The following is a 57671-nucleotide window of genomic DNA, read 5'->3' as shown; positions in this document are numbered from 1 at the left end:
GCTGAATACGATCGCCGCAAGTTGGGTTGTTTAAGTTAACTGTAACACTATCTTCTAATACGCCATGGTTACGTGGATTCTTATAATGATCCATAATAACTTGACGATATAACGTATCTAAATTATTAAAAGACATTTGTGAAATACTCCTTTGTTTTCGTTAGCGCTTCAACAAATGTATCAATTTCTTCTTTTGTATTATATAAATAGAAGCTTGCACGTGCTGTAGAAGAAGCTTTTAGCCACTTCATAAGCGGTTGTGCACAGTGATGTCCTGCGCGAACCGCAATGCCTTCTACATCTAGTACTGTCGCAACATCGTGTGGATGTACTTCATCAATATTAAATGTAACAAGACCAGCTCGATGCTTTGGCCCATAAATTGTAACGCCATCTACTTCTGATAGTCTTTCTAAAGCGTACTGCGCTAATTCATGTTCATGCTTTTCAATATTATCAAGACCGATTTCTTCTAGGAAATCAATTGCCGCGCCAAGTCCGATTGCATTTCCGATAATCGGTGTACCCGCTTCAAATTTCCAAGGAAGTTCTTTCCACGTAGAATCTTGTAAATCTACGAAATCAATCATTTCACCGCCAAATTCAATTGGCTCCATATTTTCTAGCAATTCCTTCTTACCGTATAATACACCGATACCTGTAGGCCCGCACATTTTATGAGCGGATAACGCATAGAAATCGCAATTTAAATCTTGTACATCTACTTTCATATGAGGTGTACTTTGTGCACCGTCAACGACCATAATGGCACCGTTTTGATGAGCGATTTCCGCAATTTCTTTTACAGGGTTAATCGTTCCAAGTACGTTTGATACATACATGATAGAAACAATTTTCGTATTTGGTGTAATGGTTTGACGGGCATCTTCAATAGAGATTGTTCCATCTGGCTGAAGCGGAAGATATTTTAACGTTGCCCCTGTTTTCTTTGCAACTTGTTGCCACGGAATAATGTTACTATGGTGCTCCATGTAAGAGATGACAATTTCATCGCCTTCTTTTACATTTTCACGGCCATAGCTTGCTGCTACTGTATTTAATGCAGTTGTTGTTCCGCGTGTGAAAATAATTTCTTCCATTGATTTCGCATTAATAAACTTGCGAACTTTCTCACGTGCACCTTCATACGCATCGGTAGCTTTTGTACCGAGCGTATGAACACCGCGATGCACGTTAGAATTATATTCTTTATAGTAACGTTCTAACGTTTCAATCACTTGAATTGGTTTTTGAGAAGTTGCTGCACTATCGAAATAAACAAGTTGTTTGCCGTTCACTTTTTGATCAAGAATTGGAAACTGTTTGCGTATTTCATGAATATTCATTAGCGAACTTTCCTTTCGATTACCTCAACAAGCTGTGCTTTTACTCCTTCAATTGGAAGCTCATTTACTACAGGTGCTAAGAATCCATGGATGACTAAGCGCTCCGCTTCTTTCTTCGGAATACCACGACTCATTAAGTAGTATAGTTGTACTGGATCTACGCGGCCAACAGAAGCTGCGTGACCTGCCATTACATCATCTTCATCAATTAGAAGAATTGGGTTTGCATCACCGCGTGCTTTTTCATTTAACATAAGAACGCGAGAAGATTGTTGCGCATTTGATTTAGATGCACCGTGTTCAATCTTACCAATTCCGTTAAAGATAGAAGTTGCGCTATCCTTTTGTACACCATGTTTTAAAATATAACCTTCAGAGTGTTTACCAAAATGAACAACTTTTGTTGTAAAGTTTTGTGTTTGATTGCCGCGACCAATTGTTACTGTTTTTGTATCAGCAAATGATCCGTCACCCATTAAATTCGTTACGTTCTCTGAAATTGTATCACCGTCGTTCATAAGACCTAATGCCCATTCAATACGAGCATCGCGTCCTACAACACCGCGACGATTTACATACGTTGTTACATCTTTCGCTAATAGGTCCACCGCACCAAATTTCACCTGTGCACCTTGTTCTACGATTACTTCTGCTACGATATTTGCAATACCAGTAACATTTTCATTTGCTACATAGTTTTCCACGTAAGTTGCAGAACTGTTTTCATCAGCTACGAATAATACATGGTTATATAAGTTTGCTTCTTCGCCATCTACTAAAAATACTGCTTGAAGTGGTGTTTCAAGTACAACATTTTTCGGAACATATACAAATGCCCCGCCATTGATTAATGCTGCGTGAAGTGCTGTTAAACGATGCTCATCCACTTTCACGCCATCTTTCATTAAGTACTTTTGTACTAATTCAGCATGCTCAGTTGCAGCCGTTACGATATCTGTAAAAATAACACCTTTTTCTTTTGCTTCATCCGCTAAAGAAACAAATGCTTTTGTGCCAGTGCGTCCCACTAGTACGTTATTATTTTCATCAATTAAGTTTTTCACTGCTTCTGGAAGTTCCGCTAAAGAACTTACAGGCTCTTGCTTAAGAGTAGTGCCTTTTCCGATAAAGTCCCATTTATCGATTTTTGTTTTATCAGGCGTTGGCATTGGAAGTTCAGTTGCTTGTGCAAGAGCTTGTAAGCGGAACTCAGTCAACCAAGCAGCTTCGTTTCCTTCGCTTGCGCGCTGACGGATTGTTTCTTGATCGAAAGGTAATGTACCGATTGTCATATTTATGCTCCTCTCTTACGCTTCTTGCTCTGCTGTTTCGTCTTCAATACCTAATTCTTTTTTGATCCAGTCATAACCTTCAGCTTCTAGACGTTGAGCAAGCTCAGGGCCACCAGATTTTACAATACGACCGTTCATCATAACGTGAACGAAGTCTGGAGTAATGTAGTTTAATAAACGTTGGTAATGCGTAATCATTAAGCAACCAAACTCTTCGCCGCGCATTTCGTTAATACCTTTAGATACAACTTTTAATGCATCGATATCAAGACCAGAGTCGATTTCATCTAAGATTGCAATTTTTGGCTCAATCATCATTAATTGAAGAATTTCGTTACGTTTTTTCTCACCGCCAGAGAAACCTTCGTTTAAGTAACGTTGTGCCATTTCTGGATCCATTTCTAGAAATTCCATGTTTTTATCTAATTTACGGATAAATTTCATAAGAGAAATTTCATCGCCTTCCTCGCGGCGTGCGTTAATTGCCGAACGTAAGAAGTCAGCGTTTGTTACTCCGCTAATTTCACTTGGATATTGCATTGCTAGGAATAGACCTGCTTGTGCACGCTCATCTACTTCCATTTCTAATACATCTTCACCATCGATGATGATGCTTCCTTCTGTTACTTCATATTTTGGGTGACCCATAATTGCAGAAGATAAAGTTGATTTACCTGTTCCGTTAGGTCCCATAATTGCGTGGATTTCTCCACCTTTCACTTCCAGGTTTACACCTTTTAAAATCTCTTTGCCATCGATTGATACATGTAAGTCTTTAACCGTTAATGTAGAACCAGCCATCTCAATACCTCCATTAATCCTCTATATACATTTTAAAAATTCCTAAAACATTCACATTCTCATTTTATTCTCATTCTAATTTTATATCAAATAAAATGATATCGCAAACGCTTAAAAAAAGTAATAATTTTTTCACAAATGTGTATAGATTTTTCCCTCACATTTTATTATGATACACCTTTCTTCTTATATATATAAAGAAAAAAGACCGAGAATTTCTCAGCCTTTTTTCTTGCCATTATTCTTTTACAGGAACAACTGCTCCCTTATATTCTTTCTTGATGAAATCTTCAATTTCTTTCGAGTGCAATACTTCTACAAGCGCTTTAATCTCTTTTTTATCTTTATCCCCTTTACGAACTACCACTACGTTTGTATATGGAGAATCGTTGCCTTCAAGCGCAATCGCATCTTTTCCTGGGTCTAATTTTGCATCAATTGCATAGTTTGAGTTAATTAAAATCGCATCGCCTTCCTTATTGTTATACACTTGTGACAATAGACCTGGTTCGATATCTGTTTTAAACTTCAAGCTCTTCGGATTCTCTGCAATATCTTTTGTTGTTGCTTTCACAGGATCTACGCCATCTTTAATTTTTAAAACGCCCTCTTTTTGTAAGATTGCTAAACCGCGTCCATGGTCAGCAACAGAGTTACTCATAATAACTGTTGCTCCATCTGGAAGTTCTTTTAAACTTTTATATTTTTGAGAATATACTCCAATCGGTTCTAAATGAATTTTACCCGCGATTTCAAACTTATACCCTTTATCCTTTATTTCTTTCTCCAAATAAGGAATATGCTGGAAGTAGTTTGCATCCAATTCTTTATCTGCTAATGATTTATTCGGTAATACATAATCTTGAAATTTTTCAATTTTGAGCTCAATGCCTTTTTTCTCAAGCAATGGTTTTGCCTTCTCTAAAATCTCAGCATGCGGTACATTAGAAGCACCGATCACAAGCTTATCTTCACTTTTCCCGCCGCAAGCTGTTAATCCAAAAATTGATGTCGTAATAAGTGCTGAAAGTAATAATTTTTTCATGCTGTTAACATCCTTCCCATTTTTTAATTGATTTATCGTTTATCAATTCGAGTTGTCGCAAAATCTCCAATAAATTGAATGAAGAACACAACAAGCAATACACAAATTGTCGCAACAATTGTCACATCATTGTTTCCCCGCTGAAATCCTTCTAAATATGCTAGTGTACCAAGTCCGCCAGCGCCAACAACACCTGCCATTGCTGTATAACCAACAAGTGCAATTGTCGTTACGGTAATACCAGATACAAGGGCTGGCAAAGATTCTGGAATTAATACTTTCCAAATAATTGTGCTTGTTTTCGCTCCCATTGCCTTTGAAGCTTCAATCACACCTTTATCAATTTCACGAAGCGCGATTTCAACCATTCTCGCATAGAATGGTGCTGCGCCAATGATTAAAGCAGGCAATGCTGCACTTGCCCCAAGAATGGTTCCAAGCAGAATCTTTGTAAACGGAATAAGTAGAATAATTAAAATGATGAACGGGATCGATCTAAAAATATTTACGAATGCCCCGATTACTGTATGAATCACTTTGTTTTCCCACAAGTTATCCTTCGCTGTCATAAAGAGCAATAATCCTAATATAAGTCCTAAAATAAATGTGGCAATTGCTGCGATTGCCGTCATGTATAATGTTTCTCCTGTTGCTTCTAGCATTTGATTCCAATCGACATTTGTGAGCAATTTATCCATGTGCAATCACCTCCAGCTCCACTTTCTCTTGATGAATTCCTGCTATTGCCTGCTGAATGGCTGCTTCTTCACCATTTAAATGGACAATTAAACTTCCGTACGCTCCATTATTTGTCTGCGCGATATTCCCTTGAAGCACGCTCACTTCTACATCATCTCGCCTCATTAACCCTTGTAACACTGGACGCTCTACAGAATCTCCAATAAATTGCAAACGAATGACTTTACCATCTGGGTATTTCTCTAATAAGTTTTCAATTGTTTCATTCGTATCTTCAGAATCTGTTAATTGCTGAACAAATCGCTTTGTAATCTCTTGCTGTGGATTACGAAATACCTCCAGTACAGGACCTGTCTCCACAATTTTCCCTTTTTCCATCACTGCGACACGATTACAAATCTTTTGGATCACATGCATTTCATGAGTAATAAGCACAATGGTTAAGTTAAGGCGCTTATTAATATCTAGTAGTAAGTCTAAAATTTGATCTGTTGTTTCCGGATCAAGCGCTGATGTTGCTTCATCACATAAAAGTACTTTCGGATTGTTAGCCAACGCTCTTGCAATCCCAACGCGTTGCTTTTGGCCACCGCTCAGTTGAGATGGATAGGCATCGCCTCTTCCGTCTAATCCGACAAGACGAATAAGCTCATCTACACGTTTCTTTCGCTCCTCTTTATCCACACCGGCAATCTCAAGAGGAAAAGCAATATTCTCACGAACAGTTCTTGACCAAAGTAAATTGAAATGTTGAAAGATCATCCCAATTTCTTGTCTTGCCTTTCGAAGCTCATTACCGGTAATTGCTGAAATCAAACGATTGGCAACTGTAATTTGACCAGAAGTTGGTTTCTCCAACTGATTAAACAAGCGAATTAACGAACTCTTACCTGCACCGCTATATCCGATAATCCCAAAGATTTCGCCTTCCTCTATTTTTAAATTGGCATGATCTACAGCAATCACATCACCGTTTTTTGACTGATATATCTTTTTCACATTTTCTAATAGAATCATGATGTTCACCCCTTTAATTAAAAAGCGTAAGCAGCTCGTTCAGAATGTAAGATGGATGTAGCTTCTGACGTAGAGGCGCTTTTTGCCTCGGAGAAAGAAGCGAAGCCACCGAACATTCTAGCTGCTGAAGCTAGATTTCGTAAAAAGCATAAGCGGCTCGTTCAGCTCTGATGGGCTAAGGTTCTCTCGCACAAAAGGTGCTTTTTACCTTTTCGTGCGGGAGGTTCTTAGACGCGAAGAGCTAGCCGCTGAAGCTGGATTTCATAAAAAGCGTAAGCAGCTCGTTCAAAATGACTCTCATATTTTTTTATTTTTGGTGTGAGAATATTGAACTATCGCTATCCGCTCAACTTTTTATCGATTTTTCCTGTTGTTTGAATGTCCTCCTCATTCAAACAACAAAAAACCTTTCTGCTTTACAATGAGCAGAAAGGTTTTTATGCGTATATCAACATAATCCTTTCTCTCATCTCTCAAAGCATTTGCTTTGCAGGAATTGGCACCATTTCAACAAAATCGTTGACGGTTGCCGGGCTTCATAGGGCACAGTCCCTCCACCTCTCTTGATAAGAGAAATCAGATTCAATTTTCTTCTGATTTGAAATTTATGAAATTGTCTATATTTTATGACTTGAATTTTATCAACATACATTCACTCTGTCAATAGAAAATTTCTTAAAAAGAAAAATTTCAGAATATTAAGCGCCCATTGGCATTGGTTTACAAATATGAAACATAGACTCCAATAATAGCATCGTGCGATATGTCCCAGCATAGTGTACACGGCCTTCATGAATCAGCTTTTGCAAACGAACATTCCCCGTAACTAATTGTTGTAAATCTTCTTCTTTAAAGCAATGGATTTGTTCGGTTCCTCTATCTCCTTTTAAAAGCTGTATATAATCCCTTGAAATTTGGAGGGAATGGCACTCATCTCCAAAATGAATACTAATGACTTTTCCTTCTTGACGCAGAAGAGGTTCTAAATGATATTGTTTATTAGCATGTGTTACAAATGATTGAAGCATTGAATATACATTCATTCTCATCACATCCTTCATATCACTTTCTACTAATACCTTTCCATTCCCTAAACATCAATCCTCTTACTTTCGCTCGACAAATACTGTATTGCCTCTGCCATTTCAACATATTTCCCAAGAAATGTGTCGAGGCGGCAAATTTTTTGCCGCCTACTGTAGTTCCTTATATAAATATTCAACTGAATGAAATGCATATATTTTCTTCTTCAAAGTTCCATTTTCAAATATGAGTAAACAAGGAACACTTTCTATCTCATATTCACGTGCTAAATGCGGAGCATAATTTAAATCTAACATGCCAACTTCTAAGTCAACAATCGCTGCTTCTACAACAGTTAACATTTTTTTCGCCAATTGGCATGTACCACACATTGGAGTATATACATATAACACTGTTTTTTCTTGATTCACTATTAGATTTGCGGCTTCAGCACCTGTCCAGTCAATCACTTCTATCATCATTCCTTACCGTAAATATTCTGTATAAACGTCAATGTCAGCTCCCCATAATACATTTGCTAAATGTGAAGACGGTGCAGTTGCTACTTCACGATATGAACGATCAATATAAATATGTTCAGCTTGCGGAAATTCCTTACGAAATTGCTTGCGAAGCTTTTCTCCTGCATCATCAGCATCCACTAGCACATATACTTCTTTATCAAAAAACTGATCAATGAGCTCATCCATTTTCGACAAACCAATTGTACCATTTGTACAAACAATTTCCACCGGCTCTCGAATAATAGATTCAATCTTTCTTCTATCTGATTTCCCTTCTACAATAATGACCTTTTCTACATAAACCATGTGTCATCACCCGATCACCATATACTATAAAACAACCTTACTTTAGTATATAGTATATTCGATATTTCCATCTTGTTTCCTGTTTATTTTTACAAAGAAAAGCGCAAGCGGCTCGCTCAGAATGTGAGGGGGATGGAGCTTCTGACGTAGAGGCGTATTTTTGCCTCGCAGGAAGGAGTGAAACAACCGACTGTTCTTGCCGCTGGAGCTGGACAATACGAAAAGCAAAAGCGGCTCGTTCAGAATGTGAGGTAAATATGGTTCCTCATTCCTTTGATGACAATGTGCTATACAAATTAAAAAAGACAGCACATAGGCTGCCTCTTTTATCTAGAATAAAATTAGTCTTGGTTTGTCATTTCTGCGTATTTTTCTGCAGTTAATAGTTTTTCAACTTCACTTACATCAGAAAGTTCAACTTTCACCATCCATGCACCTTCGTATGGAGAATCGTTAACAAGTTCTGGTTGATCGCTTAATTCTTCGTTTACTGCTACAACTTTACCACTTACAGGTGCGTATAATTCAGAAACTGTTTTAACAGACTCTACGCTTCCGAATGGCTCATTAGCTTCAAGTGTTGCACCTACTTCAGGAAGTTCAACGAATACGATATCGCCTAGCTCACTTTGTGCGAAATGAGTAATACCGATAACAACTTGATTACCTTCAGTTTTTACCCATTCGTGTTCTTCAGAGTAACGTAAATGATTTGGAATGCTCATGACTGTACCTCCAGTGAATGTATTAATTATGTAAAAATACCTTATTGGTACTTTTTCCACATACTTTCAAACTGCTCTTCATTAAAGCCAAGTGTTACATTTGTTCCATCTGTTACAATCGGACGTTTAATTAACATACCATCAGACGCTAAAAGTTCAAACATTTCGTCTTCACTTGCATCTTTTAACTTATCTTTTAAACCAAGCTCACGATAACGCATACCGCTTGTGTTAAAAAACTTCTTTAACGGCAATTCACTTTTCGTATGCAAATTGCGTAATTCTTCTTGTGACGGTGGATTTTCAACAATATGAATCATCTCATATGCTACATCGTTTGCCTCAAACCATTTCTTTGCTTTTTGACATGTGCCACATTTTGGGTATGAATAAAATGTTACTGTCATAAATTCACCTACTTTTTTACTAACCTTTACCTTTATCATATAGAAAACGTTTTATTATTTCAAACCATTATTTCTTCAAACTTTAACTTATTTCGTGATAATTTTTAATAATCCTGCAAATCTCTTTATTTTTTTCACTATTTAAAGACAATAATATAACAAAAAACAAATATTTTTATCTTATTTAGGGCGAACATATATATTAAACAAACGTTTATTTAATTTTCAAATGTATATAGAGCGAACATACATCTTAAACAAACGTTTGTTTAGACAAAATTAAGAAGCCTTATTTAAAGGCTCCTCTCATTATCTATTTAAATAATCTGCAATCGCCTGAAACACAATAATATACATATTATGAACACTTTCCTCTGCAGCGCCACCGTTTGTTAAACCGATCCCCCACTGCTGTCCTTCACCGCTTCCGATATTTACAAATCCTTGTGTATACATTGCATTTTCATCCTTCGGTGCATGGTTATAATCTAGCTTCTTCTTTATAAAAAGCGAATAAGATTTATCTTGTAAGCCAATAAAAAACACTGGTTTCTTTATTGATAAAAACAATTCTTTATACCGTTCGTTTGATGCTTCTTGAAACTTCTCCTTCATCACAAGAAAGCCATCTACTTCCTCTGATTTTCGTTTCATTTCGTTTAATGTTATATTTTCAAACTTTACATTTCTGAATGTATCTTTTGGCTTTTCACCAATAACACCAATGACAAGCGCTCTGCCGTTATACTCTAATGCTCCTCCCTCTCCCCCCTTTGTACATCCAGTTCCTACTAATAAAAGTATAAAAAAGAACAAGAAATACAAATGCTTCATCCCGCACCCCTCCATTTTTAGATCAAATGACAAAAATGTAAGTAAAATCAATGGCTCATTTGAAGTTTCTATATTATAATCAACAAGGTTTACTTACATTACAAAATAATAGGAGATCATCATGAGAAAATATAAACTTTCATCGTTTCTTCCATTAACTTATATATTTCTACTTGTACTCGTAAGTCCCCTTTACGATGTACTGAATAAATCTAGTGTCCATGCTGTCGATGCTACAACTATCGTTGATGATTGGATTCCATTTGTAAAAGTATTTATTATCCCATATTTAATTTGGTTTCCATATTTATATGGTGCACTCATCTACTATTGCTTTGCCGACAGAAAACAATATTATGTAACATTAAGTAGCATTATTCTTGGAAAATTAACTTGTTTTTCCATTTATTATCTTTGGCAAACAACTGTACCACGTCCGGCAGTCGCTGGCACTGATATATTTTCTAACTTAGTTCGCTACATTTATAGCATTGATCAGCCTGTCAATTGTTTCCCTAGCATTCATGTTCTCACAACATTTGTGATTATGTTAGCTGCCTTGAAGCGAAGAGAGCAACATAAATGGGAATATTACTTGCTTACTTTCTTTGGCATGCTCATCATTTTATCCACACTATTTACAAAGCAACATGCCTTTATCGACGCTGTATCTGGCATAACACTAGCAAGCATACTCTATTTCAGTATCCAGCTATTATTAGTAAACAGATATAGCAGGATAACTATTTCAGTCAAGCAATCTTATAAAATAAATCAATAGAGATTTTCTACTATCTCACCGATTCCCCTACTCCCACCTATTTTGCATCTTGAGGTAAGAGTTTTACTGCCCATAACATATAAATGAAAAGCAGACTGTGGCTTCCTCAGTCTGCTTTTATCTATATATAAAGGAGATTTTTAGCCTTCGTTTAAGATTGCGGCACAGTCATATCTCCAGAATGAATACGACCTGCTTTTCGTAACGCGATATAAATGACATATGAAACTGCTACTGGAATTACGATATAAGTGATTACCATCGCTGGTACAACATCAAATCCTTGGCTAGAAATTAAATTAATAGGTGCGATGAAAGAGCTTAATCCAAGACCAGCAATTTCTTTTCCTGCTTCCAGTTGGAAAATGAGTGCAGAAACAGGACCAACAATTGCACTTGCAACAACTGTTGGGAGAAGAATGATTGGATTTTTAGTGATATTAGGAAGTTGTACTTTTGGAGTACAAAGTGCTTGTGCTAAAATGCCACCTAAATTATTTTCTTTTGCTGAAATCACAGAAAATCCAATAAATTGTGCAACACACCCTGCCAGCGCTGCACCGCCTGCTACTCCATCTAAACTAAGCGCAATTGCTAAAGCTGCCGATGAAGCTGGAGAAATAAGTAATAATCCCCAAGCAACTGCTAGTACGATAGAAGCAAGAAATGGGCTACCAGCTGAACTTTCTTTAATAAAAGCACCAACTGCATTTAAGACCGGGCTAATATTTTGAGATAACCAAATCCCAACAATACCAGAACCTAATATTGCAGCAGAAGGAACAAGCATCATATCTAAAGCAGTTTTTCCACTTAATCGTTTTCCGATATAAACGGCCAAAGTTGCTGTTAATAGTGCACCAATCGGTTCACCAGTGTTAATCATTAGGCCAGCTGCAGTGATTGAAATCGATCCAGCTCCAATGGCTCCAGCAATCATCGCTGAGAAAATAACAAGCCCATTTGCTCCTAACATAAAGGCAATTCCGGCTCCAATCGCTGGGGCCATAAGTGATTTTGCAACCACTCCAATTGTAATTAACATCGGTATATCAACTATTCGTCCAATATTTTCAATCAGCAAACCAATTCCGAGGGATACAAAAATACCTTGTGCAATTCCGGCAGAACCTTTAAAAACACGAGACATAATATATTCCTTCATCTGTTTCACCTTCTCCTAGTTTAGTAACCAATTGTTTTCATATAATCACGTAAAATATCGTTTGACTTTGCAAATCGGTTTTCTTCCGTTTCTGTTAAGTTTAGTTCAACAACCTCTTTCACACCATCTCTTGTAATAATTGCTGGTACACCTGTACAAATATCATACTCACCATATTCACCATCTAAAATAGCCGAAACGGCGATTACACGATGGTCATCATTAAAGATAGATTTAGCAATATAAGCTAATGAGTTTCCAATACCATAATAAGTAGTTCCTTTTCGTTTATAAATTTCCCAACCAGCTTTTGCAGTTTTTTCCACAATTTCATCTAAGTCAATTTCACCAAAACGCTCTTTTCCTTCTTTTAAAATTTGTAAAATCGGTTTCCCTCCTACTGTTACGTGAGACCAAGCAACCATTTGAGAATCACCGTGTTCCCCTAATGAATAACCGTGAATACTACGAGGATCCACTTCTAACATTTCAGATAAAATCGTTCTTAATCGAGAGGAATCTAACGATGTTCCAGTGCCAATCACACGATTTCTTGGTAAACCAGATAATTTCCAAACTTGATACGTAATAATATCAACTGGGTTTGAAGCAATTAAGAAAATACCATCAAATCCACTTTTCATTACACAAGCTACAACACTTTCCATAATTTTTGCACTTGCCCCTAAAGTATCTAATCGACTTTGTCCAGGCTTTGGCGCTGGACCTGCTGTAATAATAACAATGTCCATGTCTTTACAGTTTTCATACGTACCTGCATATACTTTTGTTCTTGTATTTGTAAAATTAATACAGTGTGATAAATCCATCGCTTCACCAACTGCACGTTCATGATTTATATCAATTAATGCTAATTCTTCACAGATGCCCTGATTCACAATTGAATACGCACAGCTTGATCCAACTAATCCAGTTCCAATAATTGCGATCTTTCTTGTGTTTCTATTCGTAGTGATCTCTCCTAATTGAATATGTCATCTATTTTTACTGCTTACACTTATTATTATAAAGACTTCCAATATAGAAAACATGGATACTCTGTGAAATGTTGAGCATTTTTTATGAATATTTCGTGAAATATCCACCTTTATTTTCGTCATATTTGTTACATATAAAAAAATATTTTCTACATATTTATTGACATATCCAAATACAAAAAACCGGGTAAATGTTACCCGGTTTTTTGCTCTACTGTGCACTTAATTCATTTTTCAATTGCTGAACAATCATTGGATTTGCAGGGGCCGCTGGTTTGTAGTAATTTTTTTGCTTTGCATATTCAAATACCTTACGTTGTCTTAATTCATCTTGATTTCGAATATGAATTAACGTTTGGCGTAACTGTTCATTATTGGACTCCGCTATGTAATGAGCATAACTCGCTAAACTTGCATTTAATCCTGCTAAATAATCATTTACCATATCTTTTTCATTCATATGTCATTTCCTCCTATCCTAAAAAAGACATTAATTGTTGTTTTGTATTTCTTGCCGCTTGCGCATCTTGTTGTAAGATTTGTTTTAACTGTGGATCCGTACACTGCTGTGCGTACTGATCTAATTTGTTTGCAATTGTGGTGTGTCCCCCAATAATATGGCGTAAATTTTCTAATTCAAGCTCCGTTAAATTTGGCATAACTAAGACCTTCCTTTCCTTGCTCATTCTTCATTTAGTATTTATTTGTTTTTAGATTGTATACATATAAAGTTATGACATTCGATAATCATTCACAAAAAAAGATGAATCGTTACATTCATCTTTTTACAAAATTAACATATTGATTTTTAAACGCATTTTCTATAAGGATACACTGGGTATGATCGATTTTGCTTTTCTATATCACATAACAAATATCATTGCTGTAATCATAGCTACATTTACAATCTTATTTTTTCTTTCAAGATGCAAATCCAAATATATCCGTAATAAAAGACAGAATGAGTAAAGTTACGACTATACCACCAGTAAGTTGGGCTATAAGTTTTTTATGCTTTGTAGCACTTGAAACAACAAATCGAAAATATAAAAAGCCGCCTAATATAATAAGTAAACATTCTAGCACCATACTAATCGCTGGAATTTTCCACAGCTCTAATCCCAGCAAAGGAAAGTTTCCAAAGTTTCCTGGAAGTAGTGGCAAATCTATGCGATGTACAAGCAAGTCCAAAATCCAATGACTAAAAACAACCGCTCCAATAACGTAACCACTCCGCCTTTCCCAACATCTCCCTGCTACAATACTTGTCAACCATGCAATACTGAATGCTCCTACAAAAGAATGTGAATAATCCGCATGTATTACAACTTCACCATATCCATGATTCCCAACAGGTATCATTGTCTCTATTCCCAATACGTAAAGAGGGACAAAAATAACATCCAACAGTTGTGTACTTAACATAAGAGCCCAAAGCGGTATCTTCGGTGACTTTGCTTTCACTGCTGCAGCTAAGCCAAAATGTCCTGCAAACATTTTATTTCACACCCTTTTGTAACTTCGCTTCTAGCAAACCACAACCAACTGTAAACAGAATCATAAACAACACAAAATTCATTTTCCCTCTTCCCCTTTGCATTCAAATATTTATTACTTCATCACACGAACCCCTTCAATAAACGAACGCAATAGTAAATGAAAACTCGTATCTACATCTATTGGCAAACCAAATCCATCGTGCTGCTCAAGGGACGCGAATCCATGACAAATGCTGCGCAATCCACGCGTCGCATGCAAAGCTTGTTCTCCTTTTAAATCGTATTCCTGTAGCACACGTAAACAAAGTGAGACAATGCTATCTCCCGCCTTTTGCACATCTTCATCCCTTAAGAAAGTAGCCTCATATAACCCAGGGTGATTTCGAACAAACGACACGTAAGCGAATCCTAATGCCTGAATTGCATCATCTTTCTGTTTGTCCTCCACCGCTTGTTCGAGCAAATGATACAGTCGCTCCATCGCATATATACCTAGTTTTTTCCGAACGCCTGGCAGCCCCTTCACATGATTGTATAAAGACGGAGACTTAACTCCGAGATGTTGCGCCAGCGCAGCTAATGTTACTTCCTCTATTCCTTTCGTATCAGCAATTTGTGCTGCAGCTTCTGTAATATCCTGTATTGTAAGTCCTATTCTTGGCGACATTTTATCCTCCCTTTCTTGTTAGATGATAATTTGCTTGTTCGATCGCTTGTTGTATATGTGAGATTGGATTTTCAATCATCTTCCCGTGCCCTGCCGCTAATACAGACGGATTATATTGCAACAATTTTTGCGCACTCTTTAATGCTGTTTCTGCGTGCCAAGTTCCAAACGCAGGAAATGGAAATAGCCATTTCAGTTGCCCTGCTACCGCGACTCCTCCACGAGTTTGGAAAGCATCACCGGCGATAAGTGCATCGTTTCTTGTATCTAAAAATGACATGGACCCTGGCGTATGCCCTGGTGTTTCAATCGTCTGAAGTGAGCCAATTTGTTGCCCATCTTCTAATAAGATATCTGCTCTCGTCTTTATTTTAGTTGATACGCTACCTTTAATCGGTGTATTTGGTTCTTCTTGCTCTAACGTCATATCTCCAGCCATTAAACGAGCATCTCTTTTTGAGATAAAAACAGGTACATCCGTAAGCACTCGTTTTAAAGCATCAAGTGCCCCTACATGATCATCGTGCGCATGAGTTAATACAATATTCGTAATCGGTTTTCCGATTCTCTCAGCTGCTTGTAAAATGCCTTTCGCACAGTATGGTAAAGCTGCATCAATTAATGTTAACCCATCACTTTCTTCCACCAAATAACAGTTAACAGGAAATAGATTCGGTAAAAATGCCAATTGATATATATTATTTATTTGTGTCAGTTTCATAATCATCCCTCCATTAAAACTAATGGTATTAGTTTTAATATAACTAATACCATTAGTTTTCGCAATGATTTTATTTAAATTTTCTGATTAAAACAAAAAACAGTCACATAAGTGACTGTTTTTTGTTACATATTAAACTGTATAACGCTCATCCGCTAAAATCTTCGCCGCAATTTCACGCTTCTTCGGAATAACATTCATTGGCGTGTGGCGAGTTAGTTTGCGAAGCGCTGATAGCATCATGCGCAACATATCACCGTTTTCCACTGCGATAATTGTTTCTTTTGCATCTGCTTCAATTTGGTTGAACGCTTCTTGACAGAATACTTCCGTGTATAATACTTTTTGTTTATTCTTTTCAAGACCTGTTGCTTTGATTGCTTTTTCCGTACGGAGCAAGGCAGATTCCATTGCGTATAAATTGCTTACAATATCAGCAATATTCACAAGAATTTCTTGTTCTTTATCGAGTGCTTTACCGTATTTTTGAGCTGCTAATCCAGCTACCATTAAGCCGATTTTCTTTGCATTCTTGACTAAATATTTTTGAAGCGCTAATGGCTCATCGCCTACTTCTTCTGGCATCATCATCATTAATTCTTCTTGTAGTTTTTGTGCTTGTTGCAGCAATGGTAGTTCACCTTTCATTGCTTTACGTAAGAACGTACCCGGTACGATTAACCGGTTAATTTCGTTCGTTCCTTCGAAAATACGGTTAATACGAGAATCACGATACATTCTTTCAATCTCATACTCTGCCATAAATCCGTAACCACCGTGAATTTGTACTCCTTCGTCTACTACATAATCTAATACTTCAGAACCGAATACTTTATTTAATGAACACTCAATTGCGTATTCAGCAATAGAAGCTGCTACTGCTTTCCCATCTTTTACTTCTTCCTCCGTTAATGTGCTCATACGACTTTCAAATAAGCCCACTGTACGATAAACAGAACTTTCCGCTGCATATGTTTTCGCTGCCATATTCGCAAGCTTTTCTTGAATTAATGGGAAGCGAGCAATTGGTTGCTTAAACTGTTGACGTTGGTTCGCATATTCTGCTGAAATTTCTATTGCGCGTTTTGCTGATCCAACTGTACCAACACCTAGTTTATAACGGCCGATATTTAAAATATTAAATGCAATCACATGCCCTTTACCAATTTCGCCAAGAACATTTTCTTTTGGTACGAATGCATCTTCTAAAATTAATGTACGAGTTGATGAACATTTAATACCCATTTTCTTTTCTTCAGGGCTTGTCGATACACCTGGATATTCTTTTTCTACGATAAATGCAGAAAAGTGCTCGCCATCAATTTTTGCATATACGATAAACACATCCGCAAAGGCTGAGTTTGTAATCCATTGTTTTTCTCCGTTTAACACATAGTGCGTACCTTCTGCATTTAAACGTGCAGTTGTTTTTGCACCTAATGCATCAGACCCAGATCCTGGCTCAGTTAATGCATATGCAGCTAACTTTTCACCAGTTGCAAGTAGTGGTAAATATTTTTTCTTCTGATTTTCGTTGCCAAATAATACGATTGGTAATGATCCGATACCAACGTGAGCACCATGTGTAATAGCAAAACCGCCAGCGCGCGCAAATTTCTCGGCGATTAAAGCTGAACTCACTTTATCAAGACCAATTCCGCCGTACTCTTCTGGTACGTCAGCACCTAATAATCCTAGTTCACCAGCTTCTTTTAATAGACGAACAGAGCGATCAAACTCGTGTTGCTCTAAATATTCAAGCTCTGGCAAAACTTCATTTACGATAAAATCTTCTGTTGTTTTTGCTATCATTTTATGTTCATCTGTATAATCCTCTGGTGTAAATACTTGATCGATTGTAATCTCATCAATTAAAAAGCTACCGCCTTTTACTGCATTCCCCACTGTTTTTTCCATGAAAATCTCCTCCTTCATATTTTCATAAGCCGTATCTCTCATGTAACGAGAGATACTAGCTTTCCCTTTATTTTTTCTAACCGTTACATCGCTTCCACATTTTATAGAAGTTCAAACACTCCCGCAGCTCCCATTCCGCCACCGATACACATCGTTACGATACCGAATTGTTCGTTACGTCGTTTCATCTCATGAATAAGAGATAATGTTAATTTCGCTCCTGTACAACCGAGTGGATGCCCAAGAGCAATTGCGCCACCGTTTACGTTTACTTTTTCTTCATCTAATCCAAGCTCACGAATAACTTGAATCGATTGTGAAGCAAAAGCTTCGTTTAGTTCAAATAAACCAATATCAGATAGCTCTAATCCCGCTAATTTTAAAGCCTTTGGAATCGCCGCAATTGGACCGATTCCCATTACTTCTGGCGGTACGCCGGCTACTGCAAAGGAGCGGAATTTCGCCAGTGGCTTCATGCCATCGCTCACTGCTTTTTCACGATCCATTAGTAGTACAGATGCTGCACCATCGCTCATTTGTGATGAATTACCAGCCGTTACGGAGCCACGAACGTTGAAAGCTGGACGTAATTTTCCAAGTACATCTAGCGTTGTATCTGCTCTTACTCCTTCATCTTGCGAAAACGTAATTGTTTCTTCTTCCAATTTGTTATTTTCGTTAACAATGCGTAACGTTACCTCTACAGGCACTGTTTCATCCGTAAATTTCCCTTCAGCTAACGCTTTTGCTGCACGCTGATGACTTCTAACTGCAAACGCATCTTGTTCCTCGCGAGAAATTCCGTATTTCATCGCAACTTGCTCTGCTGTATGTCCCATTCCCATATAATATTCTGGAGCCGCTTCAACAAGTCGGCTATTTGGACGAACAACATGCCCCATCATCGGAACTAAACTCATCGATTCAGCTCCGCCAGATAATACCGCCTCAGAATGTCCTAGCATAATGCGCTCTGCACCGTAGGCGATACTTTGTAAGCCTGAGGAGCAGTAGCGATTAATTGTAATAGCTGGAACATCATAAGAAAGTCCTGCTAATCCACCAATATTCCGTGCCATGTTTAAGCCTTGTTCGGCTTCTGGCATCGCACAACCAAAAATCAAATCATCAATTGGCCCTTCATAATTCGCACGTTTTAACGTTTCTTTTACGACTAACGCACCTAAATCATCTGGACGGACTGTTTTTAATGAACCTTTTTTTGCTTTTCCAACTGGAGTTCTTGCTCCTGCAACAATGACAGCTTCTCTCATGAACGATATCTCCCCTCGTTATTAGTTACGTAATGGCTTTCCTTTTACAAGCATGTGCTGCATTCTTGCTTGTGATTTCATCTCACTTATTAAACTCATAAATGCTTCACGCTCTATATCTAATAAATATTGCTCATCAACTTCTGTTCCATAAGGTACCTTTCCACCCGCAATGACGTATGCGAGCTTTTTCGCAATATGGAGATCATATTCAGAAATATAATCAGATAAATGCATTGCTTCTGCACCTAGTACAAGCGTTGCATATCCTGTTTCCCCGACAACTGGAACTTTCTTACGAACTGGCGGTTTATAACCTGCTTCATATAGTGCAAGAACCTTTTGTTTTGCGTCATATAATAAGTGATCACCATTCACACTAATGCCGTCTTTATCCCCTAAGAAATTATGAGAAATTGCTTCTTGTCCAGATGTCGAAACTTTCGCCATTGCTATCGTTTCAAACACTTTATTTGCAACCTTTTGCAAGTCAAACTCTACGCCTTTTGCCATTTTATTCAAATGTTTTATATATAACTCTTTATTGCCGCCTCCGCCAGGGATAAGACCTACACCAACTTCCACTAATCCCATATATGTTTCACTAGAAGCTTGAATACTAGCTGTCGGCAAGCAAACTTCCGTTCCACCACCAAGTGTCATACCATATGGCGCTGCGACTACTGGCTTAGAACAGTATTTGATTTTCATCATTGCATCTTGGAAGCTTTTTACAACCCACTCAATTTCAAAATAGTTATCATCTTGTGCTTCCATTAAAATCATCGCTAAGTTTGCACCAACGCAGAAGTTTTTCGATTGGTTTCCAATCACAAGCCCTTTATAATTTTTCTCTACTTCATCAACAGCGTAGTTAATCATTTGCGTAATATCCATACCGATTGCATTGCTCTTTGAATGGAATTCTAAGCAAAGAATACCGTCACCTAAATCAATTAAACTCGCTCCGCTATTTTTCTTAATAACACCATGTTTCTCTTTTAATTGTTTCAGAGAAATTGCTTTTTTATTTCGCTCAATTCGCTTATATTCTCCATTATCGTAATAATAACTTTCACCGCTTTCATGCTTATAGAAAGTAGCAAAACCATTCTGTAACATTTCTTTCACCCATGCTGGAACGACCTTACCGTTTTCCTCCATCTTTTGAACAGATTTTTCTACTCCTATTGCATCCCAAATTTCAAATGGCCCTTGCTCCCAACCGAAGCCCCATTTCATCGCTTGGTCAATCGCTACGATATCATCTGCGATTTCCTTATGGAGTTTCGCAGAATATAAAAGAGTTGGTGTAATAATATTCCATAACAACTCCCCTGCACGATCTTTTGCATATACAAGCGCTTTCAATTTATTTGCTAATCCTTTTTCTTGTTTACTTAATTCTACAGATGCAGCTTTTAATTTTTTACGCTCTTCATATTCCATCGTTTTAGGATTTAATTCTAAAATCTCTTTTCCTTTCTTTAAGAAGAACCCTTGCCCCGTTTTGCTTCCAAGCCATTTTTTATCGAGCATTTCATGCATGAAAGTAGGCACCTTAAAGACAGCTCTTTCTTCTTCCTGCACATTTTCATATACATTATTTGCAACATGAACAAACGTATCTAATCCGACAACATCTAATGTACGGAAAGTTGCACTCTTTGGTCGCCCAATTAATGGTCCTGTTACAGAATCCACTTCGCCAACGCTATATCCGCGTTCCATCATTTCACGAAGCGTTACAAGTAACCCGTACGTTCCGATGCGGTTTCCGATAAAGTTTGGTGTATCTTTTGCGATAACAACGCCTTTTCCAAGAACATCTTCGCCAAATTGTTTCATGAAGTTCAACACTTGTGGGTCTGTATCTTTTGTCGGTATAATCTCTAGAAGTTTTAAATATCGTGGTGGGTTAAAGAAGTGCGTTCCTAAGAAGTGTTTTTTGAAGTCGTCTGAACGACCTTCTGCCATTTTTTCAACGGAAATGCCGGATGTATTGGAACTTACAATCGTACCAAGTTTACGAACTGCATCTATTTTTTCAAATAGTTGTTTTTTTATATCTAAATTTTCAACAACAACTTCAATAATCCAGTCTACTTCAGCAAGGCGTTCAAGATCATCCTCTAAATTTCCTGTTTTAATCAATGCCAAATTATCCTTCACAGCAAGAGGAGCTGGTTTTTGTTTCACTAATTTTTGCAAAGCTCCGTTACTAAATCGATTTCTTACATTTTTATGCTCTAGTGTAAGTCCCTTTTCTTCCTCTTCTTTTGTCAGTGCCCGTGGCACAATATCAAGCAATAATGTTGGTATACCGATATTGGCTAAATGTGCCGCAATCCCTGAACCCATTACGCCAGAACCGAGAACAGCAGCCTTTTTAATTTGGAACATCCATTTCTCCCCCTATTCTTGAATGAATGCTCATTCAATTTTTCGACATACGTCGCAATCAATGAGTGAGCCTCTACTAATAAATATATGATACTGTTTAAATTTTCGCAATATATTTAATGATAAAATTTTCTGAAATAAATATTTTTCTTTTATTCGGTTATGCTACAAATGCATAGTTTCTTTAATAGAATATGACAAAATGGGAGGAATATATATGGCAAAGCTAAAGAAAGATCCTTCAAAAGCTGGAGTAAGCGCAGCAAGTGTAACAGGAAATGCCGGTCCTACTGATCGCGGTATTGAAAAGGGACGCCAAGGTAACAATCAGCAATATAAAAAACATAACATGGGTGAAAAATAACGCTATATTTTTGGGCAGAAAACGTGGCATAATGAGTATTGGCTGCTTTTTCTGCCCAATTTATTTGTAACAAAAGAGGGAAAAATAATGAAACGAACAATAATCATGATTGTAATGATTTCCACACTATTTATCGGCATGATTTTCTTTTCCTATGCACATAGGCAAAAAAATATAAGAGCTGATCAACCTCCTATTACAGGGAAGTATGGTATTACAATCGACGCAGACACTGGTGAAATTCTATATGGAAAACGAGAACATGAACGTTCTTATCCCGCTAGTATCGCCAAAATCATGACAACTATTCTATTGTTAGAGAATGTTAAAAAAGATGAAGAGATTACAATTACAGAAAATGCGATTCACATGGAAAGTCAAAGTAAGAAGATTAAGCTGCACGCTGGTGAAAAGTTAAAACGCGATGAAGCATTGAAACTTATGCTTATCATTAGCGCAGATCCCGTTTCTGAATCTATTGCTGAACATATTGCGGGGTCAAAAGAAGAGTTCGTTAAAATGATGAATACAAGAGCGAAAGAACTCGGAACAAAACATGCAACTTTTAAAAACGCAAGCGGTGCCGATGCACTTGGTAATAAAGTATCACCTTACGATATTGCCATCCTTACAAAAGAAGCATTGAAATATCCAATTGTTTTACAATATATGAATTCAACGCGTACAACACTACATACTTCAGAACGTACTGTGAAACTAGCGAACTATGGCCGAGAAGAATTATATGATGATCCATATGCAATGGGAAGTAAAAGTGGCTTGTCTGCTTTAGGGAAATATACGGTCGTAACTGTTGATGAAAAAGAGGGAAAACGTGTTATTACCGTTGTTCTTTCTTCTACTCGTCATGAGCTATATCCCGATACAAAAAAGATGGCACATTATGCACTGGAACAATTAAAATAACCCAGGAGATTTTTTCTCCCTGGGTTATTTTTTCATAATTCCTTTTAAAACGAACGCAACATTTGCTGGACGCTCTGCGAGACGACGCATAAAATAACCATACCAGTCATTTCCATACGGTACATAAACGCGCATTTTGTATCCTTCTTTCACAAGCTCTAGTTGACGTTCTGTTCGAATTCCGTATAGCATTTGAAATTCAAATTGATCACGTGAAATATTATGTTCTTTCACAAGTTCCTTTGTATATTCAATAATTGCGTCATCATGCGAAGCAATTGCAGTATAATTTCCATTTAATAAGTGCATTTTAATAATTTTTTTATAGTTCTCATCTACATCTTTCTTTTCTGGGAATGCAACCTCTGGTGATTCCTTATAAGCTCCTTTTACAAGACGTAAGTTCGGACTATACGCATTTAAATCTTCAATGTCTTTTTCTGTACGATATAAGTACGCTTGAATTACAGTCCCGATATTATCGTACTCAGATTTTAATTGCTTAAAGACCTCAATTGTTTTCCCACAACGTGAATAGTCTTCCATATCAATCGTAACAAATACACCATTTTCTTTTGCTGCCTCTAAAATACGGCGCATATTATTCATTACGAGATCATCCGAGATATCTAATCCCATGGAAGTCATTTTTAAAGAAAGCTGGGAATCAAGCTTTTCACGCCCAATTGCGCGAATTGCTTCAATTGATTGATTTGCCATTTCATTCGCTTCTGCCTCATTATCAACGAATTCACCTAAATAGTCGATTGTTACGCAAAGCCCTTGTTTGTTTAACTTTTTAATAGTAGCTGCAGCTAAATCGATTGTCTCTCCCGCGACAAAGCGACCTGCTCCAAAGCGTAAGCCATACTTTTTAGCAAGTTTTGTTAGCGCTTTATTTTTTGACAAGAAAAGAAACGAATTTCGCATTAATTGTTCCATGTAATTCACCCCTATGACTGTACTTTGTCTGTTTTTTTACCCCTCTTCTAAATTATATCATTGTTTGAAATTATTTGATACAAATAATTATTTAGATAATTACTAATATACTATAAAAACGTTAAAAACCCTATATTCTCGCTTTTTAAATATCCCCCCGAAATTTTTCGACATTTTAAAAAACTAGAAAAATAGGTAGATTTACGGTAGTTTATTGCGTTGAAAGGATGAGGATATCATATAGGCTATCAGTTATCGTTAAATAACAATTCCGCCCAAATCTCTCCCTCCATTCCAAAGTCTTCATACAAGATGCGCCAAGGGAAGTTGTATTTGAATAAGTCCAAAATATAGGATTTTACTCAAATACTGCAAAAAAATAGTTCCGATACAATATCGAAACTATCTTTTAGATGCTTAATTATTTTACTGCACTGTCCATTTTAGAAGGTACAGTTCAAAAAGAGCCTATATGTATTAAGGTTGGTTCTTTCACTATTTCAAAAACATTTATAGCTTAAAAGAAGCAACGTTTTTCTTCAACTTCTTTTTTAAATCATTTTTGAAACGCTAATGCTGTTTCATTTATAAAACCAAGGAGCTATACACTAGAAATATCTTTATCATTCAAAGAGATCCGTATACTCCGCAAAAACATTACCAGAATCTACTGGAAATAATACTCACTCTAAAGTTTGTTCCCTCTTAAAATAGCTTTTTTACAAAAAAATAAATGATAGATAGTAGGAAACAGGTGCCTATTGTACCAAAAGCTGCAATTGAAATTTTACCTGCTAATGTTACATTCGGGTCTAATACACTGGGTAAAACTGTACCCAAAATTGCAATACAAGCTAATATAACCATAATATATTTTAAATTTTTGGCCTTCTTATTCATACTATTTATCCCCTTTATTCCTTAATAGTACGTGCTACTTTTCTCTCAGCTCCTAATCCATCCCCTCTAATATCCTCTCGTCCATTTCAGCTTGAACGACTGTAAAACTATCCTTAGGTCCATAAGTTTGTTCCCTCTTTTCTTTATCTTTTATATCAAATTTATCATAAAAACCATCCTATGAGTGGTCTTCATTACTTTTGACTACGATGTTCTTCATTTACCTTCTTAATATCAGCAATTAATGTTACCATCTCTTCTCTTGCCTCTGGATACGTTTCATTCCAATGCTTCACTAGAGCCGGCATTGTTTTAGCAATGTATGAGTACAGTGCCCATTTTTTCACTTGTTCTTTTCTCTCTTCGCTCCTTTCCCCCAGCAGTAATTCTGTATACTTTTCAAGTAAGCCATCAAATTGCTCATTAAACTTCTCGTTCATCTCTTTTCCTCCTTCTCATACTTTAAACTCTTCTCTTTGTGCTTAATCTTCCCTACATATAAAAAAAGTAGCGAAACCCGCTACTTTTTTCTATAATTTTGATCGAACAGAGTTTAATTTCTTCTCCATTGTACTTTCTTTATCGCGACGGTCATCAATACGAATTGTTGTTGCAACACGCTGTGCACCTTTCGTATATGGCACTTCATGCATTTGTTGAATGACTTCTAAAAGGACAGGAAGATCTCCTTCAATTACTGTATTCATTGGTGTCAATTGATACTTCACGCGATCTGCATTTTTCGCTAATACTTTCTGTACTTCTGCTACGTATTCACTTACACTTGGATCCCCTGTTCCAACTGGAATGATGGATACATCAACAATTGCCATGATCATTTTCCTCCTAATAAAATATATATTTACATTTTTTTATTGTACCGAAATATATCTTTATTTACTAATCTTTCGCTTATTCTTCTACTTTAAACTGTGTTACTAATTTTTCTAAACCTTTCATTTCCTCGCCTAACATTCGCATCGTATCGGATACTTTTTCTAAATGAGCCACTTGCGATTCAGTAGATGCATTTACCTCCTCAGAAACTGCGGCACTTTCTTGACTTGTCCCTGCAATTGTTTGCATAACTTCTGTAATTTCTTCTTGCTCATCCCCTATATTTTTTACCTCCTTAACGATTTTTTCAACCGAAGTAATAATCGTATCTACTACGGACATAATGATACGGAACTCTGTTTCTGCTTCTTCTGTAACTTTATTTTGTATATCTGCAATGTCTTTCAATTTACTTACAACTTCTACAACACGCGCAACTTCTAACTGGACATCTCTTATCATCATAGCGATTTCCTCTGTTGCTCCTTTTGATTGTTCCGCTAACTTTCTCACCTCTTCTGCGACTACTGCAAATCCTTTTCCTTGTTCGCCTGCTCTCGCCGCTTCAATCGATGCATTTAAAGCAAGTAAATTTGTTTGATCCGAAATTTCTTTAATGATTTCTACTACATTTTGAATAGATTGTACTCTCCGCTCTAGTTTACAAGAGGCTTCTTCTGTACCACCCACAATAGATGATGATTGTCCTCTTGCGTGAACTAAATGATGCATCGTATCAAGTCCTTGTTTAGATGCTTGTTCTGCCTTATTTGTCACTTCCTTAATCGCTTCTACTGATTCAATCATTTGTTCCACCGAATCAGTCATATTTCCAAGTTGAGTGGAAACTTCCTCTACACCATTTGCGAGTGTTGATGCTCCGCCTGTTACATCTTCCATCGCCCCGGAAACTTCTTTACTTGCAGCAACAGTTTCATTCGTTAAATAACGAAGATGATGCGTAGATTGTTGAACGGTCTGTACATTATGTTTAATGCTACTTACCATTTCATTCATCTGCTCAACCATACGATTAAAATGAGTGGTAAGCGTTCCTACCTCATCTTTACTCATCACTTCCATTTTCAATGTTAAATCACCTTCAGCTACTCGTTGGACATGCTTTGTTAATAACTGCAAAGGTCTTGCTAATTTTCTTGCGAATAAAAAAGATACAGTAATCGCAACCAATAAACTCATACATGTCATCCCAATTACTGTATTACGTGTTTCAGATAATACCTGATTAATTGTTTCTTTAGGATAGACGATTCCTATTTTCCATTTCATCTTATCAAATGATTGGCTATAAGCTACTATCTCGTTTCCTTCTAATTGAGATTCAGCAAATTTCGTTGTATCTTTTTTCAAACTTTGGATAAGCGGCTCTTTTGAAACATCTTTTCCTACTTTTTTTGGATATACAAGCGCAATGTTTTTATCGTTAATGATGAACATTTCCCCAGCATAATTATATTGAATATTGTGTAGTAATTTTTGAATCGTTCCCAGCGATACATCCATCGCTACAACCCCTAATACAGAACCATCCTCACCAATAATCGCTTTTGAAACCCCAATACTTAATTTACCTGTTGCAATCTCATATAAGGGCTGCCCCCAATGAATTGATTTCGTATCTGCTTCAGCATTTTTGTACCATGGTCTAGAAGTTGGATCATATCCCTCTGGTAATGTTCCTCCCCCAGCAAGATTTGCGCTTAACGTTCTCTTATCTTTCGTCCCAATATATAAATCTAAAATATCTGGATGATTCTTTTTGAATTGTAAAAACTCTTTTAAGATAGCATCCTCACTTTCTGGAGTTAGACCACTTTGCAACGCTCCTTGCACTAAGCTATTTGTTCCATAATGCCCTATATCTTCTTCAATTCCTTGTATAAATGTATGAAGTTGCTCAGTGACAAGATCCATTGTATTTTGAGAATATTGATTGAGTGTATCTTGCGCGCTCTCTTGCTGTAATTGATATACAGTTGTCCCTAAAATTGCAAACAGCATCGTAATAAGCACTGAAAACACGACTGTAATTTTCAAACGTAAACTTCTCCACATTCCTTTGAAACATCCCCTTCTCGATGAAATTCAATTATATCAATCGATATATTAAGTATAATAGATAATGAGAAAACCTCAATCTATATCATTTCAAAAATTTATACTTATTTGTATATATTTCACTATACCCTCTAGAAGAGATTGTTTAAGAGTACTTGTCTAAATACAAATCGTTCTTTATTCTTAATATAGAATCTAATTTGTTCGGGAGGCATTATGTTACAAAAATTTGGTTTCTCACAATATGAAAGTCAAGCTTATGAAGTCGTAGTCTCAAGCAATGAACCATTAGATGCAACAACAATTGTCAAACATTCCGGTGTTCCAAAAGCAAAGATATATGAAATATTAGCACGCCTAATCGATAAAGGAATGGTAATGGATTCCGTTTCAGAAAAGAAAAAGCTATATACAGCATTACCACTCAAGCTCGCGATTGAAAAACTAACAGCAGAATTCCAAACGAATATTAAAGAGCTTGAAACAAATATTTCAAAAAAATCATTTATAGATGACCGTGTTTGGAGCTTAAAAATGCAGTCTTCTATTCAAGTGCAAAGTAAACAGATAATTGAAGATGCAAAAAAATCTATCCGTATTTCTGCTTGGAATGACACCTTCTTAGAATATCTTCCATTACTGGAGCAGAAGGCGCAACAAGGTGTTGAGATTGAAGGCCTTATAGTAGGAAAAGCTGAAACAGAACTAAAGAACATTCATTTTCTCATCCCAACAGAAGAGCCAAATGCATTAGAACGTTATTTACTCCTTATCGTTGATGATCATGAAATTTTATTTGCTGGTGTCGAACAAGAATCTTGGCAAGCAATGAAAACAATGTCTCAGCCATTTGTAAAATTCTTTACTGAATTTTTCTATCATGATGTGGCACTCGCTAAAATTACCCAAAAACATCATGAACTCTTTATGAATGATGAGGAAATTCGAAGCATTTTAATGAAGTTGAGGTATTAAACATATGAAAAGGAATGCTTGTACATATAATAAAGCATTCCTTTCTTCATTATAAGAAAATGAAAATATCCTTATCTTTTTAAATAATAGATAATAAGTTTGCTTCAATGATATATCTATCCGGAGCATTACCAATATATTCAAATGGATAACAAGTTGTTAATGTTAAAGTTGGGCGATTTTTTGGTACTACTACCGTCCGATCTTCAGCTCTTGTAATCCAATGTCTGCTAATTTGATACGTATATGTTTTTTTATCATATTTTAAAATTAAAGTATCATTTTCTTTCAATTTACCAATCTCAATAAACACAGTATCTCGATGTCCACTCAAAACAGTATGACCCTTTCCAGATGGTGTCGTTGTAAGATCACTCACAAACATTCCCACACCTTTTTTTAACACTTTTTCATCTGTTCCCCAGTATATAGAATATTTCTTTTTTAGTTTAGGAACGATTAATTGTGCTATTTTTTCTCCAAATTGGTGCTGAGATTGTGAAGAAGAAACTTGTTCCGTCTGTATTTTGAGTAACGTTTTTTCCAAATTTTGCTGCCTCGGTATATGTTCAAACTCTTTATACTGTTTTACCTCATATTCCGTTAAAGAATGAGCAGAATTCTTGGCGCTATACCACTCTATAAAACAGAAAGAACCTGTACTTAATCCTATAACGATTAAACATAAACCAAACCACTGCCCTTTATTCACATACTATCCCCCCATTAAAACAGCAGAACTCTTCCTGCCGTTTTAAGGCCATTGTCTCTTATTCATTAGTTGGCTTACGACGTAGCATTAGTACAAATCCTATCAGTACAATTACAGCACTTACTAACATGATTGTAAAACTATTTGAAGCTGTATTTGGCAATTGTTCCCCCTGTTGCATTCTGTCTTCCCTCTTAGTTGTTTCTTTTGTCACTTCCCTTTGTTCCTGCTGTATATTTTTTTGCTTGTCTTCCTTATGAATAAGGTTCTGCTTAGCTTCTTCTTGTTTATCTCCATTCTTCTCAGATTCTTTTTTACTAGCTAAAAATTGATCATATTCTCCTTTTTTCACTTCACACGGTAATCCATCATGGTCTTTGTCTAAACCGTGCGGATCGTGATTTGTATTATATCCACGACTCTGCCAAAATTCCATTACTTCCTGTTTATTTTTAAAATGACCGCAATTTTTGTCCTCTGGATTCTTTGCAGCATAAATTGCTGTATGATAGCCCACCGTTAACATTAAAAACATTGGTAATAAAACAAATAGTTTTTTCATCTATTTCCCCTTCTTTCGCTAATATATTGAAATATTTTACATCTTAATTATCAATATATCAATATTCTTATATAACGAAAGAAAGTTGTTACTGTTAACTCCATCCCTTCTCTTATTGAAACTTTTTTACGTCACTTACAATGAAATTAAATTTTCTTCTAAATCCGCTTATTCATTACAAAGCTACTCTATGCGATGATATAAACGATCAAATGAGAAATAGCAAAGGCTAGGCTCCCTTTGCTATTTCTCATTCTGCCTCTTTATTTCATTTAACAACGCAATAATTCTTTCATTTTGCTCAACTTGCTTCTCCGAATTATGATAAAGAAAACGAATCCATCTAAATACAAATATAGCGATAAATAACGGGAATACCGTGAAGAAAAAACCAATAATGGAATCATCCATATTTTATCACCTCAATAATGAATACCCTTCTATAACACCGTAGTAAAACCTCTATTTCTTCCAAAATAAAAAAGAATCTATCACACGATAGATTCCTTTTTAGCTACATGAGTAGATTGGTCTCTCGTAATTGAGAAGATTGCACATAGCAATGCTAAGATGATAAATCCGCCGCCCACCCAAGCGTTATACATAACAGATGACTTTTCAATAACAATGCCACCTACTGTTGAACCGAGCGCAATCCCTAAATGAAGTGCTGAATTATTTAAACTTTGCTGGATACCAGCTGATTGTGGTGCAATTTCAATTAAATAACTTTGCTGAGCTGGAGAAATTGCCCAGCTTAACATACTCCATAGTCCCATTACCGTAATAAATAGCGGGAAAGAGAAGGCCATCATCGGTAAGATAAAGAGAGCACATGCAAAGACGATAATAATAGAAATGATACTTTTCTTTGATCCCCACTTATCTGCAAGCCAGCCGCCAAATCCACCACCAATAACTGCTGCAATACCAAAAATAAAGTAAAACAAACTAATCCAGTTTGCTTCAACATGCATAATATCTTTTAAAAACGGTGTTAAATATGCATACAGTGTTAAATGTCCTGTTAAAAATAGGAATGACGTTAACTGTGCACTTACAATTTTTTTGTTTTTCAAGGTAGCAATTTGCTCTTTTATAGATAAAACAGCTACTGGAGGAACTTTTGTTAAGAACAGAGAAATGCTTACAATTGCAATAACTGTTAGCACTGAAATCAATACAAAGGGTGCTCTCCAACCATATGCATTTCCGAGAACAAGACCTAATGGTACGCCGAGAACGAGCGATCCGCTAATCCCCATGAAAATGATTCCAATTGCTCGCGCACGAAAATGTGGTTCTACTACACTCGATGCTAATGTGACAGATAATGCAATAATCAGTGATCCACTTGCCGCACAAATGACCCTTGAAAACATTAACATTCCATAATTTATACTTAAAGATGAAATAAGATTCCCAATTAAGAAAATAGATAATGACCCGATGTATAGTGTTTTTCGCTCAATCTTCCCCGTCATCGCTAATAACAAAGGTCCTGAAAGAGCAAAGACAATAGAAAAAATAGTAATCAGTTGCCCTGCTGCACGAATGGAAACACCTAAATCATTCGCAACTAAGTCGAGTGTTCCTCCAATTATTAATTCAACCGTTCCGACTACAAATGCTGCAATCGCTAAAATATATACTCGAAAATTCAATTTTCCCCCTCACTTTCTTTCGTCTCCTATAAGGTTACCACAATAATAGTAACCAAAATAAAAGAAGCAAGCAAGAGAAGATTCCTTATCTTTTAAGAGAAAATTTTTCACAAAAAAGAAGCAAGCGATTCCTTCACTTGCTTCTGTAAGATTATATTTCTTTTTTCTTATTTAAATACCAATAAACAGGAAGTCCTGTCACGACGATTACAATTGACAAACAACAACTTATAGGATCATTCATAATCGCACTGCCAATTACAAATAACGACCCGAAAATAGCAACAATCGGTACAATTGGAAATAACGGTACACTATAAGCACGTTCTTTTCCTTCATTACGTTTTCGTAAAATAAAAACTCCAATAAATGTCATCACATAAAAAATATAAATAATAAATACGGAAATCTCCGATAATTTATTTGGATCACTTATAATCATTAAAATAATCCCTAAAATAATTTCAAACGTAATTGCATTAGCTGGTGTTTTAAACTTTTCATTTTCTTTCGCGATAAATTTCGAAAACGGAAGCTGTCCACGTTCAGCCATGGACATTGGAATACGCGGAAATGTTAAAATCTTTCCGTTCAAACATCCAAAAATGGAAACAATAATACCGATACTAATAATTTTTCCGCCATATTCTCCTAACAACATCCCAGCAGCTGTTGCAGTCGCGTTCTCACCAAGATTTACAATTTCCATAGCTGGCAATACTTTTAATAAAGCCAAATTAATTAATACATAAGCAAATGTTACAATTAATATCCCTAACGTCATCGCCTTTGGTAATAACTTTGTTGGATTCTTCATTTCACCGCCAATAGAAGCAAGCAAGATCCATCCATCATAAGCAAATAAAGTTGCTAAAATCGCCATACCAATACTTTGATTTTCCGATAATGGCACAACTACATTAAAAATATCACTATTCCCTTTCCAAAAACCTAACAAAACAATTAATACGACGGGAATCAGTTTCCCCACTGTTGTAACCGTTTGAACAATGCCTCCATACTTTGTTCCAACACTATTTACAGCGCCAAGGAATATGACTGTACCAATTGCAATTGGTAAATTCCACGATGTATCTAAATAAAAGAAGTTAATGATTAAAGAACTAAAGTACAAACCTAACGTTCCAATAATAGCTGGTCCATATACAATTGTTTGCATCCATCCCGATAAATACCCTAAGAAACTCCCATAAATTTCTTCTAAATATGTATACAATCCACCATTTTTCGGAATTTGCGCTCCAATTTCAGCTACCGTTAAACCACTAGCTAAAGTTAATAAACCTCCAATGACCCAAGCAGCAATCGCCATATTGGAACTACCGGAATAATCCAATACACTCCCTGGTTTCATAAATACACCAGAACCAATAATTGTTCCAACAACGATGGATAACGCCACCGTTAATCCAATTTTGTTCTTCTCCTCATGATGCATATTATGTATCCTCCTTCCAATTCTAGTGTGATGCAAAATGAAATAAAAAACACCCCTCCCTCAAAAAGGGACGAGTGTTTTATTCGTGGTTCCACCCTTGTTTAATTAGCAAAGCGATACACTTCACCAACTTCTCAAGTTTCCATAACGGCTTTCACCGGCAAGCAATTACTCATGGATTCACTGCTGCAGCTCAGAGGTGGTAATTCATTCTTTCGTATTAGGAAGCTTACAGCCTAAGGCCTCCCTCTCTGAGAATCGTAAAAAATAAACCATATCCTCATCATCACTTCTTGATGTCGAATTTTGTAGTTACTGTTCATTATATTGGATTTTTCAAAAAAATCAATAATATTACTGATATAATATATAAAAATATCTCTTCTTATAGTATAACAAAAGCTATCCTATTTTTCGAATCTCCATAAAACAGTATGTTATCTATTCCTTGTATTACTACATAGTAAATATCTCGATTATAGAGGCCGATGTGAACAAAAAAACAATTTCAACAAATCAATGCCATTCATTTTTAAGCACTTTCTCCTATACTTTCTATTTCATTGCCATAGAGAGATACTAGCTGTACAATACAAAAACGCCGCTCTCAATTAGAGCGGCGTTTTCCTCTAGGCGCTTTGTAGTTGGCCTTGTTCACGTTCTATGAATTTTCTTAATATCATTGTTTGCATCATTGTAAAGGTATTCCCAGTAACCCAGTACAACACAAGCCCTGATGGTGCAGCAAATCCCATAAATAAGATCAATGCCGGCATCATAAACTGCTGAATTTTGAGCATTTGAACTTGGTCTTTAGGTGTCACACTGGATTGCATCACCTTCATTTGAACAAACGTTGTGAACGCTGCAAGAATCGGTAATATATAGTACGGATCTGCATGTCCTAAATTGACCCATAAAAACGAAGAGGTACGAATCTCTTCTGTGCGGCTAATCGCATAATATAGCGCCGAAAAAATAGGCAATTGAATCAAGAGTGGCCAGCACCCAGCTAGTGGCTTCCAACCGCCTGATTTCATTAGTTCTGACATTTCTTTTTGATACTCTTTTTGTTTTTCAATATCCTTGCTTACATCACCATATTTGTCCTTCAACTTTTGAAGCTTAGGTTGCATTTGTTTCATTTTCATTTGACTGCGATATTGCGAAATAGCTAATGGAATCATTGCGAAGCGAACCAAAAGCGTAATAAGAATAATCGCAATCCCAAAACTCCCGCCAGCTATATGATTATGGGCAAATTGAAGCATAAGTGAAATGGGATAAACAAAATAGTGATCCCAAATTCCAGTACTGTTTGCATCAATAGGACTTGCATGACTGCAACCAGATAAAACAAAAACAAGTAACAATGATAAACGAATGAGCACAGCTCGATATGATTTTAACATGTTCATTCCTCCAATGTTTCGTAATGAATTAGCGAAACATTGGTGTATACGGACCAGCTTCATCACTCTCATCGCTTGATTCCTGTCTACGAACAGAATGAACCATTCCGTATTTATAAAAAATAGAAAAAAACAGAAAATGATCTATACTCTCCTCACATGTATCAACAAATGCAAAAGTCCTTTGTCTACTGCTCGATGCTTGTTGACGTACAAAACGAGAAATATTAGTGAGGAGAAAAACTTCTAATAAACATAATGCTGTCGTTACAACAGATATATATAAAGCAATATCTTGCAATAAAAAGTCCATCGCTTCACATCCTTAGTAACGTCATTTTAGCACATTCAACAAATATTCTCTATTTCCTTATAATTTCAAAACAAGTTTTGTATATTCCCTCACAAAAATAGTCTAAAACATCATTGTATTCGCTTTCTTTAGTATATTCACACATGTGATTGAATAGGTTGTTTTTTTAGAAATTTATAAAATTTTTGTATTATACTAAAACGGTTGCCAGTTTCTGAAAAAAGCTTTATTCTCTTCTTGTAATCAAAAATGAATATGGAGATGAAACATACTATGGGTCAATTAGGAGACGCCGATTACGTTCCCGATACCGCCTTTTTATCCTTCCCAGCGGCTAAAACATTTCACTTAGAATTTATCATACAATTGATTGTTATTTTTGTAGCTTCTATCTTGTATGCAATTTCGATGAATATGTTTTTTATCCCACACAATATGATCAGCGGTGGATTTGCTGGAGTAGGGATGATTATTGGTTATTTAATGCACTACAATATTGGTGCACTTATCTTTCTACTCAATGTCCCACTTCTTATTTTAAGTCATTTTTACTTAGGTAAGAAAACAACCTTTTTAACAGCTTATTTCGTAGCAGTATCGTCGATCGCTATGAACATTATCCCAGTGCATCAAGTATCAGAAGATATTTTGCTTTCTTCTGTATTTGGCGGAGTCCTCTGCGGAGCTGCAACGGGAATTATTTTCCGATTCGCTTCTTCAACTGGTGGATTTGATATTGTTGGGTTGATTGTAGCGAAATATAAAGACATCTCAATTGGAGCTATCATTTTCGTGTTCAACCTCGTTCTACTTGTTGTTGCTGGCTTTATTTTCGGTTGGGATATTACATTGTATACGTTGATTAGCCGTTTTGTTGTCAGCAAAGTAATTGATGCTGTGCATACGAAACATATCAAATTAACAATTATGACAATTACAGAAAAAGGCGAAGAAATCAAAAGCTCACTACTGCATCATGGCATCCGTGGTGTAACAATGGTAGACGCTGTCGGCGGCTATACCAACCATAAGAAGAAAATCATTTACACTGTCGTAACTCGCTATGAGTTAGGAGAAATCAAACGCATTATTCGTCACGTAGACAATCATGCATTTATGAATATTACTGAAACTGTCGAAATCGTTGGCCGTTTCAAGCGCATATAAGAAACCGCAAGGAATTTACTTTCCTTGCGGTTTTATTTTATTTTCACTTATCGTAAAATCAGATAATTCTATTATTATAAGCGAAAATATGTTATAATATAGTGAGCAAGATTTACAAAAAGAATGTATAGACTTGGGAGTTTCTCTTACTTTTATAAGCAAAACGAAACGAGAAGTCGGGTATATTTCAAATACAACTTTGCAAAATAACTATTATTTACACACCTTATCGAATCATCTTAGTTATTCTTCATTATTCTTTTTTGAAAAGAACTTCTTTCTATTATACCTACCTTGTTGACTTCCAAATCATCTTATTACATAAGGAGATGAATATATGAATCAATATATACGATATACAATAGCTGTCTTGTTTGCGATGATCGGCGCTGCCATTTGCTTTTGGACAAATATTCAGCTTGGAGAACATATCATTTTTAATGGAATAGAATCGCTTGTAAGCGCTGCAATATTAGGCGGATATATTTACTTCCTCTTCAATCCAGAAGAAAACGCCCAAAAAACAATGCTACTAACAATGATTGGAATTGTAGGGGGCTGTATCTCCTACTCCATGACAAACTATACATTACCACTTCAATTAAGCTCTGCTTTCTTCCACGGTCTTTGGACTTGGTTTATCGCATTTTGTTTAGCAGATGTGTTTAACCTATTACAAGACCCTCCTGAAGGAATCGAGAGCAATTCTTAAGCTGGAAGATTCCTCTTCCAGCTTTTTGTTTTTTCCCTCTTCCTAAAAATATATCGGCGCAACTTGAAATATATCGGCGATTCGACATAGAATATCGATTTCCCAACAAATTACGACAAATAAAACACCCTATATCCCTTACTTAAAAATGCGAAACCAAACATGTGCCCCACCACATATATCGCTATTTTCTGCATATATTTCTCCACCATGTTTCTCTACAATCATCTTCGCAATATATAATCCAAGTCCAGAATGATCCTTACTGCTTGATCTCGATTTATCCTCCTGATAAAAACGCCGGAAAATTTTTTGTACATTCCTTGATTGAAAACCAAGCCCAGAATCATATACATGAAATTCAAGTACATCGTGCTGTATACTTACTTTTAATACTATCTTTCCTTCTTCTGGTGTAAACCGAACTGCGTTCATTACAAGATTATCCATCACTTGACTGATTCTCTCTCGATCAAATGCAAGTGTCTTTATATCTTTCGCTTGTTCAAACATAACTTCCCATTCTATCTTTTTCTTCCTAGCAATATACTCATACTCTTCTATCTTTTTATGAAAGAAGCTCTCTACATGTACTTCACTTAAACATAATTGAAACGAAAAACTTTCCAGCTCATTGACCGTATTGAACTCTCCAATAAGTTTTGCCATTCGATTCGCATTTCGCTCAATTGTTTGCAAATAACGCTGTAGTAGCTCCTCATTTTTCCAAAGGCCGCTTTGCAAGCCTTCTATATGTCCACTAATAATGGTTAACGGTGTTTTTAAATCATGGGAAATCGCTCTAATATATTCTCTTCTTTCTTCTTCTAACTCCCATTGATGTGATAAACTATTCGCTAATGCAGCGCGCATGTTTTCAAATGAATGAACCAATTCACCAATTTCATTTTTCGCATTATATTCTAAATGAAAATCTAAATCATGCTTTTGAATTCTCTTGGAAGCCTCCGATAATTCAACAAGCGGTTTCCTAATTCTTTTACCCATTCGGCTTGAAACAACATAGGACAAAATAGTAATGTACATAAACGGAGAACTTAAAAATAAAAGCACTATTATTCCATTAGTAAGAGAAGTTGGCGAACTAACTAAACGATAATGTAACCCAATCGCTCCTTGCAAATTCCCCTCTTTATCGACTAACGGAATATACTTTATAATAACATCATTTTCTTCATGAATATTTGTATTTATTACTTTTAAAATTGGATTTTGCTCTGTTATAATCTCTTTTGTATATGTACCGTAAAGAATTTCACCTTTCTTATTTACAACTTGATATTGAATTCCCTTCAAAGGAATTAACTTTTCTAGCTGCTTCCTCTCGTTTTCATCTAATAAAAGATCTTCTTTTTCCTTAATATACTTTTCAATAGTAGGTATTTGATTTTGGTAATGATTAGCTGGCAATACTTTCTCTGAATCGCCAGTCATTAACCAATACCAGCCACCTATCGCTGTTAAAATAGTAAGTAGTAAACTTCCAATTAAAATGATTAAGAAACCTACCACCAATTGTTTTTTAATACGCAGCTGCTCGATCATCTTTGTACACTCCACTTATACCCAATTCCCCAGACGGTTTGAATATACGTATATTCCTTATCATACACGCTAATCTTCGTCCGAATTTTTTTCATATGCTCGACAACAGTAGATACATCACTTTCACTATCATAGCCCCAAATTTTTTCAAATAACTGTTCTTTTGTTAATACTTGCCCTGCATGAAGCGCTAGTATTTTTACAATTTCAAACTCTTTCTTCGTAAAATGGATGATCTGCTCTCCGCTCCTCACCTCATAGCTTTGTAAATCAATGAAAATTTTCCCATATTTTAAGACTTGTTTATTTTCTTTCCTATTGATTGTACGACGTAAATTAGCGATGATTCTTGCCTTCAGCTCTTTCAAACTAAACGGTTTGCTAATATAATCATCTCCACCAATCATTAATCCCTCAATTCGCGATTGCTCCCTATTATCAGCACTTACAAATAAAATGGGACACCCTTGGCTTTTTCTAATCTTTTCACATACTTCAAATCCGTTCATATCAGGAAGCATTACATCCAGTAAAACTAAACTTATATCATCATCTAATTGACGTAGCGCTTCCTGTCCATTTAAAGCCGTTCGCACATGGTATCCTTCCATAGCAAGACTATCTGCCATAAATGTTAAAATATCTTCCTCATCATCAACCACTAAAATGGTCTCTGCCATGGTCATTCTCCCCTTTACTCACACAAATCCTTTGCCCGCCACGTTATAACACTAAATAACATACAAACTACGAAAATTGTACCATTCAAAAGGTAGAATGTGGAATCTCCATTACTTAAAATACGAATCGCTTCTTGACCTGCTAATATAAAATACGAAAATATATGGTGAACATATAAAACTCCAAATAGGATCCCGATTGTTCCAAAATAAGAAAGAACTACATTTGGCATCCATAAGCTAATAAAACTTGCCAATAGTAAAATAGTTGCAGTAATAAAAAGCAATATTCCATAATATTTCAATGTATATAAAAAAGATTCCATAGCGTTATATTTTATATCTTGATGTAAAAACGTCGTATACTCAGCTGATGGAATATACAATCTCCCATATACATATCCAGTAATAAAAGTAAGAAGTAAAAATATCGAGGCAACTATAAACTGCGTTAGCCACTTCCCACAAAGTAATTTCACTCTCTCGATCGACCTTATACAAACGAGGCGATAAGCACCTGAAGAACGCTCACCATTAAAACTATCAACAAATAAAATTGGAAATATTAATAAAGCTAATATAGGATACATTTCTTTTGCTAGTACAACTTGAAAATTCAACTGGCTTAACGGTGTTCCCGAACCGTTATGGCTATAAATTGCTAATTGTACATAGGCAAGAAAAATTGCATCGCCTATAAGAAACAATATAAAAATAAATAATATAACCTTTGTCTTTTTCCGAGCAAAAATCCGTTCAAATTCACTTATTATTAATTGTTTCATTCTACTCACCTCACACAAAATGATCTTTCTTTCCCAATATAAAAAACGTAATCAAATTTGAAATAACCATATAAATCGTTAATACAAAGGAATATAAAGAAATAAACTCCACATTTCCTGTAAGTGCTAAAGCAATTCCTCGTGCCTGTAAATATATAACTGATGAAGATTGTACATATAGTATTTGATGATCTGATACAAAATTTCGTACGACTTCTGGAACAATTAAAGAAAGGAGAATGAATCCCATTCCAAGCGCGATGGCACTTGTTGTAGACTTACTAAGTACTGTTATCGCCATGAAAATACTACTGACGCAAACTATCATGATGTACGCTATAACGTAATACTTCAGCGTATATAAAAAAATTTCGGTTCCACTATTAGTTGGCTGCTCATAATAAAAAAGAAAAACATTCGGATTAAATTCAAAACATAAATACCCAATTCCATAACTACAAATGAAATATACGAGGAAAAACAAAGCCATCATTATAAGCATTACCACCATTTTTCCAAATAAAATTTGCCGATACGTATAAATACGCTGCAATACCATTCTCATTTGTCCACTGTAATATTCATTAGAAATCATAAGAGCCATCGTCACGAGCAAAATAAGGTTAAATACACTCACAATCATTTCTGCAAGTCCCATATAGGGGAATGTATTGGCATATGTATAATCTGCAGCTGTTTTTGTGATCGATTGATTATGCGCCACGGAATACTTCACAGCTCCAAATAACATCAATGGTATCATCGCAAAACAAAGCCATGTCACCTTCTTTGCCCAAAGCCTTTCCCATTCAGAGCGTACTAATCTCATCATAAACTCATCATCTCTACAAAAATATCCTCTAGCTCTTTTTGATTACCTTTTAATTCTTCCGTCGTCCCTCGCCATATGAGTGTCCCTTCTCGAATCATGACCCATGAATCACACATAAGCTCGAGTTCGCGAATAAAATGACTCGAAATAAAGAATGTAATCCCTTTCTTACGCTGTAAACCGAGAATAATTTTTCGAAGTTGCTGAATCCCCACTGGATCTAGTCCATTAGAAGGTTCATCTAAAATAATAAAGTCTGGATCTCCCAGCAACGCTTGAGCAATTCCTAACCGTTGTTTCATTCCAAGTGAATATGTACCAACCTTATCATCAGCGCGATTTTCTAAGCCGACAATTTGTAACACTTGCTGAATCTTGTTCTCTAAGTTCTCTCCTCCAGCATTCAGCGTAATCCTGCCTAAATTCCGTAAATTTTTTCTTCCTGACATATAAGGAAAGAAAATAGGTGCTTCAACAATTGCACCGACATATTGAAGGGCTTCCTTACGATTTTTTTGTACACTCACACCATTGATGAACACTTCACCCTCATTTGGTCGAATCAATCCCATAATAGTCCGAATCAATGTCGTCTTCCCGGACCCATTTGGTCCAACAAAGCCACAAATTTCATTTTTATAAACGGAAAAAGACAGATGGCTTAACAACGTTCTTCCCTTCACTCTCTTCGTCACATCTCTCACTTCTAAAACAGATTCTTTCATCTCAATCGCCTCCTTACTTCTAGAATAGAAGGTAAAAATAAACTATTTATAAACAAATAAAAAAAGAAGTTGCTTTTACGGCAACTTCTTTTTCCTCTTCCTAAAAATATATCGGCGCAACTTGAAATATATCGGCGATTCGACATAGAATATCGATTTACCAACAAATTACGACAAAGGATAGGTAGAGCATGATTGCTACTGCTCACCTATCCTTATTTATCCTCTATACGGGGGTTTTCAGAAATATCTTGCCTTTTCTAAGTTTTAACATGGAATGGTCCTCATATTAATTGGCATTTTGAACAAATACACGTTTCAATTGCTTACGGAAACGAATACATAAGGTAATTGCTACAATCAAAGCAATCGCAAAAATGATTTTCCCACTATGTTGTCCCAGTGCACCAAAGATATCATGTATATTTCCACCTAACCAATAGCCACCAATTAAAAAGAACATTACCCAGAATAAAGCACCTGAATAAATTGTAATTGCAAAGCGACGAAATGGTAGATTAATAATTCCTCCAAAATATCCGGTAAAGTGACGTACACCTGGGATAAAGAAGCCAATAAAGATTAAGAAATATCCATACTTATCAAACCACATTCTCGTTAAATCAATTTTTCTTTGTGTTAAAAAGACATACTTTCCATACTTTTGTACAAAAGGCATCCCAAGCTTATTTCCTAAAAAGTATTGAATCGTCATTCCAATACTCGTCCCAATAAATGATAAAGTAATTAACACGAATAAGTTTAAATCTCCTGTATGTGCTAAATATCCTGCATAAGCTAATGTCGGCTCTCCTGGAAATGGAAGAGCAATATATTCTAATAGTAATCCAACAAGTACAACATAGTAGCCATATTGCTGAAATAACTCATGAATCCATTCCATGTCATCTCTCCTTTTCTAATCCTATCAACAGGAATCACGTACTCATTGTTACTATTATTGTATAAAAAAATTGTCGAAATAACTATCATAACAGCTTACATTTTTATTACATTTTTGTAAGATATACATCAACTTATTTCCACGAATTTTATTCCACATATTTCCAAATTACATCTACGCTAACTTAAATCGCATCCATTTGTTCTATATAAAAAACTATTTCAAAAAATACACGTTCTTATAAACACTTCATTTACAAGACTTTATCCATTTTTATATAAATACCCTTTCTATTTTTTAAAAAAACGTTCTATATAAAAAACCATATTAAACTCATCTCAACTTCATATTAGCTTCATATACATATTGTAAAATTATATCGGAATTTGTTGAAAAGTATAACTAGTGAATGTGCAATATATTAAATTGAATAAATATAAATAATTCCAAAAAAAGGAGCAAAGGAGAATAGAAATGGAAGCGTATAACATGCACAATTTTATCAATACAGAAATTGAATCTCAGCCGCATGAAACAACTTTCAATCTACACATATGCGAAGCAAATGAATTTGATGTAAATTTAACAAAATCAACAACATTATCCTTTATTGTTACAAAAAGAAATATCAAAATTATTACTAGAAAGTGGATCAATTCTCGGCAAGAAAGTATGATTGGTAAAAGTTATATTATTCCAACTCAAGCATTTCACTATCTTCTACCTATTATTTGTGAAAATGAAGAAGAAATGATTATTCAAGTACAAAGCTTTGGCACAAGCGGTGAACTTCTACTTAACGAGAGATTGCTAATCAATAAAAATAACCGCAAGAATAGTACGAAAATCACTACCTTTTTTGAAGCTTTAAATGAGAATATTATTCAAACGTTACGTACTTTCCAAATTCAATGTATGTAGTACAGTCATAAATAATTTATCCGTACTTATTATTTTAACTGATAAAATGAGCAAGAGGAGTATAATGATGAAGAAGTTATTATTAGTTATGTTATCTATATCGGTTTGGGCATTTCCTTTCAAAACTACTGAAGTAAAAGCAGCTTCACCATCTCAGCAACTAATTGTTAACACGAATACACATAAGATGGCATTCTATCAAAATGGAGTATTAATAAGAAGCTTTACTGTCGCTACTGGAAAATCTACAACACCTACTCCAACAGGGTCTTTTATTATTGTTAACAAAATTAAAAATCGTCCTTACTATACTGGTCATATTAAAGGTGGCGATCCACGTAACCCGCTCGGTGATCGTTGGCTCGGATTAAATATGGCAGGCACATGGGGAACAACATATGCGATTCATGGAACAAATAACAATCAAGCCATCGGTAAATCTACAACGCTTGGTTGCATTCGTATGTATAATAACGATATTCATTGGTTATTTGAACAAATTCATGAAAAAGCCACTGTCATTGTAAAAAACTAGTTTATATACTGAAACAAGAGAAAACCCTTGTATTAGCCAAGAACTTATCTTGGCTTCTTTTATTTCCTTTATTTCTTTGTTTACAGTAGCAAAGCAGTTGTCTTTACATATATAATAAAAATAACTTTATTAAAAAAGGCTATTAACATTTATAAAAACAAATATTAAAATTATACAGTTGTATTGTTTCATAAATTTCATATTACATACTATAATAGAATTATCGTGAATGAATTTTTTACCCCCATATATCTTCCCACATATTACATACTTTCACTGTACTGTAATAGTGGAGGGCTTATTATGTATACGAGCAATAGAAATTGATTATAAAGTGAACCTTTAATCAATGCGGACTTCATCCCCACTGATTATGAGGCTTCGTCAATCGGCTTTTTACGGGTAGTTCACCTCTCACCTAACTTCTTGCTTTCACTAAGCCTTGAAGTGTGAGCCTTACTGCCCTAAAATAGCGGGATAAATGTTGCATTTGAATATTTTAGTAAAAAGCGTTATTTAGGAGGTGTTACTATGACGCATATACTAGTGATTGAAGATAATCCAGATATACAAGAGCTTATACGAGAATTTTTGACTGCACAAAATTATGAAGTTGATGTTGTAGGTGCAGGAACAGAAGGCATTCTTCTATTCCAAAAGAATTTATACGATCTTGTTCTGTTAGATGTAATGTTACCAGATATAGATGGATATAGTATTTGTAAAATTATCCGTGGTCAGTCAGACGTACCGATTATTATGCTGACAGGTCTACAAAATGAAGAAAATGAAATTAAAGGTTTTGAGCTAGGAGTCGATGATTACATTACAAAGCCTTTTCATTATGCCATTTTTATCAAACGGGTTGAAGCAGTATTGCGAAGAGCGGCTTCAACAGAAGTTGAAAATGCAAATATACTACAATTCCATGAACTGATGCTAAATTCCACTGCATATGCTGCATATGTAAATGGTGATCAAGTGGAACTTACAACAAAAGAGTTTGAAATTATATATACGTTATTACAAAACCGTGGGAAAGTATTATCAAGAAGTGATTTGTTAAATAAAGTATGGGGCTATGAACATTACGGTGATGTGAGGGTAATTGATACACATATTAAAAATTTAAGGAAAAAATTATGTATTCCTTATATTAAAACGGTGAAAGGCATTGGCTACAAAATCGACTCTTAAAAAAGGGAACATCACCAGAAATATTTTTATTAAAACCATGTTATTTTGTATCCTTTTATCACTATGTCTTTATCAAGTTATTTATTTTCTATTATCAAACTATGATAAAGAGCATCACAGGCATTCTATTCATTCAAAGGAATTACAGACAACGCAGGACGCGTTTTCGAATGCAAAGGATGTTCAAAATAAAGCATTTTCCGGAAGTCTATCAAACCTTCCACCTTCTAGTGTAGATATTCAATCGCTCTATACTGCACTTAATCATGTTTTACATCATAATCAAGAGGCAAAAGAAAATGCGCAAAGCCCTTCTCATGTAAATAGTAAATATGTATCACCTTTACACTCTGAACAACAAGCTAGCCAAACTGCTAACTCAGATGCAACAAAACAAGAAGACAAATCAAAAGATGATATGAGCCTTGCAGAGGTATTCAAGCAGCTCGCTCCACATATCGCGCTAACAATGTTGACCATCTCACTCCTTGGCTCTTTCATTTATACAACATTAATAGCGAAACCATTTCAATATATGAGCGAAACATTGCGAGAAATTATGAATCTCGATTTTGCTGATAAACCATCTGCAAATACAAATGTGCAAAAAGAAAATTATGGTTTAGAAACTTTAGCTGTTGGAGCACAGCAAATTGTTAAAAGATTACATGAAACAAATAAAGATTTAAGAAACGAACTGAAAAGAGAACAAGAACTCGAGAGATCGCGTAAAGAATTTATGTCCATGCTGTCTCATGAATTAAAAACACCAATTACAGCTGTTATGGGGCAATTAGATGGGATGATTCACGGAATCGGCGCTTATAAAGATCGCGATAAATATTTAAAACGTTCTTATGAGATGATGCAGGATATTAACAATTTAACGGAAGAAATGTCGGAATTATCCAAAATACAAAATCCTCAGTTCAAACCAAATCTACAAATCATTTGCCTATCTAACATACTTGAAGATATTATGAAGAAGGTAGATTATTTTGTAAATGTAAAGCAATTAAATATTCAATCTAATATCAAACCAGACGTACAAATTTTAGCTGACCATAAATTTATTCAAACAGCCATTTTTAATATTGTTTCAAATGCGATTAACTATACAATCGATCATCAACATGTATATATAAAACTTTATGAAAAGCCAAATGCTTATGCTTTAGAAGTATTAAATACAGGTACACAAATTGAAGAGGAAAAATTAGCTCATCTATTTGAACCGTTTTATCGTGCCAATCCTAGCAAACATGGTCTAGTACATGGAAGCGGTTTAGGCTTGTATATTGTAAAACAAATATTAGATAAGCACCAATTCCCTTACGGCATTCAAAATACGCCTCAAGGTGTAAAATGTTCGATTGTGTTTCCAAAAGCTTTGTAGCATCCATTGACTCTACAATCGCTTCGAAACATAATAGAAAGAGAATTTCATATTCAAACTCATATGTCTTTATGAGAGGCGGAATTTTGCAGAGCTTTACTCTGTTTCGTTCGCCCGTTGTCCTAACTTGGACAACGGGCGTTTTTTTATTTAGAAAGGAGATTTTGTATGGAAAAATTTAAGTTTTCATTATTAGTTTTATTGGGAGCATGTAGTTACGGTGTACTTTCTACAATTTTCAAACTCGGTTTTATGAATGGTTTTTCCGCACACGAACTATTAGGTGGACAATATATATTTGGCTGGATTGGACTTTTACTTCTCGTCCTCTTCTTTTCACGTCATAAAATCTCAAAAAAACAAATATTTTCCTTACTAGCTGTCGGAACAACAATGAGCATGACTGGCATTTTTTACGCTATTTCGGTAGAAGAATTACCAGCTTCTATCGCTGTTGTATTACTCTTTCAATTTACATGGATTGGGGTAGTCATTGAAGCAATTGCTAACAAAGCATTTCCAAGTCGTGAAAAGGTAATTTCCATTATCATTTTATTTACTGGAACCTTATTTGCTGGTGGGGTATTTGAAGGTCTTGGTCAAACTTTCTCTACAAAGGGCATTATCTTTGGATTATCGGCCGCTCTTTCTTTTTCCTTATATATATTTGTAAGCGGACGTGTAGCAAATCATGTATCACCTTATACAAAAAGCTTTCTCATGACAACAAGTGCGACATTTATTATTTGTCTATTCTTCCCACCAGCCTTTTTAATCGATGGCACCTTACAAGCAGGATTGTGGAAATATGCTTTCTTCCTTGGATTTTTCGGGGTCATTGTACCAGTCATTTGTTTTTCAATCGGTGTTCCAAAAGTAGGAACCGGACTCGGTACCATTTTAGGAGCTGCTGAACTACCAACAGCAATCATCGCTTCTATCACACTTGTTCATGAAGTCGTGTCTCCACTTCAGTGGCTTGGCATCATTTTTATATTGATTGGTATTTTCACACCGCAGTTTCTTAAAACACGTTCATTCAATCAAAGTATATAGAAAGGAAATTGAAAACCCTTGTTACTATATCATGCAAAAAAGGATCCCTTCACGGATAGGATCCTTTTTTGCATGCTTAACGCATATAAGTTGAGGTTGGAGATTACCATAATTCTGTAGAATAGGACACAAGGTATTTCAACATTTTGTCTCTGACTTTACGTAGTCAAAAGGGGTATGACCAACATAACGAAGAGTAATGTTTCAATCAATATTGATAACGATTATCAATATCAACTAATTAGAAGTATACAGGATGTGTTCTAGAAATACAATAGTTTTTTATTTGTATTTTTTACTATAGAAATGTAAACATTTTACGAACATTCCCATAAATTAGGTATTGAATCCCTATCATCTGCTATACTTGTACTAGAATATGAAGCACTTCTTCATGTAAAGTGTTTCAATTCTTTTTCATATATCAATTAATTATAATAATCGGTTTTAGAGGTGGGGGAATTATGAAACAGATCGGAATTCGTAAAAAGCTTCTCTTCATGTTTTTAGGTATATGTTCTTTATTTAGTATCGCACTCATTATTATTCTTTCCTATGCAATAAGTGAGACGCATAAGGCTGAAACCTTAAAATCCGAAGTATCAAAACGAGCTATTATTTTAAAAGAGAGAGGAGATTGGTTTCAAGCACAAGTTGCTGGCCTGCAGGAATACTTACTATCTCATGATCAAAAAGGATTAGATAAATTTAATCGAGAAGGCAAAAAATTAGCAGATACACGCAAAGAAGTGACAAGTGATAAAAAGCTGTCAGAAGGGATGAAAGAAGCTATTTTAATGGGGGGAAAATGGCGCAGTGTGATTGATAATGAAGTTCTTCCGCTTGCACGTGAAGGAAAATGGGAGGAGGCCTCCAAAATTGCAATAGAACAAACGGATTACGTCAATGATTTATTGGATCGCTTTACGAAATATGCAAATGAAGAAAAAGAAAAACAAAATCAATTAATTGAAGATATTCATACTTCATCCGAATTCATCCAATATATTATTTTCTTCTCGCTTATTGCATGTACGATTATTTCTATCTTATTAGCTTGGTGGTTTTCCGGCCAGCTTGTTAAACCGATCCAAAAAATTGATTCTAAATTAAAAGAATTAGCTTCTAAAGATGGTGATTTAACAGCAAGATTAGACGTAAATAGTAAAGATGAAATTGGCAACATCGCTCATTCTTTCAATCAAATGCTCGCAAATTTACAACATATTATTCAACAGGTACAACAAACATCTATGAACGTAAAAGAAGCATCGCTAAGCATGTATTCTAGCACCATTGCTTCTATGGATGCGTCTTCACAAATCCAAGATACAATGGTATCTCTTGATGATAGTATTCGTTCACAAGTTTCTAGTATAGAAGAAAGCTCCACCGCTATGGACGACATGTCGAAAAGCGTGCAGCGCATTGCGGAATCTGCTTCATCTGTCGCAGAATTAGCAATGACAACCGCTGAAAAAGCAGACGATGGTGGCAAAGTGATTGAAAAATCAATTTCACAAATGAATACAATACATGAAGCAGTCAATGCTACATCACAAGTTGTAGAACGCCTAATTACACATACAAAACATATTGATACAGCTGTACAATCCATTTCTAATATTGCGGAACAAACAAACTTATTAGCTTTAAATGCTTCCATTGAAGCTGCTCGTGCTGGGGAACAAGGAAAAGGATTTGCGGTTGTCGCAGATGAAGTTCGCAAACTGGCTGAACAATCTAAAACAGCAGCAACTGATATTAACCATTTATTACGTCAAATTCAAAATGATACACAAGCTGCAAATGATATGATGACACAAGGGCAGTCAGAAGCATCTCAAGGAATTACGGTCATTCGTACTGCTGGTTCTTCTTTTTCAGCAATTGTTAACCATATAAATGGCGTTTCTACACAAATGCAAGAAATGTCTGCTACTGCTGAAGAAATGGCTGCAAGTGCTGAAGAAATGAATGCATCCTTAAATAATATCGCCTCCATTTCAAATGAGGTGGCAGCTGATACAACCCAAACATCCAATTCAGCTGGCGAACAAGTTCATGTAATGAAAGAAGTCGCTACAAAATCATCCGAGATGAAAGCTACTGTAGAGGAACTTGAAGCACTTGTTGCACATTTTAAAACAACTTCATAATAGATTGAAAGAGAGACTTTTCATTTGTCTCTCTTTTTTATTATTTATCATTGATTTACATATACCTCGAAAAGAAATATCTTATGCTTTCCTCTTTGAATGACTGTCTGCTATAATTCCTAATGGAAAGAACGCTTTATTCCAACAGATACGGAATGAAGCTTTTAAAATTCTTATATAAAAAAATCTTAATAGAATGATTAAAAGGAGGTTTTATCATATGAGTTTTATCAGTATTCGCAAAAAATTGATATTCATGATGATAGCAACTTGTGCTTTATTCGGTATTGCATTAGCTCTTATTTTATTTTTCGCTATCGATCAATCCGAAAAAGCCGAGACATTACAAACAGATATCTCCCCTTTAGCAACAGAATTAAAGGAACATGGAGAGGCTTATCAAGTGCAACTTTCTGCTCTACGTGGTTATTTATTACAACATGATCAAGTGGAAGTCGACAAATTTCATGAAATGAGTAAACACATTGAAAGTACGAAAGACAAACTTCTTGCGGACTCTCATGCCACTCAACAGCTAAAAGATACAATGCAACTAGGGACAAAATGGAGAGAGTTTATTGCAACAAAAGTCTTTCCACTTGCAAAAGAGGAGAAGTGGGAAGAAGCGATTAAACTTGCTGAAACAGAAAATGCTACTGTCTATAAAGTAATAGGCGATTTCACAAACTATAGTAATGAACAAGCAAAACTACGTGAACAATCTATTCAAAAAATCGATCAATTCTCATCGATCATTGAATATGTTGTATTGTTATCTCTTATTATCTGTAGTATTGTTGCCATTATTCTTGCATGGTGGTTCTCTGATAAACTTGTTAAACCAATTAAACAAATTGATATAAAGTTAAAAGAATTAGCATCTCAAGAAGGGGACTTAACAGGTCGTTTACAAGTAAACAGTAATGATGAAGTTGGCGAAATTGCTACTTCCTTTAATAAGTTGTTAGAAAATTTACAGCACATTATTCATCGAGTACAAAAAACATCTAAGGAAGTTCAAACAGCTTCTGAAAATATGCTCGAAAAAACGAATACATCACGAGAAGCTACATTAAAAGTTCAGCGGACCATGTCTGAATTAGAGACAAGTATTCAATCTCAAACTTCTAGCATGGAAGAAAGTTCTACTGCTATGGATGATATGTCCATTAATGTGCAGCGCATTGCGGAAGCCGCTTCTTCTGTTGCAGAGTTAGCTGTTACTACTTCAGATCATGCCAATAACGGTACTGCCGTTATTCAGAAATCGATTACACAAATGACAACAATTCATGAAGCAGTCAATGCTACATCAGAAGTTGTCGAACGTCTAATCACTCACACAAAACATATCGATACAGCATTGCAATCTATTTCTAACATTGCGGAACAAACAAATTTACTTGCTCTCAATGCTTCTATCGAGGCTGCTCGCGCTGGAGAACAAGGAAAAGGATTTGCGGTTGTCGCAGATGAGGTCCGCAAACTTGCGGAACAATCTAAAACAGCTGCAACTGATATTAACACGCTATTGCATCAAATTCAAAATGATACAGAAGCAGCAAGTTCTATGATGTCACGAGGACAAGCAGAATCTTCAGAAGGAATTCATGTAATTCGCAAAGCTGGAGATTCCTTTACAACAATTGTGGAACAAGTAAACCATGTTTCCACACAAATACAAGACATCTCTGCAACAGCGGAAGAGATGGCAGCAAGTGCCGAAGAAATGAACGCATCTCTTAACACCATTGCTTCTATCGCTAATGAAGTATCAGCTGAAACGACTCAAACTGCAAAATCAGCGGAAAGAAAAGTAATTGTTATGAATGAAATGACTTCTACAGCAAGTCAAATGAAACAAACAGTAGAAGAATTAGATACGCTCGTATCGCGATTTAAAACAGAATAATTTTCCTCTGATCCAGGTATTCCTTTTAAAGGAGCCTGGATTTTTTACTTTCTTAAACACTTTCTAAGTAACTTTCTGTTACTGCAGACGCTCTCGCACGAGATTCTCCACATATGTAACGATATTCACAAGCGCACGTTATTTCCCATATCACCATAAAAGCAGTCTCATTATAATCTATATGTATGTACTCTCCTTTCTGCTACTCACCACCATTATAGAAAGGACTTCATGAAACAGTGTGAGCTATTTCACTGCATCTTTATCTTTTTTCCTTTATAATGAGAATGACTATCACTAATATTAGGAGTGTTCTGCATGTCAAAAGAATTTGAAGATAAGATATATGCAAACTTGGAAGCTGTGATTGATCCTGAATTAGGCGTTGATATCATCAATCTTGGTTTAGTATATGATGTTACCGCTGACGAACAAAATAACGTTGTTATTACTATGACAATGACTTCTATCGGTTGCCCGATGGCTGGGCAAATTGTATCTGATGTAAAAAAAGTACTTTCAACAAATGTACCTGAAGTAAACGAAATAGAAGTAAATGTTGTTTGGAATCCGCCTTGGTCTAAAGAACGTATGTCCCGTATGGCAAAAATCGCTCTTGGCATTCGTGACTAATGTACAAAAGACCTGACTCAGCTGAGTCAGGTCTTTTCCCCTGTTATTTTACCCCTACTGCCTCATAAGCTTTATCTACAGCTTGTACTGCTTTAGAATTTTCACCATATAAATCTTCAGCAGATTGCAGAGCAGCTTGACGCATCATTTTAAAATCAGCATTTGCAGTTAAATATTTCGTAAGCGCATGATAGTAAATTTTTTCTGTCGCTTCGCGGCCAACACCAGTTACTTTTACACCGTAATGCTCTCCACCCTCAGAAACTAAATATGCCGCTTTATTATTAATACTACTATTAATATGAACGCCACCGTTATCATATGGTCCTACATAGCGTTTGCTATAATGATCTGGGTACCCTTCACCTGGTTTTAACGGATTTGGAATCGAAGCTGGATCTTTCAGAGAACGAAGAGCATCTCCTTCAATATCAGGCGTGTAAATATCAGCCCCTATATCCCAGCTTTTCTTCTCAACCATAACACCCATAATATCCGATATCGATTCGTTCAATGCACCTGATTCATTTTGATAAACTAAATTCGCTGTATATTCTGTTACAGCATGTGTTAATTCATGCCCAATTACATCTAATCCTGCAGATAATGGAATGAATGTTTTTCCATCACCATCACCATATACCATTTGCACGCCATTCCATGCTGCATTATTCCAAGCCTCACCTACGTGAACAGCAGAAATGAGCTTTGCACCTTTATTGTCGAAAGAATTGCGATTAAAAGTCTTTTTATAATAATCATATACTTTTCCAGCATTTACATGTGCATCAACTGCGGCTTTATCCTCAAAGAACTTGGATTTACTCTCTATTTCTTCACCTGTATAACCAAGCCATTGTGATAAAATCATAAATAAATTCTCATCCATATTTTTTGCATCAAATGTATGAACACCTTGCCCACGTTTACCATCAAACAAGTTATATGCACCTGTTTTCTCATCTTGAGCAATTTCAAATGATGCTTTGTTTCCTAATACACCATATCCAAAGCCTGTAATATGATCGATTGCATTATATTTCTCAATCACGTTTCCATTTGTTGCATCAATAAAATAATGCCAATACCCTGGAGCTGGTTTGGAAATAGATGCTTTTACAAGATAAGTAAGATAGTAGTTTCCGTCTTTTTCATACACGTATAAGTCCTTTTTCACACCATCATATTGATTCACTTTTCCAATTTCTTTTTCAATATTTGCCTTTGCAATGTTTACAGCTTGTTCATCTGTAATACTCGTTGCAGTTGGAATATTTTTATCCTCTAAATTTGGAATGACTTGTCCAAAAAAAGCCTTCACATTATTTTCTTTATCAAATGTGATCGTTTGATCTGATCCATACACAGGAATGTTATTATATTTCTCAACTAGCTTCACATGAGTTGTCCCCGACTTCTCATCTTTCTCTTCCCCAACAATATTGAAATGTTTTTCTACATTTCCGGCTAATTTGAACATTGCCTTCTTACTCTCTAAATATTGAAAGACAGATTCTTTTTTATCTACTCCTTCTGGCGCTTTCCATTCTTCACCTATGTAAGCAGGCGTTTTAAATTTTTGGTGATATTGAATTTGTTCTTCTGCCTGTGCTTTTGGTGTCCCTAATCCCCCAAATCCTAAAGCAATAACAGATAGAGCTAATGCGGACGAAACAATTTTCTTTTTCAAACGAGCACTCCCCATTTCCCCAAAAATTTTTGACACTCTTATATATTTCAAAAAAAGGAAAATATATCCTTTTAACAAATGTTGAGAAACAATTTTCTTACAATTTTATGCAAAACAGCAAATAAAAAAGTAGCGCATCTTTTTCATGCCCTACTTCTTTTTATAAGTAATATCTCTTATTGCTTTTTCATCTCGATCGCCAAATAATGTGATTGCTCTTTCGCTTGAATGCGGATGTCCTCCTCAACAACTTCCGCTGCATCTCGCATTACAAGTGTTTCACCATTTACAATACCACTTCCTTCAATTTGTACAAGATAAACTTGACGTCCTTCATTTACAGGGAAACAAATCTCTTTTCCTGCTTCTAATGATAAAGAATATACATTTGCATCTTGATGAATGGTAATTGGTGCATCACCATCAACTGGAGACACCATATGGAACCATGTATTTTCACGCTTATTCCAATCAAATGTAAACTCTCCGTAGTTTGGCTTATGACCAGCATAGTCTGGTAAAATCCAAATTTGTAATAAGCGCAATGTTTCATTTCCTAAATTATGTTCACTATGAAATACCCCTGTACCAGCACTCATATATTGAACATGCCCACGCTCAATTGTACCGCGGTTTCCCATACTATCTTGGTGCGTTAGCGCTCCATCTACAACGTAAGAAATAATTTCCATATCACGGTGTGGGTGCATATCAAATCCTGTTTGCGCTGCTACTAAATCATCATTAATAACGCGAAGTACTCCGAAGTTCATATTATTTGGATTATAGTAGTCTGCAAATGAAAAATGAAAATGTGTATTTAACCAACCGTGATTTGCTCTTCCCATATTTTTATGATCAATTTTTCGAAACATATTCTTCACCTCATATTATCTCATGTTCAAGATGTTTTTTAAAATTTTTTAATGTAACTTTCGAAGTAGTTCTAATAATTGTTGTTGCTCCTTATGATTTAACTTTCTAAATTGCTCTGCTTGAAACGTTTCTTGCGGTGGAACAGTTTCTTGATATAACGCTCTTCCCTTTTCTGTTAATGAAAGATATTTAGTCGTCCCTTCCCGTTCCCGCTGAATCCATTCTAACTTTTCCATCTTACTTAAAAGCTGCGTAATATTCCCTTTCGTAACAAATAACTTCTTTCCAAGCTCCTGCTGTGTTAATCGTTCTTGTCCACCAATTTGAGCTAAAACATCAAACTGTGCAGCAGACAAATTCCATTTCTTTAAATGCTGATTTGTTTCACGAATACTTTTGTTATAAAAGCGCGATAAACGGAACCATAATAACACACCAAGTCTATCCTCTGTTTTCATTCCATCACCTCGCTCATTTCATATCATTAGTTTAGAACTAAACTTTAAAAATGTCAATTACTAAAGTTTAATAAGTAAAACAAAAGCATAGTAGATTTTATCACTATGCCTTAGTTTATTTTCCTTCTTATATACTCATTCATTTTTCGTTCAGCAAATGTACGAGCATCTCTTTCTATCCATCGTCGTTCATATGCCTCTGTATCTATATATAAAACATTCTGTTCATGCTGCATAGAGTGTCGAAACTCATGTAACAACGTTTTGAGCACTTGTTCATATTGTTCCCACCTACATATAAAAATGAGTCTTTTTTCTTTATGATAAAAGCCGTTCAAAGGAAATAAAAATTCTTCTTCCTCTTCTCCTAACATTAAAAGAACTTCATTCGTCTCACACGTATCGCAAAAAATAACAGGAATTTCACGCTTATCAATGAGTGAAAAAACATCGCTTTTCACTTGTTGAATATCCCAAGGAAACTCTGCATCTAGCACGTACCAATTTCCAGCTTGCTGATACACATTTTGAAACTGGAGTTCCATCTTCCTCCATTCCCCTTTCTACATTCCCTTTTTCTATATATATGCCACCACAAGAAGAAAAATAAACGTATATTCCTATATAACATTACATCTCATTCAAAAAATCTTTAAAAATATTGTTTTAAAAGCTTGATTTATACCAATTACTAGATTATAATAATTATAAATTAGTAATCGATACAAAATAATAATTCAAAAGGAGATTGATCATATGAATACACAAGTAATCGAAGTATTAAACAAACAAGTAGCAGACTGGAACGTACTATTTACAAAACTACACAACTTCCATTGGTACGTAAAAGGACCTCAATTTTTCGTCCTACATGAAAAATTCGAACAATATTATACAGAAGCAGCTGAACACATTGATGAAATCGCAGAACGCATTTTAGCAATCGGCGGCAAACCAGTAGCAACAATGAAAGAATACTTAACAATATCTTCTGTTCAAGAAGCTTCTTATGGAGAAACTGCAGAAGGGATGGTTGAATCAATCTTGAAAGACTATGAAATGATGTTAGACGAACTCAAAAAAGGCATGGAAATTGCTGAAAACGCAAACGACGAAACAACATCTGACTTACTACTCGGCATTTATACAGAACTAGAAAAACACGCTTGGATGCTACGTGCATTCTTAAACAAATAATACACGAAACGCGGATCCGACTGACCAGTCCGGACGGATAAGGTTCTTCCATACAGAAAGTGCTCTTTATCTTCTCATACGGAAGAACCTTAGACACGAAGAGCTAGCCGCTAGGTCTTGAAAATATATTTCACAATAAAACGCCCCCAAATTTTTGGGGGCGTTTTATTGTGATTCATATTCTCATTGATTCTACTGAAGGGTTCTCCTCCTCTTTCTATCTTATTTCTCTATTCAAAAACGCATGTTAAAAAACATGCGTTTTTGAATTCGTTATTTATGATAATTGTTTCCACTTATTCCCCATGACAGGGCGCTGATACTGTTTCAAATGTCGCAATAATTCTTCTGCATCATCTGCTGAAACGATTAATTCTTTATTAGATGGATTCATAAATCCTTCTTCTGCTGCACGATCTACCATTTGCAAAATCGGCTCATAAAAACCTTTCACATTTAATAAGCCAACTGGTTTATCATGAATTCCAATTTGCGACCAGCATACCACTTCAAATAATTCTTCAAACGTTCCATATCCACCAGGTAACGCAATAAATGCATCTGCAAGTTCTCCCATTTTCGCTTTGCGCTCATGCATTGTTTCTACTTCAATGAATTCTGTTAATCCTTCATGAACAATCTCTCCACGAAATAATCCACGAGGCATAACACCTGTAACATGTCCACCTAGACGTAACACTTCATTCGCTACTTCTCCCATTAACCCTACACGTGAGCCGCCATATACTAGCTCATAATTATTTTGGACAAGCATTTGTCCAAGTTTAATAGCCTGCTCTTTAAATTCAGGTCTCTCTCCTAAGTTCGAACCTGCAAATACACAAATTTTTCTCATACCTACACCCCAAAGCTATATATTGTTATGATACAATAAACATTGTACAACATATTGAGGGGATGGGAAAGAATTGAATATAGTTGAATTTCAAAGATGGGTCGAGGAATTTTATGAAAAACGAAACTGGTTACAATATAACGCCTTTATTCGCTTAAATTTCTTAACAGAAGAAGTAGGTGAAGTGTCCCGCGTTGTGCGTGCCATTGAAATTGGACGAGATCGCCCTGATGAACAAACAAAAGGACAAGAAGAATTAACACGAGAACTAAAAGAAGAACTTGGAGATGTACTAGCGAACCTTATTATTCTTTCACAGAAATATGATCTTGATTTACAAGATATTATGGAGGCACATGTCACAAAGCTTTCCAAAAGGTTCGAAACATCTAAATGAGAAGACGCCAAAACAAAAAGCAATGAGCCCACGCCCATTGCTTTTCTTACGAATTAAAGCATAACCCCAACGATAACCGCTGATAAGATACTTACTAATGTTGCACCATATACAAGTTTTAATCCGAATGATGATACAACGTTCGCTTGTTTGCCATCAATACTCTTCGTTGCACCTGCGATAATTCCGATAGATGAGAAGTTCGCAAATGATACAAGGAAGATTGATAAAATACCTACTGTACGAGCTGATAAATCACCAGCTACTTTTCCAAGGTCAAGCATTGCCACGAATTCGTTCGTTACTAATTTTGTTGCCATAATTTGTCCTGCAGTTAGCATCTCTGATGTTGGAATACCCATAATAAATGCTAATGGTGAGAAGATATATCCTAAAATACTTTGGAATGTGATTCCGAAAATTGAAT

At 35.7% G+C, this 57671-nt stretch carries 63 protein-coding genes, 1 riboswitch and 1 other annotated feature (2 of these 65 cut by a window edge); of the genes, 16 read left to right on the top strand and 47 right to left on the bottom strand.

All coding sequences use genetic code 11. The features are described 5' to 3' along the window. The 13 genes from sufU to MR058_RS10685 form a co-directional block, all read right to left on the bottom strand. Window positions 1–136, bottom strand: partial view of a Fe-S cluster assembly sulfur transfer protein SufU gene (sufU, locus tag MR058_RS10745; RefSeq protein WP_087099315.1) — the 5' end (the start) only. 296 nt of this gene lie to the left of the window's left edge; 136 of the gene's 432 nt are visible here — the first part of the coding sequence; it begins with the start codon at window positions 134–136; its stop codon lies beyond the left edge, outside the window. Next, complete coding sequence (gene sufS / locus MR058_RS10740; protein WP_012096029.1) at window positions 126–1346, bottom strand: cysteine desulfurase SufS; 1221 nt, start codon at window positions 1344–1346, stop codon at window positions 126–128. The genes sufU and sufS overlap by 11 nt, the downstream gene beginning before the upstream one ends. Beyond that, window positions 1346–2638: a Fe-S cluster assembly protein SufD gene (gene sufD, locus MR058_RS10735; RefSeq protein WP_242144015.1), complete on the bottom strand. Its 1293-nt coding sequence runs from the start codon at window positions 2636–2638 to the stop codon at window positions 1346–1348. The genes sufS and sufD overlap by 1 nt, the downstream gene beginning before the upstream one ends. A gap of 15 nt (window positions 2639–2653) precedes the next feature. Continuing rightward, complete coding sequence (gene sufC, locus MR058_RS10730; RefSeq protein WP_017153244.1) at window positions 2654–3439, bottom strand: Fe-S cluster assembly ATPase SufC; 786 nt, start codon at window positions 3437–3439, stop codon at window positions 2654–2656. Between the two features lie 238 nt (window positions 3440–3677). Further along, a complete protein-coding gene (metQ, locus tag MR058_RS10725) occupies window positions 3678–4484 on the bottom strand; it encodes a methionine ABC transporter substrate-binding lipoprotein MetQ (RefSeq protein WP_242144014.1) in 807 nt (268 codons plus the stop codon). A gap of 32 nt (window positions 4485–4516) precedes the next feature. Beyond that, window positions 4517–5182, bottom strand: a complete 666-nt coding sequence (locus MR058_RS10720) for a methionine ABC transporter permease (RefSeq protein ID WP_242144013.1) — start codon at window positions 5180–5182, stop codon at window positions 4517–4519. Further along, window positions 5175–6200 (bottom strand): methionine ABC transporter ATP-binding protein, encoded by a 1026-nt coding sequence (locus MR058_RS10715; RefSeq protein WP_242144012.1) that lies wholly within the window; start codon window positions 6198–6200, stop codon window positions 5175–5177. The genes MR058_RS10720 and MR058_RS10715 overlap by 8 nt, the downstream gene beginning before the upstream one ends. A 463-nt stretch (window positions 6201–6663) precedes the next feature. Beyond that, window positions 6664–6773, bottom strand: a riboswitch (SAM riboswitch). Window positions 6774–6898: 125 nt separating this feature from the next. Then, complete coding sequence (locus MR058_RS10710; protein WP_242144011.1) at window positions 6899–7243, bottom strand: hypothetical protein; 345 nt, start codon at window positions 7241–7243, stop codon at window positions 6899–6901. Window positions 7244–7393: 150 nt separating this feature from the next. Further along, a complete protein-coding gene (locus tag MR058_RS10705; RefSeq protein ID WP_242144093.1) occupies window positions 7394–7702 on the bottom strand; it encodes a thioredoxin family protein in 309 nt (102 codons plus the stop codon). 6 nt (window positions 7703–7708) lie between these two features. After that, entirely contained in the window at window positions 7709–8053 is a 345-nt protein-coding gene (locus tag MR058_RS10700; protein ID WP_012096037.1) for a toprim domain-containing protein, read from the bottom strand. Window positions 8054–8394: 341 nt separating this feature from the next. Further along, window positions 8395–8778 (bottom strand): glycine cleavage system protein GcvH, encoded by a 384-nt coding sequence (gcvH, locus tag MR058_RS10695; RefSeq protein ID WP_242144010.1) that lies wholly within the window; start codon window positions 8776–8778, stop codon window positions 8395–8397. 41 nt (window positions 8779–8819) lie between these two features. After that, window positions 8820–9185, bottom strand: a complete 366-nt coding sequence (locus MR058_RS10690) for an arsenate reductase family protein (RefSeq protein ID WP_242144009.1) — start codon at window positions 9183–9185, stop codon at window positions 8820–8822. A gap of 309 nt (window positions 9186–9494) precedes the next feature. Next, entirely contained in the window at window positions 9495–10019 is a 525-nt protein-coding gene (locus tag MR058_RS10685; protein WP_242144008.1) for a hypothetical protein, read from the bottom strand. A 121-nt stretch (window positions 10020–10140) separates the two neighbouring features. Here MR058_RS10685 and MR058_RS10680 point away from each other — a divergent pair, with 121 nt between their 5' ends. After that, window positions 10141–10800 (top strand): phosphatase PAP2 family protein, encoded by a 660-nt coding sequence (locus tag MR058_RS10680; protein ID WP_242144007.1) that lies wholly within the window; start codon window positions 10141–10143, stop codon window positions 10798–10800. A 151-nt stretch (window positions 10801–10951) separates the two neighbouring features. On the opposite strand, the gene MR058_RS10675 is transcribed toward MR058_RS10680, so the two are convergent. The 10 genes from MR058_RS10675 to MR058_RS10630 all read right to left on the bottom strand — a co-directional run bounded on the left by MR058_RS10675 (window position 10952) and on the right by MR058_RS10630 (window position 21444). Continuing rightward, window positions 10952–11965, bottom strand: coding sequence for a PTS sugar transporter subunit IIC (locus MR058_RS10675; protein WP_242144006.1), 1014 nt, complete (start codon window positions 11963–11965; stop codon window positions 10952–10954). A gap of 20 nt (window positions 11966–11985) precedes the next feature. Continuing rightward, window positions 11986–12942 (bottom strand): L-lactate dehydrogenase, encoded by a 957-nt coding sequence (locus tag MR058_RS10670; RefSeq protein ID WP_472927010.1) that lies wholly within the window; start codon window positions 12940–12942, stop codon window positions 11986–11988. Window positions 12943–13174: 232 nt separating this feature from the next. Next, window positions 13175–13423: a spore coat protein gene (locus tag MR058_RS10665; protein ID WP_012096044.1), complete on the bottom strand. Its 249-nt coding sequence runs from the start codon at window positions 13421–13423 to the stop codon at window positions 13175–13177. Window positions 13424–13436: 13 nt separating this feature from the next. After that, a complete protein-coding gene (locus MR058_RS10660) occupies window positions 13437–13622 on the bottom strand; it encodes a hypothetical protein (protein WP_012096045.1) in 186 nt (61 codons plus the stop codon). A 262-nt stretch (window positions 13623–13884) separates the two neighbouring features. Beyond that, window positions 13885–14460, bottom strand: a complete 576-nt coding sequence (locus tag MR058_RS10655; protein WP_242144005.1) for a permease — start codon at window positions 14458–14460, stop codon at window positions 13885–13887. Window positions 14461–14574: 114 nt separating this feature from the next. Then, the gene (locus MR058_RS10650; protein WP_242144004.1) at window positions 14575–15129 is read right to left on the bottom strand and encodes a TetR/AcrR family transcriptional regulator; all 555 of its coding nucleotides are present in this window, start codon (window positions 15127–15129) and stop codon (window positions 14575–14577) included. Between the two features lies 1 nt (window position 15130). Then, the gene (locus tag MR058_RS10645; protein WP_242144003.1) at window positions 15131–15850 is read right to left on the bottom strand and encodes an MBL fold metallo-hydrolase; all 720 of its coding nucleotides are present in this window, start codon (window positions 15848–15850) and stop codon (window positions 15131–15133) included. Between the two features lie 132 nt (window positions 15851–15982). Then, entirely contained in the window at window positions 15983–17767 is a 1785-nt protein-coding gene (locus tag MR058_RS10640; protein WP_242144002.1) for an acyl-CoA dehydrogenase family protein, read from the bottom strand. 101 nt (window positions 17768–17868) lie between these two features. Continuing rightward, window positions 17869–19041 carry an acetyl-CoA C-acetyltransferase gene (locus MR058_RS10635; protein WP_242144001.1) on the bottom strand — a complete coding sequence of 391 codons (1173 nt, stop codon included), beginning with the start codon at window positions 19039–19041 and terminating at the stop codon, window positions 17869–17871. 21 nt (window positions 19042–19062) lie between these two features. Continuing rightward, entirely contained in the window at window positions 19063–21444 is a 2382-nt protein-coding gene (locus MR058_RS10630; RefSeq protein WP_242144000.1) for a 3-hydroxyacyl-CoA dehydrogenase/enoyl-CoA hydratase family protein, read from the bottom strand. A 217-nt stretch (window positions 21445–21661) separates the two neighbouring features. Here MR058_RS10630 and MR058_RS10625 point away from each other — a divergent pair, with 217 nt between their 5' ends. Continuing rightward, a complete protein-coding gene (locus MR058_RS10625) occupies window positions 21662–21808 on the top strand; it encodes a YuzL family protein (protein ID WP_012096049.1) in 147 nt (48 codons plus the stop codon). 87 nt (window positions 21809–21895) lie between these two features. Further along, window positions 21896–22735, top strand: a complete 840-nt coding sequence (locus MR058_RS10620) for a D-alanyl-D-alanine carboxypeptidase family protein (protein ID WP_242143999.1) — start codon at window positions 21896–21898, stop codon at window positions 22733–22735. Between the two features lie 24 nt (window positions 22736–22759). On the opposite strand, the gene MR058_RS10615 is transcribed toward MR058_RS10620, so the two are convergent. From MR058_RS10615 to MR058_RS23855, 5 genes are all read right to left on the bottom strand, one after another. Continuing rightward, window positions 22760–23677, bottom strand: a complete 918-nt coding sequence (locus MR058_RS10615) for a proline dehydrogenase family protein (RefSeq protein WP_242143998.1) — start codon at window positions 23675–23677, stop codon at window positions 22760–22762. Window positions 23678–24382: 705 nt separating this feature from the next. Next, entirely contained in the window at window positions 24383–24577 is a 195-nt protein-coding gene (locus tag MR058_RS10610) for a hypothetical protein (protein ID WP_242143997.1), read from the bottom strand. 194 nt (window positions 24578–24771) lie between these two features. Then, window positions 24772–25017 (bottom strand): YusU family protein, encoded by a 246-nt coding sequence (locus MR058_RS10605; protein WP_242143996.1) that lies wholly within the window; start codon window positions 25015–25017, stop codon window positions 24772–24774. Between the two features lie 90 nt (window positions 25018–25107). Continuing rightward, window positions 25108–25410: an MTH1187 family thiamine-binding protein gene (locus MR058_RS10600; RefSeq protein ID WP_242143995.1), complete on the bottom strand. Its 303-nt coding sequence runs from the start codon at window positions 25408–25410 to the stop codon at window positions 25108–25110. Window positions 25411–25489: 79 nt separating this feature from the next. Next, window positions 25490–27490 carry a methyl-accepting chemotaxis protein gene (locus MR058_RS23855; RefSeq protein ID WP_242143994.1) on the bottom strand — a complete coding sequence of 667 codons (2001 nt, stop codon included), beginning with the start codon at window positions 27488–27490 and terminating at the stop codon, window positions 25490–25492. A gap of 219 nt (window positions 27491–27709) precedes the next feature. On the opposite strand from MR058_RS23855, the gene MR058_RS10590 reads away from it, so the two are divergent. After that, window positions 27710–28468 carry a TrmB family transcriptional regulator gene (locus MR058_RS10590; RefSeq protein WP_242143993.1) on the top strand — a complete coding sequence of 253 codons (759 nt, stop codon included), beginning with the start codon at window positions 27710–27712 and terminating at the stop codon, window positions 28466–28468. A 79-nt stretch (window positions 28469–28547) separates the two neighbouring features. Here MR058_RS10590 and MR058_RS10585 read toward each other — a convergent pair whose 3' ends face one another. The 7 genes from MR058_RS10585 to MR058_RS10555 form a co-directional block, all read right to left on the bottom strand. Continuing rightward, window positions 28548–29180 carry a class D sortase gene (locus MR058_RS10585; protein WP_242143992.1) on the bottom strand — a complete coding sequence of 211 codons (633 nt, stop codon included), beginning with the start codon at window positions 29178–29180 and terminating at the stop codon, window positions 28548–28550. Window positions 29181–29238: 58 nt separating this feature from the next. Next, entirely contained in the window at window positions 29239–29742 is a 504-nt protein-coding gene (locus MR058_RS10580) for an excalibur calcium-binding domain-containing protein (protein ID WP_242143991.1), read from the bottom strand. Window positions 29743–29985: 243 nt separating this feature from the next. Then, window positions 29986–30153: a hypothetical protein gene (locus MR058_RS10575; protein WP_242143990.1), complete on the bottom strand. Its 168-nt coding sequence runs from the start codon at window positions 30151–30153 to the stop codon at window positions 29986–29988. Window positions 30154–30233: 80 nt separating this feature from the next. Next, window positions 30234–31406: an MFS transporter gene (locus MR058_RS10570; RefSeq protein ID WP_242143989.1), complete on the bottom strand. Its 1173-nt coding sequence runs from the start codon at window positions 31404–31406 to the stop codon at window positions 30234–30236. Between the two features lie 151 nt (window positions 31407–31557). Further along, entirely contained in the window at window positions 31558–32865 is a 1308-nt protein-coding gene (locus MR058_RS10565; RefSeq protein ID WP_242143988.1) for an APC family permease, read from the bottom strand. A 63-nt stretch (window positions 32866–32928) separates the two neighbouring features. Next, window positions 32929–33161 (bottom strand) — a binding site (T-box leader). 333 nt (window positions 33162–33494) lie between these two features. Then, on the bottom strand, window positions 33495–34277 hold the full coding sequence (locus MR058_RS10560) for a membrane protein insertase YidC (protein WP_242143987.1): 783 nt from the start codon (window positions 34275–34277) through the stop codon (window positions 33495–33497). Between the two features lie 28 nt (window positions 34278–34305). Further along, a complete protein-coding gene (locus tag MR058_RS10555) occupies window positions 34306–34590 on the bottom strand; it encodes a hypothetical protein (RefSeq protein WP_242143986.1) in 285 nt (94 codons plus the stop codon). 273 nt (window positions 34591–34863) lie between these two features. On the opposite strand from MR058_RS10555, the gene MR058_RS10550 reads away from it, so the two are divergent. Together MR058_RS10550 and MR058_RS10545 are read left to right on the top strand one after the other, a co-directional pair. Then, window positions 34864–35757, top strand: a complete 894-nt coding sequence (locus MR058_RS10550) for a YitT family protein (RefSeq protein ID WP_242144091.1) — start codon at window positions 34864–34866, stop codon at window positions 35755–35757. A gap of 337 nt (window positions 35758–36094) precedes the next feature. Beyond that, window positions 36095–36469 (top strand): DUF3938 domain-containing protein, encoded by a 375-nt coding sequence (locus MR058_RS10545; RefSeq protein WP_242143985.1) that lies wholly within the window; start codon window positions 36095–36097, stop codon window positions 36467–36469. A gap of 138 nt (window positions 36470–36607) precedes the next feature. Here the strand turns inward: MR058_RS10545 and MR058_RS10540 are convergent, their stop codons facing one another. The 6 genes from MR058_RS10540 to MR058_RS10515 form a co-directional block, all read right to left on the bottom strand. Next, window positions 36608–38035, bottom strand: coding sequence for a sensor histidine kinase (locus tag MR058_RS10540; RefSeq protein WP_242143984.1), 1428 nt, complete (start codon window positions 38033–38035; stop codon window positions 36608–36610). Continuing rightward, window positions 38032–38715, bottom strand: a complete 684-nt coding sequence (locus MR058_RS10535) for a response regulator transcription factor (RefSeq protein WP_242143983.1) — start codon at window positions 38713–38715, stop codon at window positions 38032–38034. Before MR058_RS10535 ends, MR058_RS10540 begins: the two co-directional genes overlap by 4 nt. Before the next feature lie 14 nt (window positions 38716–38729). Further along, window positions 38730–39500, bottom strand: coding sequence for an ABC transporter permease (locus tag MR058_RS10530; RefSeq protein WP_242143982.1), 771 nt, complete (start codon window positions 39498–39500; stop codon window positions 38730–38732). Between the two features lie 10 nt (window positions 39501–39510). After that, the gene (locus tag MR058_RS10525; protein ID WP_242143981.1) at window positions 39511–40332 is read right to left on the bottom strand and encodes an ABC transporter permease; all 822 of its coding nucleotides are present in this window, start codon (window positions 40330–40332) and stop codon (window positions 39511–39513) included. Further along, window positions 40329–41057 carry an ABC transporter ATP-binding protein gene (locus tag MR058_RS10520; RefSeq protein WP_242143980.1) on the bottom strand — a complete coding sequence of 243 codons (729 nt, stop codon included), beginning with the start codon at window positions 41055–41057 and terminating at the stop codon, window positions 40329–40331. Before MR058_RS10520 ends, MR058_RS10525 begins: the two co-directional genes overlap by 4 nt. Window positions 41058–41346: 289 nt before the next feature. After that, on the bottom strand, window positions 41347–41961 hold the full coding sequence (locus MR058_RS10515; RefSeq protein WP_242143979.1) for a DedA family protein: 615 nt from the start codon (window positions 41959–41961) through the stop codon (window positions 41347–41349). A gap of 474 nt (window positions 41962–42435) precedes the next feature. Here MR058_RS10515 and MR058_RS10510 point away from each other — a divergent pair, with 474 nt between their 5' ends. From MR058_RS10510 to MR058_RS10475, 8 genes are all read left to right on the top strand, one after another. Next, window positions 42436–42882 carry a DUF3978 family protein gene (locus MR058_RS10510; RefSeq protein ID WP_242143978.1) on the top strand — a complete coding sequence of 149 codons (447 nt, stop codon included), beginning with the start codon at window positions 42436–42438 and terminating at the stop codon, window positions 42880–42882. Between the two features lie 67 nt (window positions 42883–42949). Further along, window positions 42950–43417, top strand: a complete 468-nt coding sequence (locus MR058_RS10505; RefSeq protein WP_242143977.1) for a L,D-transpeptidase — start codon at window positions 42950–42952, stop codon at window positions 43415–43417. Between the two features lie 531 nt (window positions 43418–43948). Next, complete coding sequence (locus MR058_RS10500) at window positions 43949–44614, top strand: response regulator transcription factor (protein ID WP_242143976.1); 666 nt, start codon at window positions 43949–43951, stop codon at window positions 44612–44614. Further along, entirely contained in the window at window positions 44592–46010 is a 1419-nt protein-coding gene (locus MR058_RS10495) for a sensor histidine kinase (protein ID WP_242143975.1), read from the top strand. Before MR058_RS10500 ends, MR058_RS10495 begins: the two co-directional genes overlap by 23 nt. A gap of 168 nt (window positions 46011–46178) precedes the next feature. After that, window positions 46179–47066 (top strand): EamA family transporter, encoded by an 888-nt coding sequence (locus MR058_RS10490; RefSeq protein WP_242143974.1) that lies wholly within the window; start codon window positions 46179–46181, stop codon window positions 47064–47066. Window positions 47067–47530: 464 nt separating this feature from the next. Next, window positions 47531–49225: a methyl-accepting chemotaxis protein gene (locus MR058_RS10485; RefSeq protein ID WP_242143973.1), complete on the top strand. Its 1695-nt coding sequence runs from the start codon at window positions 47531–47533 to the stop codon at window positions 49223–49225. Between the two features lie 220 nt (window positions 49226–49445). After that, the gene (locus MR058_RS10480) at window positions 49446–51137 is read left to right on the top strand and encodes a methyl-accepting chemotaxis protein (protein WP_242143972.1); all 1692 of its coding nucleotides are present in this window, start codon (window positions 49446–49448) and stop codon (window positions 51135–51137) included. Between the two features lie 318 nt (window positions 51138–51455). Next, on the top strand, window positions 51456–51770 hold the full coding sequence (locus MR058_RS10475) for a metal-sulfur cluster assembly factor (RefSeq protein ID WP_012096071.1): 315 nt from the start codon (window positions 51456–51458) through the stop codon (window positions 51768–51770). 43 nt (window positions 51771–51813) lie between these two features. Here MR058_RS10475 and MR058_RS10470 read toward each other — a convergent pair whose 3' ends face one another. The 4 genes from MR058_RS10470 to MR058_RS10455 all read right to left on the bottom strand — a co-directional run bounded on the left by MR058_RS10470 (window position 51814) and on the right by MR058_RS10455 (window position 55339). Then, complete coding sequence (locus tag MR058_RS10470; RefSeq protein WP_242143971.1) at window positions 51814–53460, bottom strand: M4 family metallopeptidase; 1647 nt, start codon at window positions 53458–53460, stop codon at window positions 51814–51816. A 176-nt stretch (window positions 53461–53636) separates the two neighbouring features. Next, a complete protein-coding gene (locus tag MR058_RS10465) occupies window positions 53637–54335 on the bottom strand; it encodes a pirin family protein (protein WP_242143970.1) in 699 nt (232 codons plus the stop codon). 48 nt (window positions 54336–54383) lie between these two features. Further along, the gene (locus MR058_RS10460; RefSeq protein ID WP_242143969.1) at window positions 54384–54794 is read right to left on the bottom strand and encodes a MarR family winged helix-turn-helix transcriptional regulator; all 411 of its coding nucleotides are present in this window, start codon (window positions 54792–54794) and stop codon (window positions 54384–54386) included. Window positions 54795–54904: 110 nt separating this feature from the next. Then, a complete protein-coding gene (locus tag MR058_RS10455; RefSeq protein WP_242143968.1) occupies window positions 54905–55339 on the bottom strand; it encodes a DUF3920 family protein in 435 nt (144 codons plus the stop codon). 211 nt (window positions 55340–55550) lie between these two features. On the opposite strand from MR058_RS10455, the gene MR058_RS10450 reads away from it, so the two are divergent. Further along, entirely contained in the window at window positions 55551–55991 is a 441-nt protein-coding gene (locus MR058_RS10450; protein WP_242143967.1) for a Dps family protein, read from the top strand. 277 nt (window positions 55992–56268) lie between these two features. Here the strand turns inward: MR058_RS10450 and MR058_RS10445 are convergent, their stop codons facing one another. After that, entirely contained in the window at window positions 56269–56847 is a 579-nt protein-coding gene (locus tag MR058_RS10445) for an LOG family protein (RefSeq protein WP_242143966.1), read from the bottom strand. Between the two features lie 73 nt (window positions 56848–56920). Here MR058_RS10445 and MR058_RS10440 point away from each other — a divergent pair, with 73 nt between their 5' ends. Then, the gene (locus MR058_RS10440) at window positions 56921–57244 is read left to right on the top strand and encodes a MazG-like family protein (protein ID WP_242143965.1); all 324 of its coding nucleotides are present in this window, start codon (window positions 56921–56923) and stop codon (window positions 57242–57244) included. 53 nt (window positions 57245–57297) lie between these two features. Here MR058_RS10440 and MR058_RS10435 read toward each other — a convergent pair whose 3' ends face one another. Next, window positions 57298–57671, bottom strand: the end of a protein-coding gene (locus MR058_RS10435) for a NupC/NupG family nucleoside CNT transporter (protein WP_242143964.1). It continues 808 nt past the right edge of the window; 374 of the gene's 1182 nt are visible here — the last part of the coding sequence; its start codon lies off the right edge, out of view; its stop codon occupies window positions 57298–57300.

The organism is Bacillus cereus group sp. BfR-BA-01430, from assembly GCF_022663115.1.
In the GTDB taxonomy this organism is placed as follows: domain Bacteria; phylum Bacillota; class Bacilli; order Bacillales; family Bacillaceae_G; genus Bacillus_A; species Bacillus_A cereus_BD.
This window is presented reverse-complemented; position numbering and strand designations above follow the sequence as displayed.

Excerpts from the sequence above, each read along its gene's own strand:
- MR058_RS10615 (WP_242143998.1), bottom strand. The coding sequence starts at position 23,677 with ATGGAACAATTAATGCGAAATTCGTTTCTTTTCTTGTCAAAAAATAAA.
- MR058_RS10710 (WP_242144011.1), bottom strand. The coding sequence starts at position 7,243 with ATGAATGTATATTCAATGCTTCAATCATTTGTAACACATGCTAATAAA.
- MR058_RS10535 (WP_242143983.1), bottom strand. The coding sequence starts at position 38,715 with ATGGCAGAGACCATTTTAGTGGTTGATGATGAGGAAGATATTTTAACA.
- MR058_RS10610 (WP_242143997.1), bottom strand. The coding sequence starts at position 24,577 with ATGAATAAGAAGGCCAAAAATTTAAAATATATTATGGTTATATTAGCT.
- MR058_RS10530 (WP_242143982.1), bottom strand. The coding sequence starts at position 39,500 with ATGAAACAATTAATAATAAGTGAATTTGAACGGATTTTTGCTCGGAAA.
- MR058_RS23855 (WP_242143994.1), bottom strand. The coding sequence starts at position 27,490 with ATGTGGAGAAGTTTACGTTTGAAAATTACAGTCGTGTTTTCAGTGCTT.
- MR058_RS10630 (WP_242144000.1), bottom strand. The coding sequence starts at position 21,444 with ATGTTCCAAATTAAAAAGGCTGCTGTTCTCGGTTCTGGCGTAATGGGT.
- sufS (WP_012096029.1), bottom strand. The coding sequence starts at position 1,346 with ATGAATATTCATGAAATACGCAAACAGTTTCCAATTCTTGATCAAAAA.
- MR058_RS10705 (WP_242144093.1), bottom strand. The coding sequence starts at position 7,702 with ATGATAGAAGTGATTGACTGGACAGGTGCTGAAGCCGCAAATCTAATA.
- MR058_RS10690 (WP_242144009.1), bottom strand. The coding sequence starts at position 9,185 with ATGACAGTAACATTTTATTCATACCCAAAATGTGGCACATGTCAAAAA.
- MR058_RS10515 (WP_242143979.1), bottom strand. The coding sequence starts at position 41,961 with ATGGAATGGATTCATGAGTTATTTCAGCAATATGGCTACTATGTTGTA.
- MR058_RS10545 (WP_242143985.1), top strand. The coding sequence starts at position 36,095 with ATGAATCAATATATACGATATACAATAGCTGTCTTGTTTGCGATGATC.
- MR058_RS10575 (WP_242143990.1), bottom strand. The coding sequence starts at position 30,153 with ATGGATGATTCCATTATTGGTTTTTTCTTCACGGTATTCCCGTTATTT.
- metQ (WP_242144014.1), bottom strand. The coding sequence starts at position 4,484 with ATGAAAAAATTATTACTTTCAGCACTTATTACGACATCAATTTTTGGA.
- MR058_RS10525 (WP_242143981.1), bottom strand. The coding sequence starts at position 40,332 with ATGATGAGATTAGTACGCTCTGAATGGGAAAGGCTTTGGGCAAAGAAG.
- MR058_RS10720 (WP_242144013.1), bottom strand. The coding sequence starts at position 5,182 with ATGGATAAATTGCTCACAAATGTCGATTGGAATCAAATGCTAGAAGCA.
- MR058_RS10650 (WP_242144004.1), bottom strand. The coding sequence starts at position 15,129 with ATGTCGCCAAGAATAGGACTTACAATACAGGATATTACAGAAGCTGCA.
- MR058_RS10675 (WP_242144006.1), bottom strand. The coding sequence starts at position 11,965 with ATGAAGGAATATATTATGTCTCGTGTTTTTAAAGGTTCTGCCGGAATT.
- MR058_RS10500 (WP_242143976.1), top strand. The coding sequence starts at position 43,949 with ATGACGCATATACTAGTGATTGAAGATAATCCAGATATACAAGAGCTT.
- MR058_RS10455 (WP_242143968.1), bottom strand. The coding sequence starts at position 55,339 with ATGGAACTCCAGTTTCAAAATGTGTATCAGCAAGCTGGAAATTGGTAC.
- MR058_RS10480 (WP_242143972.1), top strand. The coding sequence starts at position 49,446 with ATGAGTTTTATCAGTATTCGCAAAAAATTGATATTCATGATGATAGCA.
- MR058_RS10550 (WP_242144091.1), top strand. The coding sequence starts at position 34,864 with ATGGGTCAATTAGGAGACGCCGATTACGTTCCCGATACCGCCTTTTTA.
- MR058_RS10520 (WP_242143980.1), bottom strand. The coding sequence starts at position 41,057 with ATGAAAGAATCTGTTTTAGAAGTGAGAGATGTGACGAAGAGAGTGAAG.
- MR058_RS10600 (WP_242143995.1), bottom strand. The coding sequence starts at position 25,410 with ATGGCAATTGTTGATGTATCCATCATTCCAGTTGGAACAGGGGATCCA.
- MR058_RS10485 (WP_242143973.1), top strand. The coding sequence starts at position 47,531 with ATGAAACAGATCGGAATTCGTAAAAAGCTTCTCTTCATGTTTTTAGGT.
- MR058_RS10665 (WP_012096044.1), bottom strand. The coding sequence starts at position 13,423 with ATGAATGAAAAAGATATGGTAAATGATTATTTAGCAGGATTAAATGCA.
- MR058_RS10625 (WP_012096049.1), top strand. The coding sequence starts at position 21,662 with ATGGCAAAGCTAAAGAAAGATCCTTCAAAAGCTGGAGTAAGCGCAGCA.
- MR058_RS10540 (WP_242143984.1), bottom strand. The coding sequence starts at position 38,035 with ATGATCGAGCAGCTGCGTATTAAAAAACAATTGGTGGTAGGTTTCTTA.
- MR058_RS10590 (WP_242143993.1), top strand. The coding sequence starts at position 27,710 with ATGTTACAAAAATTTGGTTTCTCACAATATGAAAGTCAAGCTTATGAA.
- sufC (WP_017153244.1), bottom strand. The coding sequence starts at position 3,439 with ATGGCTGGTTCTACATTAACGGTTAAAGACTTACATGTATCAATCGAT.
- sufD (WP_242144015.1), bottom strand. The coding sequence starts at position 2,638 with ATGACAATCGGTACATTACCTTTCGATCAAGAAACAATCCGTCAGCGC.
- MR058_RS10660 (WP_012096045.1), bottom strand. The coding sequence starts at position 13,622 with ATGCCAAATTTAACGGAGCTTGAATTAGAAAATTTACGCCATATTATT.
- MR058_RS10565 (WP_242143988.1), bottom strand. The coding sequence starts at position 32,865 with ATGCATCATGAGGAGAAGAACAAAATTGGATTAACGGTGGCGTTATCC.
- MR058_RS10700 (WP_012096037.1), bottom strand. The coding sequence starts at position 8,053 with ATGGTTTATGTAGAAAAGGTCATTATTGTAGAAGGGAAATCAGATAGA.
- MR058_RS10465 (WP_242143970.1), bottom strand. The coding sequence starts at position 54,335 with ATGTTTCGAAAAATTGATCATAAAAATATGGGAAGAGCAAATCACGGT.
- MR058_RS10635 (WP_242144001.1), bottom strand. The coding sequence starts at position 19,041 with ATGAGAGAAGCTGTCATTGTTGCAGGAGCAAGAACTCCAGTTGGAAAA.
- MR058_RS10475 (WP_012096071.1), top strand. The coding sequence starts at position 51,456 with ATGTCAAAAGAATTTGAAGATAAGATATATGCAAACTTGGAAGCTGTG.
- MR058_RS10460 (WP_242143969.1), bottom strand. The coding sequence starts at position 54,794 with ATGAAAACAGAGGATAGACTTGGTGTGTTATTATGGTTCCGTTTATCG.
- MR058_RS10505 (WP_242143977.1), top strand. The coding sequence starts at position 42,950 with ATGAAGAAGTTATTATTAGTTATGTTATCTATATCGGTTTGGGCATTT.
- MR058_RS10620 (WP_242143999.1), top strand. The coding sequence starts at position 21,896 with ATGAAACGAACAATAATCATGATTGTAATGATTTCCACACTATTTATC.
- MR058_RS10645 (WP_242144003.1), bottom strand. The coding sequence starts at position 15,850 with ATGAAACTGACACAAATAAATAATATATATCAATTGGCATTTTTACCG.
- MR058_RS10605 (WP_242143996.1), bottom strand. The coding sequence starts at position 25,017 with ATGAACGAGAAGTTTAATGAGCAATTTGATGGCTTACTTGAAAAGTAT.
- MR058_RS10685 (WP_242144008.1), bottom strand. The coding sequence starts at position 10,019 with ATGAAGCATTTGTATTTCTTGTTCTTTTTTATACTTTTATTAGTAGGA.
- MR058_RS10445 (WP_242143966.1), bottom strand. The coding sequence starts at position 56,847 with ATGAGAAAAATTTGTGTATTTGCAGGTTCGAACTTAGGAGAGAGACCT.
- MR058_RS10450 (WP_242143967.1), top strand. The coding sequence starts at position 55,551 with ATGAATACACAAGTAATCGAAGTATTAAACAAACAAGTAGCAGACTGG.
- MR058_RS10510 (WP_242143978.1), top strand. The coding sequence starts at position 42,436 with ATGGAAGCGTATAACATGCACAATTTTATCAATACAGAAATTGAATCT.
- MR058_RS10555 (WP_242143986.1), bottom strand. The coding sequence starts at position 34,590 with ATGGACTTTTTATTGCAAGATATTGCTTTATATATATCTGTTGTAACG.
- MR058_RS10580 (WP_242143991.1), bottom strand. The coding sequence starts at position 29,742 with ATGAAAAAACTATTTGTTTTATTACCAATGTTTTTAATGTTAACGGTG.
- MR058_RS10715 (WP_242144012.1), bottom strand. The coding sequence starts at position 6,200 with ATGATTCTATTAGAAAATGTGAAAAAGATATATCAGTCAAAAAACGGT.
- MR058_RS10560 (WP_242143987.1), bottom strand. The coding sequence starts at position 34,277 with ATGTTAAAATCATATCGAGCTGTGCTCATTCGTTTATCATTGTTACTT.
- MR058_RS10680 (WP_242144007.1), top strand. The coding sequence starts at position 10,141 with ATGAGAAAATATAAACTTTCATCGTTTCTTCCATTAACTTATATATTT.
- MR058_RS10490 (WP_242143974.1), top strand. The coding sequence starts at position 46,179 with ATGGAAAAATTTAAGTTTTCATTATTAGTTTTATTGGGAGCATGTAGT.
- MR058_RS10640 (WP_242144002.1), bottom strand. The coding sequence starts at position 17,767 with ATGGAAAAAACAGTGGGGAATGCAGTAAAAGGCGGTAGCTTTTTAATT.
- MR058_RS10655 (WP_242144005.1), bottom strand. The coding sequence starts at position 14,460 with ATGTTTGCAGGACATTTTGGCTTAGCTGCAGCAGTGAAAGCAAAGTCA.
- gcvH (WP_242144010.1), bottom strand. The coding sequence starts at position 8,778 with ATGAGCATTCCAAATCATTTACGTTACTCTGAAGAACACGAATGGGTA.